Below are 56,438 nucleotides of genomic sequence, written 5' to 3'. Positions count from 1 at the left end.
GGTCGGCTGGGGCCAGGGCCGTACCCCGGGATCCCGTCTGGACCAGAACCCGGTGCTGACATCGATTCCACCCCTGGCCGAGTCACGGCTGGGGGCCCCTGCGGCGCTGGCTGATGGGCCCTGGAATCATCCCGGGCGCGACGCGACGCCGAGATCGACGTCAAGGTCGTAGTTCGTCACGTTTCACGACCCTCAGGTAGATCTCGCGGTGTTGCAGCGCCGCGGGCCGTCAGACATCCTTGACCCATGTCTGACGAGCACCACGAACCCGGCAACCAGCGATTGCTCTACGCCGCAACCTTTTTCGCCCGGATCGCGCTGGCCTCGGCATTCCTGTCCGCCGTCGCCGATCGATTCGGCCTGTGGGGATCGCCTGGAACGCCGAATGTCGGCTGGGGGAACTTCGAAGCCTTCACCGCCTACGTCCACGTGCTGGCGCCCTACCTTTCCGGCGCGTTGCTCCACATCGTCGCGTGGGGAGCGACGATCGTCGAGATCCTCCTCGGCGTAGCGCTCCTGTTGGGAGTTGCCTTGCGGTGGGCGTCATTTGCCAGCGCGGCGACACTGATCGTCTTCGGCGTCTCGATGTTCGTGTTCGCCGGATTCGAAACACCGTTCAGTGCATCGGTCTTCACCGCCGCCGCGGCTGCCCTGCTGCTCGGACTGGCCCCGGACAGCAGCCACGCCCTGCGAATCAGAGCTTCTGCACCGGCGCGTGATTGTGCATGAGCTTGACGCGGCCAGCACTGCCGAAGTCGATCAGTGACATCGCCGTTTCGCCCATTCCCGACACTTCCTCGACGCGACCCAGCCCGTACTTGTCGTGGGTGACCCGGTCGCCCGGTTCAAGCGTGATCACCGGACGGTTGCGGGCGGGCGCCGGCCGTGACGGCGACGGACGGGGACTCCCGTAGCGACCGGCGTTTCCTACCGGCGCACTCAGCGACGACGACGGTTGCTCGACGCGCCGCCAATTGATCAGGTCCTCCGGAATCTCGCGCAGGAACCGCGATTCCGGGTTGAGCATGGGCTGCCCCCACGAGGACCGCACCTTGGCCCGGCTCAGGTACAACCGCTTGCGTGCCCGGGTGATGCCGACATACGCCAGGCGTCGCTCCTCGGACAGCTCGTTGGGATCACCCAGCGCCCGCATGTGCGGGAACATGCCGTCCTCCCAGCCGGTGACGAACACCGCCGGGAACTCCAGCCCCTTGGCGGTGTGCAGGGTCATCATCGTCACCACGCCCGCACCGTCTTCGGGGATCTCGTCGGCGTCGGCCACCAGCGACACCCGCTCCAAGAACTGGGCCAGCACCCCGGTGTCGGGGATGTCCTCGTCGACCGGCTCACCCTCGCCCTGTTCGGCCAAGGCTCGGGCATTGGCCAGGTCGATGCTGAATTCGTGTGCGACACTGACCAATTCGTTGAGGTTGTCCAGCCGGGCCAGATCCTGCGGATCGCTGGAGGCTTCCAGCTCCCGGCGGTAGCCGGTCCGTTCCAGCACCGCCTCGACCAGGTCTCCCAGCTCGTCATCGAGCTTGCCGCGCAGCTGGTCGAGCATCAGGACAAACGAGGCGATGGCCTTCTCCGAGCGGGAGTTGAGCATCGGCACCCGACCCTCGGCGGCGGCCTGCAACGCATCGTTGAAGCTGCCCCCGGTGTTCTCGGCGTACACCGCGACGCAGGCCTCGGCCCGGTCACCGATGCCGCGGCGCGGGGTGTTGAGGATGCGACGCATGCTGACCGCATCTCCTGGATTGTCCAGGACCCTCAGGTAGGCGACGATGTCGCGGATCTCGCGGCGCTCGTAGAACCGCACCCCGCCGACGACCTTGTACGGGATGCCGGCGCGGATGAACACTTCCTCCAGCGCGCGCGACGAGTTGTTGGTGCGGTAGAACACCGCGACATCTGAATATTTCAGGCCTTCGCTGTCACTGAGCGAGTCGATCTCCGAGGCGACGAACCGGGCCTCGTCATGTTCGTTGTCGGCCACATAGCCGACGATCAGCTCGCCCTCGCCTTCTTCGGTCCACAGCCGCTTCTCCCGGCGGCCCGTGTTGCGGGCGATCACCGAGTTGGCCGCGTTCAGGATGGTCTGGGTGGAGCGGTAATTCTGTTCCAGCAGGATGGTCGTCGCGTCCGGGTAGTCGCGCTCGAAGTCCTCGATGTTGCGGATCGTCGCGCCGCGGAACGCGTAGATGGACTGATCGGCGTCACCCACCACGCACAGCTCCGACGCCGCCACCCCGTCGTTCTCGTCGAGGTGATGCCCCACCAACTCGCGCACCAACACGTACTGCGCGTGGTTGGTGTCCTGGTACTCGTCGACCAGAATGTGGCGGAATCGGCGCCGGTAGTACTGGGCGATCTGCGGGAAGGCCTGCAGGATCCCGACCGTCTCGCCGATCAGATCGTCGAAGTCCAGGGCATTGGCCGCGCGCAGCCTGCGCTGATACTCGCCATAGACCTGGGCCACGATGCCGGCCATCTCCTCGGCCGCCTCCGAGGCCTCAGCCGCCGCCTGCTCGGGGCCGATCAGCTCGTTCTTCAGGTTCGAGATGCCGTTGGCCAGCAGCCGCGGCGAATACCGCTTGGTGTCCAACCCCATGTCCTTGCCGATCATCATCAGCAGGCGCCGGGAATCGTCCGAGTCGTAGATCGAGAAATTGGAATTCAGCCCCGGGAGCAGCGAAGCCTGGTTGCGCAGGATCCGCACGCACGTGGAGTGGAACGTCGACACCCACATGTTGCGGGCCCGCGGGCCCACGAGCTGAACCACCCGCTCGCGCATCTCCGCAGCGGCCTTGTTGGTGAACGTGATGGCCAGGATCTGCCCCACACCCACGTCACGGGCGGCCAGCAGATAGGCGATACGCCTGGTCAGCACGGCTGTCTTACCTGACCCCGCGCCCGCGACGATCAGCAACGGCGACCCTTGGTGCAGCACCGCTTGGCGCTGCTGCGGGTTCAAGCCGTCAAGAAGTTCATCAACATCTGCAGCAGCTGGGGAGGCGACGGGCGAAGTGGTCATCTTGCGTTCAAACTTACCGCCGAGCGGGGACAGTTTTGCGCTGGCACGGGCCGACTGGGACTATCAGCGTGTGCCTGAGATCGATGACCTGCGTCGGGAGATCGACGAACTCGACGCCACCATCCTCGCCGCAATCCAGCGCCGCGCCGAGGTCTCCAAAATGATCGGCAAAGCCCGGATGGCCTCCGGTGGCACCCGCCTGGTGCACAGCCGTGAAATGCAGGTGATCGAGCGCTACAGCGTGCTGGGCCCCGAGGGCAAAGACCTGGCCATCCTCATACTGCAACTCGGCCGCGGCCGACTGGGGCACTGACGGTCAGCCCGCGGGCCGCGCCGGCTTCTTGAGCGAGTCGAGCAGCCACGGCGTCAACCACTGCACCGCCTCGGACGTCGGGTGCACGCCGTCGCTGCGCATCCGGACCCCGTTGATCTTCGCGGTGTACTTGCCGTCCGGGTTGAGCTTGGCGTTGAAATCCAGCACTGACACGTTCGGCCGTTGCCCGGCCACGGTCCGCAGCATGGTGTTCCACGCCTGCACCCGGCCCGGCTGATCCTCGGGATAAAGCGTGCCATCCGACCGCTCACCGCGCCGGTTGTACGGCGCCGTGGTCACCACGACGCGAGCCCCGGTCGCGCTGAGGATGTCCAGCGCGCGCTGCAGCTCACCTTTGAGATAGGCGTCGTATGCGTCGTTGCCGACGTGCATCCACCGCCCGTGCCAGGTCCGGTCCACAACCTCCCAGCGCCCGATCATCAACAGCACGGTGTCCGGCCGGTCATGGGCCATCCGCTGGGCCCAGCGCTCCGGCCATGAATCGCATTCCGGCTTCTGGTTCAGCGTCTCGCCGGCCGACCGGTACGGGCCACCGCGGGCGATGCCGCAGCCGATGGTCGTGTAGTCGCTGAAATGAAAACCCGGCGTGACGGGCAGGTACCGCATCAAGGTCCACGCCACCGAGTCGCCGAACACCGCGACGGTCCGCGTGCCCGGTGGCAGCGCCGGTGCCGGTCCCACCGGGACGGCCCGCTCCGCGCCGATGTCCTGCTCGGACGCGGCGGCGGCCATCACGTCCGGGCCCGCCGGGCGGGTCGGGACACCGACCGGGACGACCGTCATCGTCACCACCGCGGCGGTCGCCACCGTGGCCGCCGCCAGCCGCAGCATCGGGACGTGCTGCGGGCGCCAGTGCCGGACCGGCTGCTCGATGGCCCACCACGACACCCATGACACCGCGATCGTCACCGCACACCGCAGCGCCAGCAGTGACCAGCCCTGCAGGCCGGTCCGCTCGCCGTTGAGAATCTGGAAGATCGGCCAGTGCCACAGGTAGACCCCGTAGGAGATGACACCGAGGGTGACCAGCGGGTACCAGGCCAGGGCCCGGGCGACGTAACCGTCCTGATCCAGCGCCACGGGCGCGACGACGAGCACCGCGCCCAGCGCCACCGCGATCAGCAGTCCGTGGTGGAACTCGTCGGCGCTGCCGGTCGCCAGGTGTGCGGCCGCCGCCAGCACCGCGACTCCGATCACCGGCAAGGTCCAGGCGACCCAGCGTCGCCACCGAGCCCGGATCAACGTGCCCGACATCGTCAGCGACGACCAGTCGCGCACCAACAGCGCCGCGGCCGCCGCACCGATCAGCAGCGCCTGCGCCCGGGTGTCGGTGCCGAAGTAGACGCGGTTGAGCTCACCGGCGTCGCCGGACATCAGGACCGATGCGACGGCCGAGCCGATCATCCCGAGAACGGCCAGCACGAAAACCACCACCCGAACCGCACCGGTCGAGCGGCGCCGCACCAGCAGCGCGGCGGCCAGCACCAGTAGTGGCCAGACGACGTAGTACTGCTCCTCCACCGCCAGCGACCAGGTGTGCTGCAACGGCGACGGCGGAGCGCCCTGGCTGAAGTAGTCGGTATCGGAAGCCACGAAAACCCAGTTGGCCATCCAGAAGAACGCCGCCACCGCATCCTCGCGAAGCGTGGTGACCGCATCCGACGGGAACAAGGGCCGGGCAATCACCACGGCCAAGGTCATGAGCACCATTGCCGGCAGCAGGCGCTTCGCGCGGCGAATCCAGAACCCTTTGAGGTCGATACGCTCGGTGCGCCGGAACTCGTCGAGCAGCAGTGAGGTGATCAGGAATCCGCTGAGCACGAAGAAGACGTCGACGCCGATGAACCCTCCGGCCACACCGGGCACCCCGCCGTGACCGGCCAGCACCAGGGCCACCGCGATCGCGCGGATTCCGTCGAGTGCGGGGATGTCACGCCGGATGGAGGCACGCCGACGCCGGCTGGCAGCACGGACTGGCGCCGCGGTCACGTCATGCACTCCCGTCTTGGCTTCCGAGCCCCGAAGTTTAAGGGGCATCAGGCGCCGAATCGGGAAGGCGCGACGAGGCGCTAACGGGTTAGCGCAATATATTTCGTGTCGAGGTATTCCTCGATGCCCTCGGTGCCGCCTTCACGCCCGAAGCCGGACTCCTTGATACCGCCGAACGGTGCGGCCGCATCCGAGATGACACCGCGGTTGATGCCGACCATGCCGGATTGGATGCCCTCGGAGACCCGCAACGCGCGGTCCAGCGACTGGGTGTAAACGTAAGCAGCCAAGCCGTATTCGGTGTTGTTGGCGGCCTCGATCCCTTCTTCCTCGGTGTCGAAGCCCGTGATCGGGGCAACCGGGCCGAAGATCTCCTCCTTGAGGATGCGGGCGTCGGCGGGCACGTCGGCGAGCACCGTGGCCGGGTAGAAGTTGCCGGGGCCTCCGGGGGCGACACCGCCGACCGCGACGGTCGCACCCTTGGACACCGCGTCGGAGACCAGATCGGTGACGGTGGCGACCTGCTTGGAGTTGATGAGGGGGCCCAACGTGGACGCGGGGTCGATGCCCTTGCCGAGGGTGAACTCGCTCATCCGCTTGACGAGCTTGTCGGTGAACTCCTCGCGCACCGAGTTGGCCACGTGGAAGCGGTTGGCGGCGGTGCAGGCCTCACCACCGTTGCGCATCTTGGCCAGGATTGCGCCGTCGACCGCCGCGTCCACGTCGGCATCGTCGAACACGATGAACGGGGCGTTGCCGCCCAACTCCATCGAGGTGCGCAGCAGCTTGTCGGCGGATTGCTTCACGAGTGCTTTGCCCACCCCGGTCGAGCCGGTGAAGGTGAGCTTGCGCAGCCGGCCGTCATCGACCAGCGCGGAGGTTACCCCGCCCGGGTTACTGGTCGGCAGCACCGAGAGCACGCCCTTGGGCAGACCGGCCTCATCCATCAGCTTGGCCAGCAGCAGCATGGTCAGCGGCGTTTCCTGCGCGGGTTTGACGATCATGGTGCAGCCCGCGGCGAAGGCGGGCCCCATCTTGCGCGTGCCCATGGCCAGCGGGAAGTTCCACGGCGTGATGGCGTAGCACGGGCCGACAGCCTGCTTGGTGACTAGAATTCGTCCGGTTCCGGCCGGTGCCGGGGTGTAGCGACCGGCGATGCGCACCGCTTCTTCGGAGAACCAGCGGAAGAACTCGGCGCCGTAGGCGACTTCGCCCTTGCTCTCGGCGAGGACCTTGCCCATCTCCAGGGTCATCAGCGCGGCGATGTCATCGGCACGTTCGGTGATCTTCTCGAACACCGAACGAAGGATCTCGCCTCGCTTGCGCGGCGCGGTTGCGGCCCATTCGGCCTGCACCGCACACGCGGCGTCCAGTGCGGCGACGGCGTCGGCGGCGGTCGCATCGGCAACGGTGGCCAGCACCTGATCGTCGCTCGGATCGAGCACATTGAACGACGACGCGGCCTGGCGTTCCTCGCCACCGATCCAAAGACCCGTGGGCACGGATGAAATCAAGTCTTCAATGGCCATACATCAATCATGTACACCTTCAAATCGAGCGCCGCACTAAGGTCGGGAGAATGAGTGCTGACATCACCGCAACCCCCGCCTGGCAGGCTTTGTCTAAGCACTACGACGAGATCCGCGACATCCATCTGACGGAGCTTTTCGCCGAAGATCCGACCCGCGGGACCGAACTGGTGTTGACCGTCGGCGATCTCTACATCGATTACAGCAAGCACCGCGTCACCCGTCGGACGCTGGAATTGCTGACGGACCTGGCGCGCGCCGCGGGGCTGGAGACCCGACGCGATGCGATGTTCGCCGGAGCGCACATCAACACCTCCGAGGACCGCGCGGTACTGCACACGGCGCTCAGGCTGCCTGCCGATGCGTCGTTGACTGTTGACGGCCAGGACGTGGTGGCGGACGTGCATTCCGTGCTGGACCGGATGGGCGATTTCACCGACCGGCTGCGCAGCGGCGAGTGGTCCGGCGCCACCGGTGAGCGCATCAAGGCCGTGGTCAACATCGGCATCGGCGGTTCCGACCTGGGCCCGGTGATGGTGTACGACGCACTGCGCCACTACGCCGACGCCGGCATCAGTGCCCGCTTCGTGTCGAACGTCGACCCCGCCGACCTGGTTGCGACACTGGCCGATTTAGACCCGGCCACAACGCTTTTCATCGTCGCATCCAAGACGTTCTCCACGTTGGAGACGCTGACAAATGCCACCGCCGCGCGCCGTTGGCTGGTCGATGCTCTCGGCGAAGATGCCGTCGCCAAGCATTTCGTGGCGGTTTCCACCAACGCGAAGCTGGTGCAGGAGTTCGGCATCGACACCGACAACATGTTCGGGTTCTGGGACTGGGTCGGGGGCCGGTACTCGGTGGACTCGGCGATCGGGCTGTCAGTGATGGCCGTGATCGGCCGCGAGCGGTTCGCCGAATTCCTCGCCGGCTTCCACCTCGTCGACGAGCACTTCCGCACCGCACCGCTGTCCGGGAACGCTCCGGCACTGCTGGGGCTGATCGGTCTGTGGTATTCGGATTTCTTTGGTGCGCAATCGCGGGCGGTACTGCCGTACTCCAACGACCTGTCCCGGTTTGCCGCATACCTGCAGCAGTTGACCATGGAGTCCAACGGCAAGTCGGTGCGTGCCGACGGCACCGCCGTCACCACCGATACCGGTGAGATCTTCTGGGGCGAGCCGGGAACCAACGGTCAGCACGCGTTCTATCAGCTGCTGCACCAGGGCACCCGGCTGGTGCCGGCCGACTTCATCGGATTCTCGCAACCCACCGACGATCTGCCCACTGCCGACGGCACCGGCAGCATGCACGACCTGTTGATGAGCAACTTCTTCGCCCAGACTCAGGTCCTGGCCTTCGGCAAGACGGCCGAAGCCATTGCGGCAGAAGGGACTCCGGCTTCTGTGGTGCCGCACAAGGTGATGCCCGGAAACCGACCGACGACGTCAATCCTGGCAACCAGGTTGACGCCGTCGGTCGTCGGCCAGCTCATCGCACTCTACGAACACCAGGTGTTCACCGAGGGAGTGGTGTGGGGGATCGACTCCTTCGATCAATGGGGCGTCGAGCTTGGCAAGACCCAGGCCAAGGCGCTACTGCCGGTCATCACCGACTCGCAGTCACCGGGCACGCAGTCGGACTCGTCCACCGATGCGCTGGTGCGCCGGTATCGAGCCGAGCGCGGGCGCTCGATCTGATCGGAGTGCGCGGGCACTCGACCTAGCGCATCCCCGGGACCGTCGCGCAGCCCACGTTCGGGATGCAGCCGCTGGCTCCGCCCGGGCCGGCCGTGCCGCCGGGACCACCGGGAATCGCGCCGGTAGCGCCACCCGGGCCTGCCGTACCACCAGGTCCGCCCGGAATTTCGCCGGTAGCGCCGCCGGGTCCGGCTGTGCCGCCGGGACCACCGGGGATGGCGCCGGTAGCGCCGCCTGGTCCGGCGGTGCCCAGGTCGGCGCAGGCCGTCCCGTCGGCGTTGACGCACGGGGGCGGGGGCGGCGGGTCAGCCATGGCGACCGGGCCGAAAGCAACAGCCCCAGCCGCAGCGCCTGCAAAGAACATCGAGGCAATCAATTTTGAGGTCATGACGGTGGTCTACCCAGCCGCACCGGGTCTCGAAACCCGGTGCGGATCGGGCGGCACGGCCACCGGGCCATCCGATGTGTCGCAGGAGCTGCCGTGCGTGCCGCGCACCGGACGGACGTGCTGACAGGCGGGCACATCGCTATCGCCCGAGAATCCGAGCCTGGCGTGACGCCTGTGACTAGGCGAAACGCTTCGTGTACTTCGGCGGCAGCAGCCGCATCACCTGAGTCAGCGGTGCCCACGGCCAGCGCGGCACGACCGCCCGGCCCTTCTCTTTCTCGATCGCCTCAACCATCGCGCGCACGCCGGTCTCGTTGTCGACCATGAGCATCGTGGTCGCCGACTTGGCGGTCATCTCCGACTCGATGTAGCCCGGCTCGATCACCGTCACCCGGATCGGGCCCTTGTCGTACTCGGCACGCAGCGACTCGCCCAGCGATGTCATCCCCGCTTTCGACGCGCAGTAGGCGGCCTTGCCACCGGGCACACCGGTGTTGCCCAGCACCGACGAGATCAACACCAGGTGACCGCTGCCCGACTTCTTGAACATCTCCAGGGCCGTCTCGATCTGCACCAGACCGGCGATCAGGTTGGTCTCGATGGTGGCCTTGTTGGCCCACGGCTTGCCCTCGCCCAGCGGCCAGCCCTTGCCGATCCCCGCATTGACGATCACGCGATCGATGCCACCGAGTTCCTCGGACAACTCGCCGAACACCCGCGGCACAGCCTCATGGTCGTTGACGTCCAACGCAGCGACCGCGACCTTGACGTAGGGGTGCCGGGCGGCCAGCTCGGCCTTGAGCTCATCGAGCCGCTCGGTGCGACGGGCACACAGCGCCAGGTCCCGGCCCTTGGCCGCGAATTGACGGGCCATGCCCGCGCCCAGTCCGGAGCTGGCACCGGTGATGAGGATCTTCTGACGGGTCATCGCAGCAGGATAACCGAGTTAGACAACTGTCAAAAATGCGGCCGCTTACTTGAGCAGCTTGGACATCCGTCGGTCGGCCAGGACCTTGCCACCGGTCTGACACGTCGGGCAGTACTGGAACGACTTGTCGGCGAAGGACACCTCCCGCACGGTGTCCCCGCACACCGGGCACGGCAACCCCGTGCGGGCATGCACGCGCAGACCGGACCGCTTCTCCCCCTTGAGCGTCGCAGCCTGCTGCCCCACCGATCGCGTCACCGCATCGGTGAGCACCGAGATCATCGCATCGTGCAGTGCGCCGAGCTGGGCATCGGTCAGCTTCCCCGCGGTCGCGAACGGCGACAGCTTGGCCACGTGCAAGATCTCGTCGCTGTAGGCGTTACCGATCCCCGCGATCACCTTCTGATCGGTGATCACCGTCTTGATCCGCCCGCCGTGGGCGGCCAGCACACCCGCCAGGCCGGCCGAATCCAGCGACAGCGCATCAGGCCCGAGCGCCGCGATCTGCGGCACGTCGAGCGGATCGGCAACCACCCACACGGCCAACCGTTTCTGGGTTCCGGCCTCGGTCAGGTCGAATCCGATCCCCTCGCCCAGATGGACGCGCAACGCAATAGGTCCCTTGCCCGGCTTGAGCGGCGTCGTCGCAAGCTTGTCCGACCAACGCAGCCAACCCGCGCGCGACAGGTGTGTGATGAGGTGCCAGGGACCAACCTCGAGACCGAGGTATTTACCCCAACGATTGGCGCCGATGACCGTCTGGCCGTGCAACGCCGTCGTCGGCGGATCGAACGTCTTGAGGACCGACAAGGCGGCCACGTCGATCCGGGTGACCACCCGGCCCGTCGCATTCCGGCGTAGGTGATCGGCCAGCGCCTCCACTTCGGGCAGTTCAGGCATGGCTCCAGTGTGTCAGCGAAACGCCGCGCATGCTGTAGACATGTCCAACCGGCCTGCTCCCCGAGCGACCAACCCGTTGCGGCACATCTTAGTGATCAACAGCGTGCCGCGCCGGTGGCCGTTCGCCTTGCGCGCCGGAATCTGTATGGCCGTACCGGTTCTGGTGGGCTGGCTCGCGGGTGACACCACGGCCGGCCTGATCGCGACAATCGGCGGATTCACGTCGCTATATGGCAGTGGCCGGCCCTACCTCAATCGCGGTGGATACCTCGCCGTGGTCGTCGTGTGCTTCGCCGCCGCGGTGGCACTCGGGGACTGGGCGTCGTCCACGCCGTGGCTGGGCGTGCTGACCGTGACGATGATCGCCGCGGTGGCCACGCTGGTCTGCCATGCCCTGAGCATCGGACCGCCAGGCGCCTACATGCTGGTGCTGGCGTGCGCAGCCGGTACCGGCACCCCGGCGACACTGCATCTGAGCCCGGGCCATCACGCCGCGCTCGTTCTGGCCGGCGGCGCGTTCGCCTGGCTGGTGCACATGTCCGGTGCGCTGATCAGACCGCGCGGACCGGAGAAAGCGGCGGTGGCCGCGGCAGCCGCTGCCGTCGCGGACTACACCGAGAATCCTGCAGCCGAGACTCGACACCGGGCCGCGCTCCTGCTGCACACCGCGTGGGTCACGCTGGTCACTTATCAACCGGTCCAACCGAAACCGGACCAGGCGCTGTATCGGTTGCGAGTCGTCAACCGTCGGCTGCACGGGCTTTTCGCCGAGGCCATGCGGGCCGCTGACCGGGGTGAGCCGCCCTCAGAAGACAGCGCGGCCCTGGCACGGCACCTGGCCACCGTGCCCGCGGACGCCGTCACCGATGAGCATGGCGCCGAAGGGATTCCGCTCGGCCGGCCGAGCGCGCTGCAACTATTGCGCAGGGCGGTGACGCCCGGCTCGGTGTCGCTGCAGCTGGCCGGACGGGTGGGCATCGCGGTCGCCGTCTCGGGCGTGATCGCCGTGCTGATCTCGCAGGCCCTGACGATGTCGCATGCGTACTGGGCGATGGCCGCCGCGGTGCTGATGCTGCATCAGGGCTTCGACTGGCAACGCACGGTGGTCCGCGGTGTCGAGCGGACCCTGGGCACCTGGCTGGGCCTCGGTGTGGCCGGGGCGATTCTCGCGTTGCACCCGCAAGGTCTGTGGCTGGCACTGGTGATCGGGGCGTTGCAGTTCGTCATCGAGATGTACGTGGTGCGCAACTACACCCTGGCCGTCGTGTTCATCACGCCCGCCGCCCTCACCATCGCCTCCGGCGGCCAACCCGTCGACAACCTCGGCGAGCTACTACTGACCCGCGGCATGGACACCCTGATCGGCTGCGCGGTGGCCCTGGCCGTGTACTGGGCCACCCAACGTCTGCGCCACCCGACCGGCCTGCGCCACGCGATCACGGCCACGCTCGAGGCGGTCACCGTGACCCTGCCTCACCTGGCGGCCGACGACGCCACCTCACCGGCGGCCCGTACCCATCGGCGCGATCTGCAGTTGCGCGCCATGGAGTTGCTGCCGGCGTATGACGCGAGCATCGGCGGATCACCCGCGCAACGGCTTGGCGCCGAACGGATGTGGCCGACAGTCGTGGCCACCGAACAACTCGCCTACCGCACGCTGGCGGCGTGCTGGGGCGCCGAGCGTGATCGTGACACCCAGGCCGGCGCCGATGCAGCCGCCGACACCGCGGCGGCGCTGACCGAACAGGCGTGCGACCTACGCGAGGGCCTTGACGAACGACAGTAGCCAGCTCACCAGCGACAGCACGATTGCCGCCCAGATGGCGGTCCACCAGAACTGGTCGATGTGCAGACCCCAACCCGTGGTGTTGTCGGTGATCCACGAGGTGATCCAGAGCATCAGCGCATTGATCACGATGTGGATCAGGCCAAGGGTGAGGATGTAGAGCGGGATCGACAGGATCTGCACGATCGGCTTGATGAACGCGTTGACCAGACCGAAGATCACCGCGACGACGAAGATGATGCCGACCCTGGCGATGGTCGAGTCACCGCCGATGAAGTAGATCCCCGGCACGACGAGAGTGACGACCCAGAGCGCGAATCCGGTTATCGCGGCGCGCAGGAGAAATGAGCTCATGGCGGTCTAGTCTGCCGAGCGCAGCAGGTACGTGTCCATGATCCAGCCGTGACGGGCCCTCGCCTCGGCACGCGCAGCAACGATCTCGTCGCCGATCTCTCCGACGGTTCCCGCATACAGCAACTCATCAGGCGTGCCCAGGTAGGCGCCCCACCAGATGCGGGTCTGTGGCGGGCATTGCGTAAACGTGCATTCGGCGTCCAGCATCACCACGGCGCTTCCGGTCAGCCCGTGCTCACGGAGCTGACGGCCCGTGGTGATGAGCACCGGTTCGCCCACGTCGTTGAGCGGGATGCGGTGGCGCGCGGTCAGCACCTGGATCGCGGTGATGCCGGGGATGACGTCGTACTCGAATTCGACGTGCTCGCCCACCATCTCGAGAATTCGCAGAGTGCTGTCGTACAGCGACGCGTCCCCCCAGGCCAGAAACGCCCCGACGCCGTCGGCGTCGAGTTCGGTCTCGATGGCTGCCGCCCAGATTCGCGCCCGTTCAGCATGCCAGTCCGCCACAGCCTGGCGGTACCCCGGTGCATCACCGGAGCCGGCGCGCGGCGGGTCGACCAATTCGACGAAGCGGTAGCCGGGTTCGGTGATGAAACGGTCGCAGATCTGCTTGCGCACGGCGATGAGATCGTCAGCTGAGCCCCGGCGGAGCCCCTTGTCCATCGCGAAGAACACCTGGGTGTCATTGAGCGCGGAAATGGCCTGAGCCGTGACGAAGTCCGGATCACCGGCTCCGATTCCGATGACATGGATGCGACGCACAGTCGAAGGTTAACCGAACCGAAACCGGGGACCCCAAGTATCCGGTACCCGGGGTATTGACATCATGCATTGTCGGTACCTACCGTCGGACAGAGGGGACCACAAACGAAGGGAACGTCAACGGTGACAACTTCGGTCAGACCCGGCGAAGGCTCGGCCAACGCCGCGCGGCGGGACGCGTTCTCCGAACGCCTGCTCAAGGGTTCGGTTCGCAAGTCGTACGCGCCGGTGGTGGACATCGACTGGCAGGCGCCGATCGATCCGGACAAGTTCTTCCTGCCGCCGACGATCGTGTCCCTGTACGGAACTCCGTTGTGGGACAGCATGTCCCGCGAAGAGCAGATCGAGCTGTCACGCGAGGAGCTGGCCAATACACTCTCGGCGGGCATCTGGTTCGAGAACATCCTCAACCAGGCACTGCTGCGCAAGATGATGCACCAGGACCCCACCTCGAATTCCACACACTACGAGCTCACCGAACTCGGCGACGAGACCCGGCACATGGTGATGTTCGGCAAGGCCATCGAAAAGATCGGCGCCAAACCGGTGCGGCCGCGGCTGTACCAGCGCATGATCATCAACTCGCTGCCGTTCTTCTTCCGCGGCTCGGTGCTGTGGGTGGCCGCGCTGATCGGTGAAGAGATCTTCGACTCGCTTCAGCGGCAGATGATGGACGACCCCGAATTGCAGCCGATGGTGCAGCGCCTCATGCGCATTCACGTCACCGAGGAAGCCCGCCACATCCAGTTCGCACGTGACGGCCTGCGCGGGCGTACTCCGTCGATGCGCTGGTACCAGCGCGTGTGGGTGGCCAACCTCAACGGGATCGGCGGGTTCTTCTTCCGCTATCTGTTCACCAACAAGGTGCAGTACGCGCGCGTCGGCCTGAACGCCCGGGCCGCCCGCCGGATGGCCCGGGCCAGCGCGCACCGCCGCGAGGTGCAGATCTCCGGATTCGCCCCGCTGGCAGCATTCCTCGAAGAGGTCGGGTTGATGGGCCGGATCGGGCGCCGGATGTGGCGGCGTTCGGGCTTCCTTCCGGCGAAGGCCCCGCGTGGCATCACCGGGTCAGCGGGTACTCGCGAGATCTCCGGGACCGGCATCACCGAAGAGGTGTTCGACGGGCTCGCCATCCTCGACACCGGTGACGGCGATCGACGGGTGAATGTGCGGCTGACCGGCCATCTGGATCCGATCGACGGGAAGTACCACTGGCGCGGAACGATTCTCGATGCGCCGAGCACCGTCGCCCCGGGTGCGGTGCGGCTGAGCATCGGCACCCGAACCGTCGACGCCCGCATCACCGAGCGCACCTCGCAGGGCACGCATTCAATCGCCGGCGTCGGTGAACCGCCCTTCGAACTGGACGGCGCCAACGGAACCGAGGTCAGCGTCGCCGGGTAAGTACCGCGCGGCCGAGCAATCCGACCGCGAACACTGCCCCGCCGATCCCGGAGATCAACAGCGGCAGCTGGCCGGGCTGACCTGGAACAGCGCTCCAGAGCAGCCCGGCCCACACACCGGCGCCCAGCACGGCAAATCCGCTGAGCCCCTGGAAGACTCCCTGCGCACTGCCCTGGAGGTCGGAGCCGACCAACGAGGACACCCAGGCCTTGCTGACCCCGTCGGTGCAGCCGGTGAACAGGCCGTAGGCCCCGATCAGCAGCCAGGCCAGCAGCGGATCTGACGTCATCCCCAGCCCGGCGTAGCCGATCGCGAAGAAGACCAGGCCGATGCCGAACACCGGCAGCCGGCCGATCCGGTCGGCCAGCAGCCCGGCCGGGAAACTGGAGATGGCATACACCGCGTTGTAGGTGACGTACGCCAGGATCACCTCGACAACCGAGAAGCCGATCTCGTTGAGCCGCAACAACAGCAGCGCGTCGGGGAAATTCACCAGGCCGAAGGCCACCAGCACGGCCGTCACCCGCCAGTACCGCCCGGGAAGGTCGCGCATACGGGAGAAGACCGGCTGACGCTGTTTGACCGGCTCGGACTTCTCGGTCCGCTTCCCGCTGCCTCTTTCGGAGACGAGGAACACCAGCGCCACACTCAGCACCGCGGGCACCACGGCCACCCACAGCAGCGGCGCGATCTGATGGTCGAGCAGCTCATAGCCGGCCAACCCCAGCAGGGGCCCGACGACAGCGCCCATGGTGTCCATCGCCCGGTGGAATCCGAAGACCCGGCCGCGGGCGGCGTCGTCGACATCGGCAACCAGCAGGGCGTCCCGCGGCGCACCACGGACCCCCTTGCCGAGCCGGTCCACCACGCGACCCGCGAGCACACCCGACCACCCGCTCGCCGCCGCGACCATGACCTTGCCCAGGGCTGCCATGCCGTAGCCGGTCGCTATCAGAGGCCGTTTGGCGAATCGGTCACCGAGCGGTCCCGCGGCCAGCTTGGTCATCGCGGCGGCGCCTTCGGCGGCACCCTCCACCGCACCGACCACCGCGGGAGGGGCACCGAGCACGGCCGTCAGATAGATCGGCAGGAGCGGATAGAGCAGCTCACTCGCAGCGTCCTGCAGAAAGGACACCGCCGACAGCACCCGGACGTTGCGGGTCAGCCAGGCAGGCACCCGGTCATCATGCCTGCCCGATCCGCCCCACAGAACTAGAACACGTTCTAGTGTGTACGGCATGCGGTTCACCTACGCCGAAGCCATGACCGATCCCACCTACTACATCCCGCTGGCCCAGGCTGCCGAGGCGGCCGGCTATCACGCCATGACGATTGCCGACAGCGTCGCCTATCCCTTCGAATCCGACTCCAAATACCCGTACACCCCTGACGGCAACCGGGAGTTCCTGGACGGCAAACCGTTCATCGAAGCGTTCGTGATGGCCTCGGCCCTGTGTGCAGTCACCACCACGCTGAAGTTCAACTTCTTCGTGCTCAAGCTGCCGATCCGGCCACCGGCCCTGGTGGCCAAGCAGGTCGGGTCACTCAACGCGCTGTTCGACAACCGGCTGGGGCTGGGGGTCGGCACCAGCCCCTGGCCCGAGGACTATGAGTTGATGGGCGTGCCGTTCGCGCGGCGCGGCAAGCGCATGGACGAGTGCGTCGACATCATCCGCGGACTCACCAGCGGCGACTACTTCGAATACCACGGCGAGTTCTACGACATCCCGAAAACCAAGATGACGCCGGCGCCATCGAAGCCGGTCTCCATTCTCGTCGGCGGGCACGCCGAGGCGGCTCTGCGCCGAGCGGCGCGCAATGACGGCTGGATGCACGGCGGCGGCACCGACGATCTCGATGTCCTCCTCAAGCGGCTCAACGAGATCCGGGCAGAAGAAGGCCAGACCGGGCCATTCGAGGTCCACGTGATCTCGGCCGACGCGTACACGCCCGACGGCATCAAACGACTCGAGGACAAGGGCGTCACCGATGTGATCGTCGGTTTCCGCCTGCCCTACATCAAGGGCGACGACCCCGAGCCGCTCGACCGCAAGATCCGCCACCTGGAGAAGTTCGCCGAGAACGTCATCGCCAAGGTCTAGCCGGGTCCCGGCGAGCTTTCCGTGCGCCGCTTTCCACACCTGGGTCGTGCCCGGCGTCTGCCAACAGCCCAGGTGCAGAAAGCGGCGCACTTCGAGCTGCCGTTTGAGGGAACACTCGCCGCGCCGTTAGCGTTGCACCCGCCGTTCTCGCCCAACGCTGTCCGAGAGCTCAAGTCCGGTGTCCCCGGATCCGCGAAACTCGGAAAGCCAGAGAATGACGACCTCCCTCGAACGCGCGCGCTCCATCGTCGCGCCCGACCCCACCGTGCGCATGCTCGCGGTGTTCGCCCTGGCCCTGGGCGGCTTCGGCATCGGCACCACCGAGTTCGTCGCGATGGGGCTGCTGCCCGACATCGCGACGGGCTTCGGCATCACCGAGCCCACCGCGGGTCACGTCATCTCCGCCTATGCGCTGGGCGTCGTCGTCGGCGCGCCCGTGATCGCCGCGCTCACCGCGCGGTGGCCACGCAAGGCCCTGCTGCTCACGCTGATGGCGATCTTCACCCTCGGCAACGTCGCCAGCATGCTGGCGCCGACCTACCCGACCCTGGTCATCGCCCGGTTCGTCGCCGGGCTGCCGCACGGCGCATTCTTCGGGATCGCCGCGCTGGCGGCCGCCCACCTGATGGGTCCGCAGAACCGGGCGAAGGCCGTGGCCTATGTGCTGTGTGGCCTCACCGTCGCGACCGTGCTGGGTGTCCCGCTGGCGTCCTGGCTCGGCCAGGCACTCGGCTGGCGCAGCGCGTTCGGTCTGGTCGTGGGCGTCGGCCTGATCACGCTGGCCGCTCAGTGGCGGTGGCTGCCCACACATCTGCGTTCCATGCACGTCAGCAGCCCGCTGACCGAACTCGGTGCGCTGCGCCGCCCCCAGGTGTGGCTCGCGGTGCTGGTCGGCATGATCGGCTTCGGGGGCATGTTCGCGGTCTACACCTACATCAGCACCACGATGACCGATGTGACCGGACTGCCGCGGTCGCTGGTTCCCGTGGCTCTCATGGTGTTCGGTCTCGGCATGGTGGTCGGCAACCTGATCGGTGGCCGGTTGGCCGACATCTCGGTGATACGGGCGCTGTACGTGTCCCTGGGCTCCCTGGCGGTGCTGCTGGCCGCGTTCTCGCTGGGTTCGCACAGCCCGTGGACTGCACTGCCGCTGCTGTTCGGCGTCGGCATGGCCGGCTCGGCCGTCGGCCCGGCGTTGCAGACCCGGCTGATGGACGTCGCCCACGATGCACAGACGCTGGCCGCCGCGCTCAACCATTCCGCGCTCAACATCGGCAACGCCACCGGCGCCTGGGTGGGCGGCCTGGTGATCGCGGCCGGTCTCGGTTACACCGCCCCCGCCGCGGCAGGGGCATTGCTGGCCGTCGGCGGGCTGCTGGTGTTCACCGTGTCGGTGGCGTCAGAACGACGGACCACCGTCCGGCGATGACTGCGGGATGATGTGGACCGCTGCCTCTTCGGCGGACGCCGCACCACCGTCGATGCCGACGTCAGTCCCGAGCAGCTCCGCCTCGTCGTCCGTGCCGAAGCCGGCGTTGGGGGCAACCAACCGACCTGACCGCCGGTCCCCGACCTCGTCATCACCACCCTGCTCGTCGAGGTCGTCGGAATCGTCGAGTTGCATCGCGGGATCGGGCTCTTCCTCTGCCAGCAGCTCGTCGAGGGTCTCGTGGTCACGCGGTTCCCGCCAGCGATCGGGCGGCGAGTAGCCCTCGTCGAGTAAGTCGTCGACACCCCGATCGAGCAGGGTGTCCTCCTGCGTCAACTGGTCGTCGTCATCGACGCTGTACCCGTCACTACTCATCCTTCAACGATGGCACAGGTCGAGCCTCTGAGCCCGGGTTCGCAGCCGAATATCTGCCCCGAGAGGGCCATGCCGCCCCACCCTCACGAAGTCCGGGCAGAGCTGAACTTCCATCCTGAGAAATTCCGCAATTTCAGCTGAGAATTGTGGAATTTTCGAACCCGATTCCCAATTAGACGTAATAGGTCACAACCCGAAAGTAGTGGGACTTTCGGTGCGGCCTACAACGGAGGGTTGGGAAATGAAGTCATATACCATCGCCACATTAACCGCCGGCGCGCTGGCCGCCGGCACATTCCTCGGGGGCGTCGCTGCCGCCGCTCCGACCGGACAGTCGGCCGAGCAGACCGTGAAAAGCCTTCAGACCAGTGGTTATCACGTGATCGTCAACCGCACCGGCGCGGCGCCACTGGCCAACTGCACCGTGCTCGGGGTTCGCCAGGGCCAGACCATCGCCACCAACGACTCGAGGGGCGGAAGTTCGATCAATACCACCGTCATTTCAAAGACGGCATACGTCGACGTCGCCTGCTGAGCGGGGAACAAAACGGGGCACTGATTTGTTATAGGGCCAAACCGGAATTACCGGTTCGGGCGAAATTGAATGCCCACAGTCGGCCGCACAATGTTGTGCGGCCGATTGTTTTGGGTCCGCCTGTCCCGCGCGATCGCTGGGCTTGTCGGTGGGGCGGCGTACGGTTCCGAACATGAGTTCGATATTGGTTTCCGAGAGGGACATCGAGCGGACGGTCGTCGGTGATGCCCTCGATCACCTGAACGCCGCTTGCAAAGAGATAGACGCACTGGCGGTGCATGCCTTGTCGCGGGCGGAGCTCCACGAGGTTCTGAGCCGGCTCGACGCCGGCGAGAAACGACTGGCGACCGCTCAACAACGGCTGCTGGGGCGGATGGTCGCCACCGACAACGCGTCGCCGCCACGTTTCGACCCAGCCGGGGTGCTCGCCCGGAGGCTCCGCATCTCTCCGGCCGAAGCCCGCCGGCGAATTGCTGACGCCGGCCAGACGTCGGGCTGAGGTCCACGAGTTCGGCGGCATCCACAGCGGGTATCCCACCCGCGTGGCATTCGACATCACTCCTACCGTTGCTCAGCACGACCTGGCCCGCCGGACACACGAATTTGCCGAACAGGTGATCCGTCCGGTCGCCGCGGACTACGACCGGCGGCAGGAGTTTCCGTGGCCGGTGTTGGAGGAAGCGGCCAGTCAGGGGTTCTACAGCCCACTGTTCTACCGCGACCTGATCGGCGACCCCACCGGGCTGTCCCTTCCGATGTTCATGGAGGAACTGTTCTGGGGCTGCGCAGGGATCGGGTTGGCCATCGTCATGCCGGCACTGGCACTGTCGGCGATCGGCCAGGCCGCTTCACCTGAACAGATGCTGCGGTGGGCTCCCGAATGCTTCGGCACCCCGGGTGACCTCAAGCTGGCAGCGTTGGCAATCTCAGAGCCCGAGGGTGGCAGTGATGTGCGCAACCTGCGCACCCACGCCGTCCGTAGTGGACCCGGAGCGGACGCGGACTGGATCATCGACGGCCACAAGATGTGGATCGGCAACGGCGGCATCGCCAATGTGCACGTGGTCAACGCAGTCGTCGACCAGGAACTCGGCCACAAGGGACAAGCGCTGTTCGTCGTCGAGGGCGGCACACCGGGGCTGGAGATGGTGCGCAAACTCGACAAGCTCGGCTGCCGGGCCTCACACACCGCCGAGCTCAAGTTCGACAGCGTCCGAGTTCCTGCCGACAATCTGCTCGGTGGTCAGGACAAGCTCGAGCACAAGCTGGCGCGCGCCCGCGAGCTCGTCGCAGGTGCCCGGAACTCCGGCTCCGCCACACTCGGGACCTTCGAACAGACCCGGCCGATGGTGGCTGCACAGGCCCTCGGGATCGCCAGGGCCGCACTGGAATACGTCACCGAATACGCGAACCGCCGGATTGCCTTCGGCGCGCCCATCATCGACAACCAGGGCATCGCATTTCCACTCGCCGATCTGGCCACCCAGATCGATGCCGCCCGGCTGCTCACGTGGCGGGCATCCTGGATGGCCGCTGCCGGGGTGCCGTTCGACCGCGGCGAGGGCTCGATGTCGAAGTTGGCCGCAAGCGAGGTGGCGGTCCGCGCCACCGAGCAGGCCATCCAGACGATGGGCGGCTGGGGCTACGTCACCGACCATCCCGTCGAGAAGTGGTACCGGGATGCCAAGCTGTACACGATCTTTGAGGGCACCAGCGAGATCCAGCGCATCGTCATCGCGCATGCTCTCGGCGCCGCCGACGGTAAGCCGCCGCTGCACGTGGACCTGGAGCCGTCCGGCGGGCCGTTGAACCGGTGGTTCGGTCGCGGCACGGCGCTGCGCACCCGGGCGGCCGACGCCGCACTGTCCGCCAAGGACCACGTGCCGGAGCCCGTCATGCGCCTGGCGATGAAAGCCTTACGGCCGCCACGCAAGTGACCGTGGGCAGCTAGATTCGACGTCCATGACCGTCACCGTCGACGAACTCGAAGTCGCTGACCCGCCCGACGCCTGGACGCAGGCGGGGTTCAGTGTCGATCCCGGCGGAGACGCCGGCCCGGTCTGCCGGGTCGGCGGCGTGCGCATCCGACTGGTCGGGCGTGACCACGGCCGTGGCATCGCCGGGTGGGCGTTGCGTGGCCTCCCGACGAACGGCGCGGTGGAAGACCTCGACGGCATCCCGACAGCGCGGTCGACCGCCGCCACCGCCCGGGCCGCCATCCACGCGAACGGCGTCACCGCGATCGATCACATCGTGTTGCTATCCCGCGACCTGGGGCGGACGGTCGCCTCGATGGCGGCCATCGGCGTGGAGCCGCGCCGGGAACGCGACACCGAACTCGGCGGACGTCGGATGCGTCAGATCTTCTTCCGCTTCGGAGAGGTGATCATCGAGGTCGTCGGTTCGCCCGAGACGGCGACTGACGGCCCCTCGTCACTGTGGGGAATCACGTTCACAGTGACCGACATCGACGCGGCGGCGGCGTTCTTCGGCGACCGCACCGGGCCGGTCAAGGACGCCGTCCAGCCGGGACGGCGGATCACCACGCTGCGGCACCGCGACCTCGGCATGTCGGTGCACACGGCGGTGATCTCGACGACTCTGCGGTCTTGACGTGTGTCGGGGCGCCGGTCGCTCGATGCGGTTGCCTATCCTCAGCGCATGACCGACCCAGCTGATCGCGGCCCCGTCTTCGACGGCATCGGGATCGGCCGACCCGCGACCGGCGCGCTCATCGACGCCGGGTACCGAGTGCTCGCAGATCTGCCCGCGGATCTCGATGAGCTTCTCGCCCTTCACGGTGTCGGCCCCAGGGCGGTACGTCTGCTTCGTGAGGCATTGGAGAAGTGATGGACAGCGAGGTAGTCGTCATCCACACCGACGGCGGGTGCCGGCCGAACCCCGGGCCCGGTGGATGGGGCGCGGTGCTGCGGCACCGCGAACACGTCCGTGAGATGTACGGCGGGGACCCGGGTAGCACGAGCAACAACCGGATGGAGCTGATGGCGCCCATCATGGCGCTCGAAGCGCTCACGAGATCCGTGGTGGTGCACCTGCACACCGACAGCACGTATGTCCGCAACGGCATCACCAAGTGGGTGCTCGGCTGGGAACGTAACGGCTGGCTGACCGCCGCCAAGCAACCGGTGAAGAACGTCGACCTCTGGCAGCGGCTGCAGGCCGCCTGCGCGCGGCATGAGGTCGAGTGGTTCTGGGTGAAGGGGCACTCGGGTGTCGCCGACAACGAGTTGGCCGACGAGCTCGCGACCCGGGGGCTGCGGGAAGCGCTCGACGGTTCGGGCGACCTAGTGCACTGACTCCCAGACCACCTCATCCGGCGACTTGTCCGGGCGCAGACCACGCCAACTGGGTTGGCGCAGCCGGTGATCCGCGGTGCGCTCGCTGTAACGCACCTCCCCGACCAGCTCGGGCCGCACGAACGTGACCCCTTTGGCGTCGAGCTTCGGCAGTGGCTTGTCAAAGGGGGATTCCTCGGTGTGCAGAGGTTTGAGCATGCCCTTGAGCTTGGCCAGTTCCTTGTCGGTGAACCCAGTGCCGACCCGGCCAGCGAATTGAAGTCCGCTGGGGCCCGGGACACCGAGCAGCAGCGCACCGATGCCGCTGCTGCGCCCACCCTCGCCCTGACGCCAGCCGCCGATCACCGCCTCCTGGGTGTTCCAGATCTTGTCCTTGATCCACGACGCCGACCGCCGGCCCGGCTGATAGGTCGAGTCGCGCTTCTTGGCGACGACGCCTTCGAACCGGTGCTCACGGGCATGTTCCATGGCCTCCGGGCCGTCACCGGGCAGCGGCTCGGGCACGATGAGGCCACCACCGGAAGCCAACGCGTCCAACAACTTTCGTCGGTCGGAGTACTTGGCGCGTAGCAAGGAGCGCCCGTCCAGCCAAAGGATGTCGAAGGCCCAGAATTCGACGCGGGTGGAGCGGGCCCGGTTCTGCATCTCGCCGAAGCTGGGCACCCCAGAATCGTCGAGTGCCACCACCTCGCCGTCGAGCACCACGTGGTGGTCGGCGAGATCGGCGGCCAGCGCCTCCAATTGCGGGTATTCGCCGGTGACGTCACGCCCGCGGCGGGAACGCAGTTGCAGGCGGCCGTGGTCGGCGTCCACCAGCAGCCGGTAGCCGTCCCACTTGCCCTCGAATGCCCACTGGCCGGCCTTGAGTTTGGCCACCGAGCCCTCGGTGGCCAGCATCGGCGCGAAGTCCTGCGGCTCGGGCATGGCCGACTTCTGGTCCTTCATCCGGTGCGCCAGCCAGTTCTTGCCCTCGGTCTGGATCAGCGCGTAACGGCCGTCGATACGGTTGCCGCTCAGGGTGAAGATGACCTCACCGTTGCGGGCCTCGGGATCGTCGCTGACCCGGAACTTCTCCGCCTCGTAGGTACCGGTGTCCCAGATGACCATGTTCCCCGCGCCGTACTCCCCCTTGGGGATCGAGCCGTGAAAGGTCAGGTACTCGATCGGGTGGTCTTCGGTATGCACGGCAAGGTGATTCACCGCGGTGGTCTCGGGCAGATTCTTGGGGACCGCCCAACTCACCAGTACGCCATCGCGTTCCAGCCTCAGGTCGTAATGCAACCTCCGGGCGTGATGCTCCTGGATCACGAACCGGTCGTTGTTTCCGGTCGCAGGAACATCTCGGGGCACCGGCTCGGGTGTCTTGCCCGCATCGCGCATACTGCGGTAGGTGGTGAGTTTGTCGAGTCGGGGTGCGCCCTCGTCGAGCCCGGCGAGCAGGTCGCCGTCATCGGAAACCCTTTGCAACACTTCATCGAATCGCAAGTGGCGCAGATCCGGGTCGGAGATCTCGTCCCAGGTGCGGGGCGCGGCAACGGTCGGGTGCTCACGCCCACGCAGCGAGTAGGGGGCGATTGTGGTCTTGGCCCCGTTGTTCTGGCTCCAGTCCAGAAATATCTTCTGCGCGCGCACACTGCGGGTCATGGTGGCGGTGACGAGTTCGGGCATCGACTGTTCCAGCTGTACAGCCACCCGTTTGGCCAGCACCGAGGCACCACGGGAGCTGATCGGCTCGGCCAGAGGCACATACAGATGCAGGCCCTTGCTGCCGCTGGTGAGCGGATACGTCGTCAGCCCGATGTCACCCATGAGTTCGCGGACCGCCTGGGCCACCTCGCACAGCCGCGGCATCGTGACGCCCTCACCCGGATCGAGGTCGAACACGATACGGGTGGCCGGGCCTTGGTTGCCGTCGGCGGAGAACCGCCATTGCGGCACATGCACTTCCAATGCGGCCTGTTGGGCGATCCAGGCCAGGCCTTCGCGGGTATTGATGATCGGGTACGTGGTCGTCCCGGACTTGTGCACGATACTGCCCCGCTCCAGCCAGCTCGGAGCCGAAGAAGCCAACTGCTTTTCGAAGAAAGACGTTTCCGCCACCCCGTTGGGCCAACGCTTTCGGGTCACCGGGCGGCCGGCCATGTGGGGAAGCATTACCTCGGCGATGCTCAGGTAATAGTCGAACACCTCGGCTTTGGTGGTACCGGTGGCGGGATAGAGCACCTTGTCGGGGTTCGTCAGCCGAACCCGTTCATAGCGCTCCATCTTTCCAACTTATACGCGGACATCAAGAATCAAATGCCTATCAGTCATCCTTCCGGGGACACCTGTTTCGCGGTCATCACCTGGCATCAACCGCCATACGATGATCCCGATCGGCATAATCGACGTGACGGTTCGTGGGGACGTCGCGCAGGCCGAGCTCACCCGGTCCGATCCACCGCTGCAGGGGGCGCTGTACTTCCTCAAAGAGGATGGGACCTGGAAGCTGTGCGACAGCGTCTCGAAGCAGTTCGGCGATGAACCAAGCTGATGTGCCGTCAAAATGTGAACATGGGCTGATGTCGCTGAACACCGCAGTCCTCCGGTCGGCCATCGCTGTATCGATTGCGACGGCCGTTCTCATTAGCCCGGCACCCGCGGCATCGGCCGACCAGTGCTCGGACGTCGAGGTGGTCTTCGCGCGCGGCACCGGCGAGGCGCCCGGGATCGGGCGGGTGGGCCAGGCGCTCGTCGACCAACTCGGGCCGAGGATCGCGCCACGCAGCCTGGGCGTGTACGCGGTGAACTATCCGGCCGGGCTCAACTTCCTGACCACCGCAGTCGGCGCGAATGACGCGGCCGGACACATCGCCTGGCTGGCTGATCAATGCCCGGGTACCGAAGTGGTGCTCGGTGGATTCTCACAAGGTGCAGCGGCAGTTTCGATGCTGGCGGGCGTGCCCCCGATCGGCGACCGGATCGGCACGATCGGCTCGGCTCCCGCATTGCCGCCCTACAGCGCCGACCGGGTCTCTGCTGTCGCGGTGTTCGGCAACCCCGGCAACCGGTTCGGCACGCCGCTGTCGAGCACCGGTCTGTTCGCCGGGCGGGCCATCGACCTGTGCAGCGCCGGTGATCCGATCTGTGTCGAGGGTGGTCGCACCCGCGCGGCGCACAGCGCGTATGAGCTCCCGCCATATCCCGATCAGGCGGCTGGGTTCATCGCCGGACGGCTCTAGCCCAAGCGACCTACCATGGAGCCATGAGCCGGGCCCTGGTGATCGGCGAGGCCTTGATCGACATCGTCGAGCGAGGCCACGAGCGAGCATCCGGTACAGCGCGGGGTGACCGCACGGAATACGTCGGCGGCAGCCCCCTCAACGTCGCCGTCGGTCTCGGCCGGCTGGGCCGTGACGTCGACTTCCTCACCCACATCGCCGATGACGACCGCGGCAAGCGCATCGTCGATTACGTGGAAAGATCTGGGGTGCAACTGGTTTCAGGCAGCACCAGCGCCAGCCGGACACCCACCGCACTAGCCACGCTGACCGACACAGGATCGGCTCACTACCAATTCGACATCGATTGGCAGCTGACCGGCACTCCCGAGGTGGCGACCCCGCTGCTGGTGCACACCGGTTCGATCGCGACCGTGCTGGAGCCAGGGTGCCGCGCAACCGCCGCACTGCTCGATGCCTACCGGATGTCGGCGACCCTCACCTTCGACCCGAATGTCCGCCCGGACGTGATCCGGGACGACGACATCGCACGCGGACGCATCGACCGACTTGTCGAACGCGCCGACATCGTGAAGACGTCCGAGGAGGACCTGCGCTGGCTGGACCCCCGGCACTCCCCCGAGCAGATCGCGCGGGCGTGGCTGGAGGTCGGCCCGTCCATCGTCGCGGTGACGTCGGGTGAGCGTGGTGCGTTCGCCGTGTGCCGGGCCGGTTCGGTGTCGGTCCCGGCCCGGTCGGTCGAGGTGGTGGACACCGTCGGGGCCGGCGACGCTTTCATGACGGGCCTGCTCGACGCGGTGTGGTCATTGGGCCTGCTCGGCGCCGACCACCGCCGCGACCTGTCCCGGATCGGCACTGAGACGCTCGAAGGTGTCCTGAGGTCCGCTGTGCTGTCCGCGGCGTTGACGGTGGCTCGCCCCGGCGCCGACCTGCCGGATCGTGCGGCACGAGACGCTGCCGCGCAGTCCTGAGCGGCGGTCACGGTTGACGGATCGCGTCCGCGATGAGCCCGGCCACGGCATCGGTCCGAGTCTCGGGCAGACGCGCGTATCCGCACACCAGGCCCCGGGCTGTGGCAGCGCCCGAGAAGAACCCTGACAGCGGCGATACGGTGACACCCCGGCCACGGAGCGTCGCAGCTACCGCGAGGTCGTCGGTCCCGTCGGGCAGCCGCACCACCACGTGCAGACCCGCCTCGACGCCCTCCAGCCGAGTGCCCGCGCTTCGTCGTCCAAGCGCACTGACGAGCGCCGCCCGCCGCGCCGAGTAGGTGCGTCCCGCCCTGGCGAGGTGACGGGTCAGCGCACCCGACTCGATGAACCGGGCCAACGCGAGAGTGGTGACCCCACATACGGATTCACCGCTGCGTTCCAGCACGTCGGCGACGGCATCCCGGAGCCTCGGCGGCGGTAGCATCCAGGCGACCCGCAGCGTGGGCGTGAGGATTTTCGACGCCGTCCCGATGTAGGCCACGTAGTCGCGCCCGCCGGCGATGCCGTGCAGCGCGGGCAACGCAGACACGTCGTAGCGAAACTCGCCGTCGTAGTCGTCCTCGATCAGCAAGCTGCCGGCCCGGGCGGCCCACTGTACGAGCTGGGCACGTCGCGATACCGGCAGCCGTGCCCCGAGCGGATACTGATGTGCCGGAGTGCAATACACGGCCGCATCGGAATTGCGCAGCGAGCCAGGATCGAGGCCGTCACCGTCTACCGGCACGGCACGCGTTCGGGCGCCGGACATCTCGAACACCTCCCGCGCCTCGGCGTAGCCCGGTTCCTCGAAGGCGATGTCGCGCCCGGCCAGCCCGGCCGCCTGGGTGATGGTGCGCAACGCGGAGGCCACGCCGGGCACGATGATCAGCTCGCTCGGATCGGCGACGATTCCCCGGGTCCGACGCAGATGCCCGGCCAGGGCGCCGCGGAGTTCGGAGTGCCCGTCCGGCCCCGCAGCCGCGGAGGATATCGGGGCAGCGGCGGCCCCTCTCCAGGCGCGGCGCCAGTCCGTCGTCGAGATCAGGCCCGGATCAGGGTGTCCAGGCATGAGGTCCCAAGCCGGCGGCTGGTCACCCGGGGCACGGCGCGCCACAGGCGTGACGCCGCTCGCGGTCACGTGTGAGGCCGCGCCGGCGAGGGCCGCGGCGTCGGCCCCGGCGGCGATCCTCGTGCCCGATCCGGGCAGCGCGGTGGTGTAGCCGGCGGCGGCGAGCTCGTCGTACGCGTCGACGACCGATGAGCGGGCGACGGCGAGTTCCGCAGCCAGGCTGCGGGTCGACGGCAGCGCGTCGCCAGGACCGAGCCGGCCCAGCCGGATCTGCTCGATGACGGCCGTAGCGATGCGCTGCCGCAGCGGCGCCGGGCCGGCGGGGAGCTGCAAGTCCAAGTGCAGGTCGGGTGCATGGCGGGCCATGCCGTCTCACGTTAGTGGTCTGTACATATCCACTTATTCTGGACCTTCTGAGCAGGCCGGAATGTCCGCAGAATCTGACCCGTGAAGCAGATCAGAAGAGAACATCACCTGGCCCGCACCGACCGGGCCGCCCTCGACTCGGTGCTCGATGCCGCCGCGGTGGGCACCCTCGCGACGGTGGTGGACGGACTCCCGTGGGTCGTGCCGATGCTCTATGCCCGCGACGGCGACCGGGTTGTACTGCACGGCTCGACGGGAGCCGGCGCACTGCGACATGCCGCGGCCGGGGCGCCCGCCGCGTTCTGCGTGACGCTGCTCGACGGAATCGTGGTGGCGGAAACGCTTTTCGACTCAACCGCCAACTACCGGTCCGCCGTGGTGCGAGGAAACCTGACCGCCATCGACCCACGCGATGCGGCGTACGCACTGGACCTGATGAGCGATTCGCTGATCCCCGGCCGCAGCAGCGAGGTGCGCTCCAGCACGAAGAAGGAACTCGCCGCCACACTGGCGGTCGCCCTCCCGATCGAGCCCGAGTGCTGGACCGTCAAAGTCCGCGACGCACCGCCAGGGCGCCCCGAGGCGCAGACCGACTTCGGCGGCTGGGCCGGCGTGGTGCCGCTACGCACGGTGGCCGGCGATCCGATTCCGGCGCCTTGGGTGGACACCGAGATCGACCCGCCCGAATCGGTGTACCGCCTGGTCAAGGGCACCTGATCGGGCGCCGCGCGCACGAGGTTCTTCGCACCTGCGCCGATATCAAGCCATACTGGGCAAATGCGATCCATCTGGAAGGGTTCGATCGCCTTCGGCCTGGTGAACGTGCCGGTCAAGGTCTACAGCGCCACCGAGGACCACGACATCAAGTTCCACCAGGTCCATGCCAAGGACAACGGGCGCATCCGCTACAAGCGGGTCTGCGAAGTGTGCGGCGAGGTCGTCGAGTTCCGAGACATCAACAAGGCGTTCGAGTCGGATGACGGGCAGATGGTGGTGATCACCGACGAGGACATCGCCACGCTGCCCGAAGAACGCAGCCGCGAAATCGAAGTTGTCGAGTTCATTCCGGCCGACCAACTCGACCCGTTGATGTACGACAAGAGCTATTTCTTGGAGCCCGACTCCAAGTCGTCCAAGTCCTATGTGCTGTTGGCCAAGACCCTTGCCGAGTCCGAACGCGTGGCCATCGTGCACTTCTCGTTGCGCAACAAGACACGGCTGGCCGCGTTGCGGGTGAAGGACTTCAGCAAGCGGAACGTGATGATGATCCACACCTTGCTGTGGCCCGACGAGATCCGCGATCCCGACTTCCCGGTGCTGGACAAGGAAGTCGAGATCAAGCCGGCCGAGTTGAAGATGGCCGGGCAGGTCGTGGAGTCGATGACCGACGACTTCAAGCCGGACCAGTTCCGCGACGACTATCAGGAACAACTGCACGAGCTTGTCCAGGCCAAACTCGAAGGTGGAGAGGCTTTCTCGGTCGAAGAGCAACCCACCGAGCTCGACGAGACCGAGGATGTGTCCGATCTGCTGGCCAAGCTCGAAGCCAGCGTGAAGGCCCGTGGCAGCTCAGCGAAAGAGCCGGCCAAGAAAGCCCCGGCGAAAAAGGCGCCTGCCAAGAAAGCGGCCAAGAAGGCTGCCGCCAAGAAATAGCTCAACGTCGACAATCAAGATCCACGTACACCGTCGTGTACTGCAGATTCTGCCCCGGGTTGAACGACGTGATGCTCGCCGCTCCGGCCGGTACCTGCGGGCCGGTGACAGAGCGCCCTTGACGGACGGCACTCACCGTGCAGTCGTCGATGGCTTTGGTGCCGACCTTGCTCAAGATCACCCGGTAGCCCTGACTTTGGAGGTCACTGATGGTTTGGCTCGCCGTCGACTCGGTGGGTGCGGCAGCGGCCGGCACCGCCATCGCTGTCCCCAGCGCACACAGCCCGGCACCGGCAACACACACGCTTCTCAAGTTCCGTTCCACTGGGTTCAACCCGCCCTTCGGTTTCGGTGAAGTGGGCTAAACCGTAAGTCGCCGAATTCCGTTGTCCGACATACTCATACCGAACCCATACGGGTTAATGTGCAGCCAACACCGCCGAAACATGGCGTTAACATCGCCCCGCCCGAAGCGTCGCTACACACTCACATCGACGCGCAAGGCCTCGTGTTCGTCCAGGATCCGCCGCAGTGCCGCATCCATGGGATGGGCGGATTCGAGATCGTGGCTGCACCGGCGATCGACCGCGACCACTGCGCCCGGACTCAGCGGGGTGCACTCGATCTGGTCGACGAACGCATCGAACATCGCACGTGGGGTGGCGAGGTAATAGAGGCCGTGACGGGCGTCGGCGAAACGGGCGCCGTACATCAGGCCGCACTGCGTGATGACGAACAGTTCCGACGCGGGATGCACATGGCCGGGGTGACCCAACTCCTCCTCGCCCCACGCCTCTGCAGCCAGCCGGGCCTGAGCCAACCGGTCCTGCAGGTCGTCGGTGCAGGCGAGAAGGCTGTGGACGAGCGCACCGGCCGTCGAGGGGTACTCATCGATCCCGGGTTTGAAGTACCGCGCGAAAACATCGCCGAAGAAGTCGTATCGCTGCTGGGTCATCGCCGCTCCCCACCTTGGACTGACCCCTCAATTGTGCGCCTGACGACGCCGCCGCGGGGGGCTTTGAGTCGCCGGACGACACACGGCAGCGACCAGACCATAAATGCGCCGGGGTTCCGGAGATTCGGATAGCCCCTACTTGTTTTCAGCGCCTCTTATCGCCGGGGACCCGGCAAATTGACATTCGGCGGATTCACATTGATGTTCGGCGGGTTGACGTTAATGTTGCCCGGGATGCCGGGCACGTTGCAGTTGCCTTGGAGGTCGAGGTCGCACCGCGGATCAAGGGGAACATTCTGAACGGCGGGATGCGCGCTGAGCTGGACATTCGCCGAACTGGCCATTGGAGTGGCAGCTAGAGTCGCCGCCACAGCGGCGGGAACCGCCGCGAGCATCGCTGTGAGGTAGATCTGACGTATTCGCATTTCACCGAATCCTTTCGATTATCTGATGCTATGTCTGAAAAAGATGACCGGGGATAGGAACAACGCTTCTTTTCTCCATTTCCCTGCAAACGAGAATATTGACTGAGCACAGAATTTGCGGTCCCGGGCGGGCGGGAACGACCGGAGCCGTTCTGAAAGCCCTAGCGGGTGTTGCCGTCGGTGAAGTACATGTCGCCCACGACCTGCGCAGGGCACCGCAGAACGAACTAGAACGTGTTTCAGAAACACCCCACGGCCGCCGTCTCACCCTGCTAGCGTGGCGCCGAGCAAGCGAACGGAGTGCACGTGATTCTGGACAGATTCCGACTGGATGACAAGGTTGCGATCGTCACCGGAGCCGGCCGTGGATTGGGCGCAGCCACCGCCCTGGCATTCGCGGAAGCCGGTGCGGACGTGGTCATCGCGGCCCGTACCCAGGCCCAACTCGACGAGGTTGCCGAGCAGGTCGCCGCCACCGGGCGGCGGGCCCACGTCGTCGTCGCCGACCTCGCCCACCCCGAGGCCACCGCCGAGCTCGCGGCCACCGCCGTGGAGGCGTTCGGGAAACTAGACATCGTCGTCAACAACGTCGGCGGCACCATGCCGGCCCCTTTGTTGAACACCTCCACCAAGGATCTGCGCGATGCCTTCACCTTCAATGTGTCGACCGCGCACGCGCTGACCTGTGCAGCGGTGCCGCTGATGCTCGAACACTCCGGCGGCGGCAGCATCATCAACATCACCTCCACGGTGGGGCGTCTGGCCGGGCGCGGGTTCGCCGCCTACGGCACGGCGAAGGCTGCACTCGCGCACTACACGCGGCTGTCTGCGCTGGACCTGTGCCCACGCATCCGGGTCAACGCGATCGCACCCGGCTCGATCCTGACCTCAGCCCTCGACATCGTGGCCTCCAATGACGCGCTGCGCGATCCGATGGAGAAGGCCACCCCGCTGCGCCGACTCGGCGATCCGGCCGACATCGCGGCCGCCGCGGTGTACCTGTCCTCACCTGCGGGCAGCTACCTGACCGGCAAGGTGCTCGAGGTCGACGGAGGCCTCAACATGCCAAATCTCGACCTGCCCATCCCTGACCTCTGAGGAGAAGAATGGCCATTCGCGTTGCGGCGATCGGTACCGGAAACGTCGGCAAGCATGCGCTCAAGCAACTTGTCACCAATCCGGACTACGAACTCACCGGCGTGTGGGTGTCTTCGTCAGCCAAAGCCGGGAAGGATGCCGGAGAGCTTGCCGGCCTTGACGTTTCGACAGGGATCCTGGCCACCGACGATCTCGACGCGATCCTGGCCGACAAGCCGGACTGCGTGGCCTACACCGCTCTTGCCGACAACCGGCTGCCCGAGGCCCTGGAGGACTACCGGCGCATCCTGGCGGCCGGGGTCAACGTGGTGGCCAGCTCCGCGGTGTTTCTGCAGTACCCGTGGGAGGTGCTGCCGGCCGAGTTGATCGAGCCCATTGCCAGTGCCGCCGAGGCGGGCGGAGCCAGCATCTTTGTCAATGGCATCGACCCCGGTTTCGCCAACGATCTTCTGCCCCTTGCCCTTGCGGGCACCTGCCAGCAGATCGAACAGATCCGATGCATGGAGATCGTCGACTACGCCACCTATGACAGCGCGGCCGTGATGTTCGACGTGATGGGCTTCGGCAAGCCGATCGACGAAACCCCGATGCTGTTGCAACCCGGTGTGCTGAGTCTGGCCTGGGGTTCGGTGGTGCGGCAGCTGGCCGCCGGGCTCGGCATCGAACTCGATGAGGTGACCGAGGAACACACCCGGGTACCGGCGCCCGAGGACTTCGATATCGCCGCCGGGCACATCCCGGTGGGCACCACGGCCGCACTGCGTTTCGAGGTGCGCGGCATGCGCGATGGCAAGGCTGCCGTGGTGCTGGAGCACGTGACGCGGCTGCGCGATGATTTGTGCCCCGAGTGGCCGCAGCCCGCGCAGGAAGGCGGCTCGTACCGGGTCGTGGTGACCGGTGAACCGTCGTACACCCTGGACTTGTGTCTGAGCAGCCCGAACGGTGACCACAACCACGCGGGTCTGGTCGCCACGGCGGCGCGGGTGGTCAACGCGATCCCGGCCGTGGTCGACGCCGAACCGGGTATCCGCACCACTCTCGATCTGCCCCTGATCACGGGTAAGGGTCTGTACGCTCCCGGGTAAACCCTGCTTGGAAGGATCGCCGCGATGAAGTTTCGCCTGACTACGCTCACCGGTTGCCTCATGGTGGGCGGCGCTTCCGCGGCGATCGCCCTGGCGCCGCTGGCCTCGGCCGAACCCAGCGCCCCCAGCGAACCTCGCCTGCTGCCCCAGTGCGAGGTGACTGGCGGCAGCTCGGTCGAGGGTGGCCAGACCACCGAATGCGCGACCGAAGGCAACGTGCAGATCGACTCGACCCCGCCACAGCCCGGCTATGGGATGTTCCCGTGGGACGACGATTTTTTCGTTCTCTGACCAGCGCTGACAGCACCGTTGCGACGTAGACTTGCTCCATCGATCGGAGTAGGTCATGAGCAACATCGTTCGGTACGTGGCCGCGTTGCTGGTGGTGCCGTATTTGGCGATTCTCACCGCCCCGGCCGGCGCAGCAGCACCGAAATGCACCACCACCTCGCTCAATACCACGCAATGCCAGACCAATGGCAGCACTGCGATCGTGACCTCTCCGCCGGCCATGAATTACGGCCCCTGGTACGGCGGGGTATTCGGCTTCGGCGGCATCTCCGTCGGTCGGTGACACCCCTTTGACCACCCCCGACATTGGCTTCGCCGAGAGGTTTCGGCTACCCTAACTTTTCTATTCGCAGACCCGGATAGGGAGCTGGGCAGTTGTTGGAGGACACCAAGGCGCGCACGACGCCGAGCTGGATGCTGCTCGGCCCGGCATTCGTCGCCGCGATTGCCTACGTCGATCCGGGCAACGTCGCCGCCAACGTCAGTGCGGGAGCACAGTTCGGCTACCTCCTGGTCTGGGTGATCGTGGTGGCCAACGTGATGGCCGGGCTGGTGCAGTACCTCTCGGCCAAACTCGGCCTGGTCACGGGCCGCTCGCTACCCGAGGTGATTGCCGATCACACCCGCACGCCGACCCGCATCGCTTACTGGATACAGGCCGAACTGGTCGCCGTCGCAACCGATCTCGCCGAGGTGGTGGGTGGCGCCATCGCCCTGTACCTGCTCTTCGACCTGCCGCTGCTGCTGGGCGGAGTCATCACCGGGGTGGTTTCACTTCTTCTGTTGAGCCTGCAGAATCACCGCGGCCAGCGGGTATTCGAGCGGGTGATCACCGGACTGCTGATGATCATCGCGATCGGCTTTCTCACCAGCCTGTTCGTCGAGGCTCCCCCGGCGGCCGAGGTCGCGGCCGGGCTCATCCCCCGGTTCCAGGGCACCGAAAGCCTGCTGTTGGCCACCGCGATGCTCGGCGCGACGGTGATGCCGCATGCGGTCTACCTGCACTCCGGCCTGGCCCGCGACCGTCACGGCCACCCCGAACCGGGCGCCCCGCGGCGGCGCCTGCTGCGGGTCACCCGCTACGACGTCGGGCTGGCCATGCTGGTCGCCGGCGCGGTGAACCTGGCCATGCTGCTGGTCGCCGCCACCAACCTGCAGGGACGCGACAACACCGACTCCATCGAGGGCGCCCACGCCGCGGTCCGCGACACCCTGGGCCCGACGGTGGCGCTGCTTTTCGCCATCGGACTGCTGGCGTCGGGGCTGGCGTCCACGTCGGTCGGTGCGTATGCGGGCGCGATGATCATGCAGGGGCTGCTGCGCCGCTCCTACCCCCTGCTGTTGCGCCGGGTGGTCACCCTGATCCCGGCCCTGGCCATCCTGGCGATCGGCGTCGACCCCAGCCGGGCCCTGGTCCTCTCGCAGGTCGTGCTCTCTTTCGGCATTCCCCTGGCGCTGATCCCGCTGGTGCGGTTGACCAGCAACGCAACCCTGATGGGCGACGACGTCAACCACCGTCTCACCACGACGCTCGGCTGGGGTGTGGCCGGATTGATTAGTGTGCTCAACGTGGTGCTGATCTATCTGACCGTCACGGGCTGAATGCTTCACCCGTACTTCGCCTACGGCTCCAATCTGTGCGTGGCACAGATGGCCCGGCGCTGTCCGGGCGCGATCGATCCCCGGCCGGCCCGGCTGGACGACCACAGCTGGCTGATCAACCAGCGCGGCGTGGCCACCATCGAACCGGTGGGCGCATCGCAGGTGCACGGCGTGCTGTGGCAGGTCACCGACCACGACCTGGCCGCGCTCGACAGTGCGGAGGGCGTGCCGGTGCGCTACCGCCGGGACCGATTGACCGTGCACACCGCAGGCGGGCCCGAGCCGGCCTGGGTCTACATCGATCACCGCATCGAGCCCGGGCCACCGCGCCCCGGCTATCTGGAACGCATCCTGGACGGCGCGACGCATCACGACCTGCCGAACGTCTGGATCGAGTTTCTGCGTCGCTGGGCGAGTTAGTCGCTGGTCACAGCAGACGCCAATTCGCTTATCACATCTGCGATTTCACCCCGGCGTCGCCAGGCCCGACGCTGCCGGATCGCGCCGTTGCCCTCGGCTACGACGCGAGCGAGCTCGGCTCGCACCATCTCGTAGTCGTCCAGCGCCACCAAGGCCGGCCGCACAGTCTCGACGAAGCGACCGAGCAGGTCCACCACCGGGATCGTCGACTGCTCCCCCAGCAGATCGATACCGTCGCCCTGCAGACCGTCGTGTGCGGCCTTCCAATGAGCTGCCCGGATTTGGTAATCCGCGAAGCGCTCCATCGATTCGCCTTCGTCATACGCGCGCAGCGCCGTCATCACCCCGGCACGAATCAGCGTGGCGAGCAACACCGTCTCGGCCACCGTCGCCGGCACATCGCACACCCGGACCTCCACGGTCGGGAAGCTCGCCGACGGCCGGACATCCCAATAGATCATGCCGTCGTCGAGTGCAGCACCGGCCTGCTCCAGCATGGCCACGGCAGCGTCGTACTGGGCCACTGAGTCAAAATGTGGCGGAGGTCCCGAACTCGGCCATCGCGACCACAGCACGCTACGGAAGCTGGCATAGCCGCTGTCGGTGTTGCGGTAGATCGCCGAGTTGGCGGTCAGCGCCAACAGCGCATGCAGCCACGGCCGCAACCAGTTGCTGACGTGAATCGCGGCGTCCCGGTCCGGTACCGCGACATGGACATGGCAGCCACAGATGCCCTGCTCGTGGGCGATCATGCCGAATTTGTGTGCAATCCTGCGGTATCGCGCGGTCGGTGTCACCGGGAATTTGTGCGGCACGGTCGGTGGCAGGCCGACGGCCAGCAGCTGCGCCCCGTCGGCCGCGGCGGCCTGGGCGGCAATCCGGCGCAACCGGGTCAGTTCGCAGCGCAACGCGGTGCTGGTGTCCATCACATCCGTGGTCGTTTCGACCTGGCAGCTGGTCAGCTCCAGTTGCAGGTCTACCCCGTGCTCGGCGGCAGCGGCGGCGACCTGTTTGTTGCGGGCGATCGGTTCGCCGCGCTGTGGGTCGATGAGCAGGAATTCTTCCTCCACGCCCACCGTCGGGTGACTCGTCACGGCTCAGAATTGCCCGCCGCAGACGCCGCCAAACATGCACCCGCCGTGCCTAAGATCGGGTGATGCCCAACGATTTCCGCTTTGGCGTCAGCCTGCGTGTTGCCGAATCCCAGTCGCAGATCGCCGACGAGGCCCGGCGTGCCGAAGACCTCGGCTTCGACGTACTCAACGTTCCCGACCATCTCGGTGCCCCCGCGCCGTTCCCGACGCTGACCGCGATCGCCGCGGCGACCAGCACGCTGCGCGTCGGGACGTTCGTGCTCAATGCCGCCTTCTACAAACCGGCGCTGCTGGCGCGCGACGCCACCGCCCTGCGGGATCTCTCCGGAGGCCGATTCGATCTAGGGCTCGGTGCCGGCTACGTGCGCGAGGAGTTCGAGGCCGCCGAACTGCCGTTCCCGACCGCACGCGAGCGCATCGACTACCTGCGCCACACCACCGAATACCTCAAAGAACACGCACCCGACATTCCGATCCTCATCGCGGGCAACGGCGACCGGCTGCTGACAGTGGCCGCCCAGACCGCCGATATCATCGGACTCACCGGCGGCGATCACGTCGACGGAGATCCATTGGCCGACCGAATTTCCTTCCTGCGCAACGCCGCCGGTGACCGGTTCGACCAGCTTGAACTCAACATCGCGGTCACCGCGATGCCCGCCCCCGGCAGTGAGATGCCCATCCTCAATGTCCCCCGTCATTTCCTGCCGGGGCTCAGCGACGAAGAGCTTCTGCGCCATCCCGGCGTGCTGTCCGGCTCGGTCAGCGCCATGGCCGACCACATTCGCGGTCTGCGCGAGAAGTACGGCATCACCTACGTCATCGTCCAGATCGCCCATGCCGAGGCCTTCGGGAAGGTGATCGCCGAACTCCGCTAGAGCTCATCCCATCCGGGGCGGGTCCGGCTCCGAATACCGGGTGTGGAACACATTCATCCTGGCGGGCGTGCCGTTGCGGTGATAGGCAGCGGTGTCGCCGGCCTGACCGCGGCGTATGCCCTGTCGGCACGTGACCGTGTCACGCTGCTGGAAGCCGACACCCGCTTCGGCGGACATGCCCATACCCAGCACATCGTCGAAGAGGGACGCATCGTCGCGCTCGATACGGCGTTCCTCGTGCACAATGACCGCACATATCCGACCCTGTGCCGGTTGTTCGACGAACTCGGGATCCGCACGCAGGACACAGATATGTCGATGTCCGTACGCGATGACGGCACAGGTCTGGAGTACGCCGGCGCTCGCGGCCTGGGTGGATTGTTCCCCACCTGGTCCAACATGGGCCGGCCGCGATATCTGTTGATGCTGGGCGAGATCGGCCGGTTTCACCGCCTGGCGACGCAATTGCTGCGGCGCGCGGCACCCGGGCACGAGGAAACGCTCGACGAGTTTCTGCACCGGCACGGGTTCTCCCGGTATTTCATCGACCGATTCATGACCCCGCTGGTAGCCGCGGTGTGGTCATGTCCACCAGGTGAAGCACTGCGCTACCCGGCGCGCTACTTGTTCGTCTTCCTGCAACACCATGGCATGCTGTCGGTCTTCGGCTCGCCGGCGTGGCGCACCGTGGTCGGCGGGTCAGCCAACTACGTCGACGCCATCGTGGCTCGACTGCCCGAGGCGGTGACCGACGCGCGCGTGCGATCCGTGCGCCGGTGTGCCGATGGAGTTCTGGTCACCGTCGGCGGACAGCCGCCCCGGCGGTTCGATGCCGCTGTCATCGCCACTCATCCCAACCAGGCGCTGCTGATGCTGGACCACCCGAGCGAGGCGGAACGGCGCATCCTCGGGGCCATCCCCTACAGCCTCAATCAGGCTCAGTTGCACACGGACGAGTCGGTACTGCCACGTCTGCCGAGAGCGCGCGCTTCCTGGAACTATCTGATCGACCCCGTTGATCGCGCCGTCACCGTCACATACGACATCACCAGACTGATGAGGTTGAGTGGCAGCCGGCGCTACCTGGTGACCCTGGGTGGGGCCCATCAAGTGGACCCGTCGAAGGTGTTGGCCGAGATGGTCTATGCCCATCCGGCCTACACCACCGAATCGGTGGCCGCACAACAACTCCTGCCACATCTCAACGACGATAGGGTCGTCTTCGCGGGGGCCTACCACGGCTGGGGATTCCATGAGGACGGCGCCGCATCGGGATTGCGCGCCGCGGAGCGGCTAGGGGCCCGATGGGCCGACGGCACGGTTGCGGAACCGCTGGCATGCTGACCCCCACGCTGTACCGCACCAGGATCGCCCACATCCGCCGCGCCCCTGTGCATCATCGCTTCAGCTACCGCGGATACAGCTGGTACGTCGATCTCGATCGAATGCCGCGCTTACCTCGCTGGCTCGGATCGTTCGCCCGATTCGACGTCGACGACCATTTCGCAGGCGGTCCGAAAGACTCACTGCGCCAACGTGTCGACGCATTTCTGTTTTCGCACGACGTGGATCTCGGCGGCGGCAGGGTCACTGCTCTGCTGCAGGCTAGGGTGCTGGGATATGTGTTCAATCCACTGAGTCTGTACTGGTGCCACGACGCCACCGGTGACCTACGTTTCGTGGTCGCCGAGGTCCACAACACCTACGGCCAGCGGCATGCCTACCTGCTGCCCGCCGGGGAGCCCGCGCGCGTGCCAAAGCGCATGTACGTCTCACCGTTCAATGCCGTCGACGGGCACTACAGGGTGTGGGCACCAGAACCGGACGAATGCCTAGCCGTGACCATTTCCCTTCACCGTCAAGGACATCCGCCCTTCGTCGCTTCCATGCGCGGTGAACGCAGACCGGCGAACACGTGGGAGATCCTTCGCCTGCAACTGACCGCGCCGCTGGCTCCGCTGGCCGGAGCCCTCGCCATCCGGATGGAGGGGATCAAGTTGTGGCTGCGCCGGGTTCCGGTGGTACCGCGCCTTCCCAACGAATCGGCCGAAACTCCCACCGACCACCAAGGAAGTCTGCTGTGAGCATCGGGACCGAGACCCATTCCGTCATCGATTCGGCCCGGTGGCCCGACGTGGCACGTCCGCCCGGCGGACCGGTGGCCGTCATCACCGGGGCCGTAGCCGAGCGGTTACTGAGACGGGCCGCGGCGAGGTTGCCGATCCGGATGGCGTTGCCCGACGGAGCCGTGATCGGGGCGGCCGATCCGACCTTGCCCACCATGGTCATCGAACGGCCGGAGGCACTGGCCCGGCGGATCGGCTGCCACGGCTTGATCGGGTTCGGTGAGTCGTATATGGCAGGCGAATGGAATTCCACCGATCTCGTCGGGTTGCTCACCGAGTTCGGCAGATCGTTGGGCGATCTGGTTCCTGCTGCCCTGCAACGGTTCCGGACCGTGACGCTGCCACGATCCCCGCGTTCCGCGGACAATGACCCTGCCCAGTCCCGACGCAACATCGCGGCCCACTACGACCTGTCGAACGAGCTGTTCGCGGAGTTTCTCGATGAGACGATGACGTACTCGAGTGCGCTGTTCGCGCAGCTGCCGGGAACGGCGGCCGGGCTGGCCGACGCCCAACGCCGGAAGATCGACCGACTGCTCGACGCGACCGCTGTGGGGCCGGGCAGCCGAGTACTCGAGATCGGTACCGGCTGGGGTGAACTCTGCATCCGTGCCGCGGAGCGCGGCGCCCAGGTCCGATCGATCACCCTGTCGGCCGAGCAACAACGGCTCGCGCGGCAACGGGTCGCGGCGGCCGGCTTGTCGCACCAGGTCGGTATCGACCTGCTCGACTACCGCGATGTCGACGGCTGCTACGACGCGGTCGTGTCGGTCGAAATGGTGGAAGCCGTGGGATACCGTCTGTGGTCCAACTATTTCCAAGCGCTGGACCGGCTCGTCACGCCGGGAGGCCGAGTGTCCATTCAGGCGATCACCATGCCGCACGATCGCATGCTGGCCTCGCGCGACACCCACACTTGGATCCAGAAGTACATCTTTCCGGGCGGGCTGCTGCCGTCGACAGAGGCGATCATCGGTCTCACTGAGCGGCATACCCGGCTGCGTACCGTCGACATGATGTCGCTGCGGCCGCACTACGCGGAGACCCTGCGATTGTGGCGGGAGCGTTTCGTTTCGCGACGCGACGCAGTGGCAGCGCTCGGTTTCGACGATGTCTTCGCCCGCATGTGGGAGTTGTACCTGGCGTACTCGGAGGCCGGATTCGCCTCGGGCTATCTGGACGTCTACCAGTGGACTTTCGCACCGACAGGAGGACACCGGTGAACCTGCTCATCGTGACCGCGGTGTCGCTCGCCGCAATCGCCGCGGTGCACGGGGCGACGTTCTTGATCGGCCGAAACCTCGGACGGTACAACGTCGTCGACGTGGCGTGGGGCGTCGGGTTCATCGTGGTGGCCGCGGTCAGCGCTCTTCTCGGTACCGGCGATCCCTTCCGGCGCATCCTGCTGTTGGTGTTGATCACCCTGTGGGCAGGCCGACTGTCCTGGCACATGGTCCTCAAGTCCGCGGGCAAGGGTGAGGATCCGCGCTATCAGGAATTGCTGGATGGCGACTACTCGGCTGGTCACGTACTGCGGAAGGTGTTCGTGATCCAGGGTGCGGCGACCTGGTTCGTTTCCCTGCCGGTGCAGCTGTCATCGACTTTGGGACCGACGCCGGCCGGCCTGCGACCGGTTCTGATCGTGGGCATATTGGTCTGGGCGGTCGGGATGGCGTTCGAGGCGGTCGGGGACCATCAGCTGCGCCGATTCAAATCCGACCCGGCCAATCGGGGAGCCATCATGGACCGCGGGTTGTGGACATGGACCCGCCACCCCAACTATTTCGGCGACAGCTGCGTGTGGTGGGGGCTGTGGCTGTCGAGCATCTGCGGCTGGCTGTCGCTCGCGACGGTGCTGTCCCCGGTCTTGATGACGTACTTCCTGGTGTACGCAACCGGTGCCCGACTGGCAGAGAAGCACATGGCAGGCCGGCCGGGGTTCGCGGAATATTGTTCGCGCACTTCGTTTTTCATACCGATGCCACCGAGATCTGGATAAAGATGACGGCGCGGTCCCCGGTAGCTAGGCTGCTGTGGGTGACCGCCGAACTCGACGCGTTGCTGCGGCGGGTCGCCCGACGCGACATCGACGCCTTCGCCGAGCTGTACGACCAGACCCGGTCGCGGGTGTTCGGCCTGGTCGCCAAGGTTTTGCGGGACCCTGGCTACAGCGAGGAAACCACCCAGGACATCTACCTCCAGGTGTGGCGCAACGCGGACGGCTACGACCCGACGGCCGGCTCCGCGATGGCCTGGCTGATGACGCTCGCACACCGACGGGCAGTGGACCGGGTGCGCGCCGAACAAGCTGCCAGCCAACGTGAGTCCCGCTACGGCGCGTCCAGCCTGGAGCCGCCCGCCGATCATGTCGCCGACTCAGTGATCACCCAGGACGAGCAGCGGCGGGTCGCCGAATGCCTGTCCGCGCTGACTGATGCCCAGCGCGAGTGCATCCACCTCGCCTACTACGACGGCCTGACCTACAGCCAGGTCTCTCAACGGCTGGCGGCAAACCTCGCCACCATCAAATCGCGGATCCGCGACGCCCTCCGCGGCTTGCGCAACTGCCTGGGGGCCGCATGACCCAGCCCGCTGACCACGACCTGATGGAGTGGGCTGCCGCGTATGCGCTGCACGCGGTGTCCGAGGGTGAGCGTGCTGACATCGAACAGCGCCTGGCAGCGGCCCCGCCCGAGGTCGCGGCCCAGTTCACGAGCGAGGTTCGGGACGTGCGGGAAACCATGGCTCGGGTCTCGGCGAGCACGGCGGTCGAGCCACCGGCGCATCTGCGGGAGCAGTTGCTGGCAGCAGTGAACTCAGAAACGGTACGTGAGCTGCGACCCACGTCGCGCTGGCGGAACGCGGCCCTGGCGGCCGCGGCGGCCGTCGTCATTGCCCTCGCCGGTGTCGGTGTCGGCATCGCGCTGCGGCCCGGCCCGCAGACGACGACCGCCGAGCAGATCTTCGCCGCACCCGACGTACGCACAGTATCCGGGGATATCCCCACCGGCGGTACCGCGACCGTGGTGTTCTCGCGTGCGCGCAACGCCGGAGTGCTGGTGATGAACGGCGTCACGCCGCCACAAACCGGCACGGTCTATCAGATGTGGCTGCTGCGTGGGGGCGGTGCACAGTCGGCGGGCACCATGGACTCCGCCGCCGTCGCGCCGTCCACCACGGCGGTGCTGCCGGACCTCGGCGACGCATCGGCGTTGGCCTTCACCGTCGAGCCGGGCGGTGGTTCGACGACGCCAACCACGCCGATCTTTGCCGAGCTGCCATTGCGGTGACACGTATGAAGGGGCCGTGCATCAGGACCGCCGCCTGCTCACCGGCGACAGCCCACTGGCCTCCGATGCGCTGGGCAAACTGTCCGTCAACGCCCTACTCGACGCGCTCGGTATGGAGAGTCGAACCTGAGTTCTCGCGCTGCGGCGGCGCCGGATCGGGAATCCGCCGCTTCAGACGCGCGCTCCGCAGTATCTGCATCGCCATGTTGGTCGAGGTGAGCATCGGGAAAACGCCGAGAAACGTTCGCTCTGACGGGGTGTGCCCGTGCAACTGCTCGAGGCTGCCGAAGACATAGAAGCATCCGATGGAGAACAGCGTGGCGGGAACCGCGAGCGCCAGAACGCTGCCGCGGTCGGCGAGGACCTGTCGCGCGAGAGCCAGTTCGTCGTCGGTGAGTGCTTCGCGTTTACGGACCTTGCGCAACGTGGCCGGCAGGGTGCCGATGGCGAGCTTCGACGTGACGTGCGCGTGACCCCTCATCCGCCTGGTGAACACGAATGCCACGACGGCGAACACCCAGATCAGTGCGAAGAAGACGATCGACAGGATGCCGTACAGAGTCGATGTCGTCATGTCACACCTCCGCCTGCTGCTGCAGCGGCTGCCGCTGGCGGAGCGGTCGCTGCCGGATGAATGTCGGCCACCAGAACCACGGGCCGAGGAAGCGCAACAGACACGGCACCACGAACGAGCGGACGATCAGGGTGTCGAGCAGCAGACCGATACACACCGTCGACCCCACCTGGCCGATCGTGCGCAGGTCGCTGATCAGCATGGCCAGCATGGTGAACGCGAACACCAGGCCCGCCGAGGTCACCACGCCACCGGTGCTCCCGAGCGCGCGGATCAGCCCGGTGTTCAACCCCGCACCGGACTCCTCCTTGACCCGGGAGATCAGCAGCAGGTTGTAGTCGGAGCCGACCGCGACCAGGATGATGAAGGTCAGCGGCAGCACCAGCCAGTGCAGGTGTAGGCCGATCAGGTGCTGCCACACCAGGATTGACAGTCCGAACGCGCCGGCGTACGAGAACGCCACCGTGCCGGGAATGACCATCGCCGCCACTAGACTCCGGGTCAGATACAGCATGATCAGGAAGATCAGCACGAACGCGGCGATGGCCACGATGAGCAGATCCGACGCAGCATAGGCCTTGATGTCCTTGTTGTTGGACCCCGCGCCGCCGATGTAGATCTTGGACCCGGCCAGCGAGGTTTCCTTGAGTGCCGCCTTGATCGCGTCCGGGAACTGTTCGACGTGATCGATTCCCTCCGGCCCCATCGCATTGCCCTCGTGCGTGACGATGAACCGGGCGGCCTTCCCATCGGGCGACATCATCAACTGCATGCCGGTCTTGACGTCCTCGTTGTCGAACGCCTCTCGCGGAATGTAGAAGAAGTCGTCGCTGCGGGACTGGTCAAAGTCGTTGCCCACGTTGATCAGGTCGTAGTACGTCTGATCGGTCTGCGTGGTCTGCAGATGGGCCGGACCGTAGTTGTTGGTGATGACACCGAGCAGCGACTGACTGTCGGACATCATCCGTTCCAGCTGCGAGATCATCTGCGGCAGCAGCCGGTCGACGGCTTCGAACGAGGTGACCGCATCGGCAATCTCCGCATCGAGGCTGTCGATACCGTCGAGCGAATCGAACAGCGATCGCATCGCCCAGCACGCCGGAATGTCGAAACAGTGTGGCTCCCAGTAGAAGTAGCTCTTCAAAGGTCGCAGGAAGTCGTCGAGATTGGAGATTCCGGCGTTCATGTCGTCGGTGACCTGTTTGAGGTTTTCCAACGTCAGCACGGTGGAATGGAATTCGTCGGACAACTGCTGGGTCAGCCCGATCACCTGCTGCAGCACCTGGACCGAGCGTGCCTGGATCTCGGCCTGCCTGTCGGTGTTCTCGTTCTGCTGCTCATTGAATGGCAACTGCTGGCCGCTTCCGCTGCCCTGGGTCGTGAACAGGTAGGGAATCGTGGCGTGCTCCAACGGCCGTCCCAAAGGTCGGGTGATGCTCTGGACCATGGCGACGCCGGGAAGCCGGATGAGGCTTTTCGCGACGCGGTCGAGAGAGATGAAGTCGGCCGAGTTGCGCATGTCGTGGTCGCTCTCGACCATCAACATCTCGCTGAACAACTTGCTCTGCGAGAAGTGCCGATCCGAGGCCTCGAAACCGAGATTGGCTGAGCCATCGGCAGGTTGGTAGGCGCGGTCGTCGTAGCTGACCTTGAAGGTGGGGACGAACACCGCGCCGATCATCACGACCGCGGTACTTGCGACGAAGACGGGTTTCGGCCAGCGCACCACGCTGGTCGCGATCCGCCGGTACAGATGTCCCTTGGTCATGCGCTTCGGGTCGAACAGACCGAAGAGACTGCCCAGTGTCAGCAGCGCGGGCGCGAGCGTGAGCGCGGCAGCGATGGTGAACAGCATGCTGATGGCCACCGCCGGCCCCATCGTGTGGAAGTAATCGAGCCGGGCCAGACTCAGGCAGTAACACGCGCCGGCGATCGTCAGGCCCGAGCCGATGATGATCGGGGCGACGCTGCGGTAGGCGGTGTAGAACGCGTCTTCGCGGCTCTCGCCGTCCTGTCTGGCCTCCTGATAACGGCCCATCAGGAAGATGCCGTAGTCGGTTCCGGCCCCCAGGGTCAGGGCGACGACGATGTTCACCGCGAACGACGACAGTGGGATGACGCCGAAGTGCCCGAGCGTCGCGATGACGCCCTTGGCGACAAGCATTTCGATCAGCACGCTGACGAGCGGCACCAGCACGTTGGCGACCGACCGGTAGACCACCAGCAGCATGATCACGATGAGGATGATCGTCAGGATCGTGATGTTGTTGAGGCTGGAGTTGGCGATGGTGAGGGTGTCCGCTGCCAGCGGCGCGGCGCCGCTGACATAGACCTTGACGCCCGGTGGTGGGGTGTCGTCGGCGATGATGTCCCGGACGGCGTTCACGGACTCGTTCGCCTGGAGCTGTCCGATGTTTCCGGCCAGCCGCAGCAGCACGAAAGTCGCCTTGCCGTCGACACTTTGGGCTCCGGCCGCGGTGATCGGTTTGCCCCACAGGTCCATCACGTACTGCACGTGCTCGGGGTCCTGCTTGAGCCGGTTCATCAGGTCGTCGTAATACCGGTGATCGCCGTCGTCGAGCGGGCGATCGGCTTCGAACACCAGCATGGTGAGGCTGGTGGAGGTGGACTCCTGGAACTTCTCCCCGATGCGCAGCATCGCGACCTGCGACGGCGCATAGCTCGGGATCATGGACCCCGCGAGTTGCTCGGCGACCCGTTCGACCTGCGGGATGAACGTGTTGGTGGTGACGGCGAGAAGCGCCCAGAACACGATGATGGGCACCGCCAGGATGCGCACCGACCGTGCGACGACGGGGCGGTTGGCCCGATGTGTGCTCATGCGGACTTCACCCGGCAGGTGACGTCGGCCTCGGTATGGGTGGACGATTGTTCGTCGCGCACAACGCCGTTGACCAGCATTCGGCATCCGACTTCGCCACCGTTGACCTGCACTGAGATGCTGCCGGAGACCACGGTGAGGGTCGTCGTCTCGGTATGTGTCCAGGGCAGCTCGGTGACATCGACCTTGTGTGGGTGCCCGTCGATGTCGACGTAGCTCAGCATCCCACCGTCGCCGACGGAGCCGAACACCTCGTAGGTGAGTTGCTTGGGGGTGAACTGCTCCGGTGCCTGCGCGGCCAGGACGGTGGGCACAGGGCCGGGTTCGGACATCTGGTGCACCTTCCAGACTCCCAAGGCTCCGATGCCGACCACGATGGCGGTGACGACGGGGAGCCAGCCGTTCTGCAGGATCGTTCGGCTTCGTGGTCTGCGGCCACCTCGACGATCCGCTCGATCGCCACGTTCGCGCGCAGGTTGCTCCCCGATCATGATCGATATATATATCGCATATATGAATTAAATCTCAAGCGTTGAGCTGGCACTGCGCGCAGGTTTACAGCAATCTGACAGCTGACAGCGATCATTCGCGGAGTGCAGGCATCAACCCTCGAAATATTCCTTCCTATCAGTGATATAAATGAGCTGTGAGCAGTCAGCCGGCCACCGGCAGCGTGGAAGCCGTCTCGGAGTTGCTGGTGTCGAGCGCTGATCTGATGTGGCGGCATCTGGCTGATCGCAAAGGATTGAGCGCGAGCGCGACACTGGTGCTGGTTCGCCTCAACCGCGAGGGGCCGATGCGCGTCACCGCACTCGCCGAGGCGGAGGGCGCGAGCCAGTCGGGCATGACACAGCTTGTACAGCGCCTGGAAAATCAGGGGCTGGTCGAGCGTTGTAGCGACCCCGACGACGGCCGCGCTTGCCTGGTCAAAGTCGGCGAGGGCGGCCGGCGCCTGTGGGATGAGCGGGCCGTGGTGCGCAAGCAGCGCATCGCCGACCTGCTGGCGAGCTTGCCGGAGGACGACCAGACGGCGCTGTGGCTCGCCGCCAAGGTCGCAGCACGGCTCATCGACCAGATGCGCGAGATCGCCGACACCGGCGCACCCGCCGATCCTTAGCGTGGCCCGGGAAACGCTCACGCGTCGACGATCACACGGCCGCGGGGCGCTACGAACCCCTGGAAACCCGTAGTCCCGGTCCGCCCCGGTGTTACGTTGACGCCATTGCCCCGAGGAGGCGGACCCCATGTCCATGGAAGGCTCAGCAACCGTACGCATGTCCGCACCGGCGGATCGCATCTGGGATCTCATCGCCGATGTGCGCAACACCGGGAAGTTCTCGCCGGAGGTCATGGAAGCCGAGTGGCTCGGCGGTGCCACCGGTCCTGCCCTCGGCGCGCGGTTCCGGGGACACGTCAAACGGAACGAGATCGGTCCCATCTACTGGACGACGTGCAAGGTGACGGCCTGCGATCCCGGGCGTGAGTTCGGTTTCGCGGTCCTGGTGGGCGACCGAGCAGTGAACAACTGGCACTACCGCCTGGAGCCGGCCGGAACCGAGACCGACGTCACCGAATCCTTCCGGATGACGCCGGGAGCTTTCACCACTGTGTTCTCACTGCTCGGCGGGCAACTCCGTCAGCGCCGCAACATCCGCGACATGCGCAAGACCCTCGAGCGGATCAAGGCCGTCGTGGAGACCGGCGAGCAATAGCCGCAAACCCAGCCTTCCTGTGAATTCCTGTGCGACAGCTATGGGTTGATGAGAATCTCGCGCGATGCTGGCATCCGTCATGGGAATAAATAAAATTTAGTTGCACTTAGCAGTTGTGGTAGGCATTACCTACCGGCAGAACCACGTCAGTGCACCGGGACATCTGTATCCGCGCGGTCGGGAGCGGCGCGAGCACGGCCATCGGCCGTAGTTGAGGAGGGCGGCATGACGATTCTCGGGCCCCGACCGGTCCGCGAGAATGTTGTAGAGCTTCCCGAGCCTCCGCCGAGGCGGCGAAGGCTCGTACCCGGCTCACGCCGAGCCAAAGCAACTGTCGCCGCCGCAATGGTCGGAGTTCTCGTCGTTGGCCTACTCGGCGCGGCCTATGAGACCTCACCCGGAGGTGCTCTGTGGGGCGTTGCACGGACGGTTTTTCCCGGCCACGCTCAAGACGTCGCCTTGACCGCTGTCGTAGATGATCTGAAGAAGGCGCAGGACATTCTCGGCAGTGGACAGCAACCCACCGCCGATGAGCTGACCGACGCCCGCACCGCGCTCAATCAAGCCAAGCAGGACCTGGACTTCGTGTCGCCGTCAACTGAGCGCACCAGCCTGCAAAACCTCTATCTCCAACTGACACAACAACTGCTGCAGTACACACCCGATACGGTGCTCCAACTCGCGCCGTTGCCCGCACCGCCTCCGGCGGCGCCGCCGGCCCCCGACCTGCAGCAGGACGATGTGGCACTGACCAGCGCGGCCGCGCCGACCTGGGGATACGGCGCACCCGACGACTACGTCCCAGCGCCGCCCGGCGTTCCAGACGCCCCGATGGCCGACTGGCCTCAGCCGATTGACCCGCCGGTGACACCCAACCTGGGAAACCTGGGTTACTACGACCCGTCCTGGGGACAGCTCTACGGCTATGACTCCGGCAGCTGGTACAACTACGACCTCAGTGGCTACAACCAGTACGGTTACGACTTCGTCGGCTTCGACCGGTGGGGATATGACCGGTGGGGATATGACCGGTGGGGCTACGACCGCTGGGGCTACAACTGGGCGGGCTATAACTGGGCCGGCTACGACCGCCACGGCTGGGACCGCAATGGCTGCAACGAATGGGGCCAGCACCGCGACCGCCCCTGGGAGGGCCGCAACCAGGGCTGGTACGACCGTCATCATCCATACCAGCAGTACTACCGGTGGAAGTTCCGAAACTACGACCCGGTGTACCGCCGTACACACTGGGATCGGGCCCACGGCTTCGACCCGCACCTGTACCAGAACTGGAACAGGAACCGAGACTGGCACAATCCGCGCAACCGCGATTGGGCACCGCCGGCCGTCAGGGTGGGCACGAACATCAACATCCACGTTTCGTCGCCCGTGGTGAACCTGAATGCCTCACTGACACAGTTCATCTCGAATGACAAGGTGACACGTACCGCCCGTCCCCTGATGAAGGAGCTCGGGGACAAGTCCGCACGCGACTTCGCCAGGGACCTCACGCCGGACACCAAGACGCTTCGCGGGTGGCAGCCGCCGTCGACATTCGGGCAACGACCCGATGCCCATGAGGAACGCCACCAACCATCGGTTGCGCCAGCGTCGTTGACCGCACCACCGGCATTGGCGGCACCCGCACCGGCTGCGCCGCCGTCGAAAGTGTCGCCCGGGTTCAACGCACCCAAGCTGTCGCCGGTACCTGCCTACACGCCGCCGACGATCGACAAACCGCGGGGAAAGCCGGACACTGCACCGGCGCCCGAAGCAGGCCTGAATCCTTCCCCGGGGCTGCCGGAGACGCCACCGCGGGCTGACCGGCCGAACCCGGCCGCGGCGTCGCCAGACCAGCCGGAACCGGAGAGCCCACCCAGCCCGGCGCTGGATCGACCCCGCGAGGCCCCCGCGCCGCGCCAGACCGCTCCTGATCCGCAGGCGCCGGCTTCGGAGCCGCAGGGCCCCCAAGAAGCACCGAGACAACAGGAGCCTCCGCAGCAGCGGAATACACCGGAAGAGCCTCCGGCGCAGAGTGATCCGGCGCCCAAGGTCCAGGTACCCGAGCCCGAGGCACCGGCCCCCACCCAGGCCCCTGAGCGCGAGGCGCCGGTGTGGCAGGAACCAGCGCCCGAGCGCGAGGCCCCCGCTCCCAAGGAGGCCCCGGCTCCCACGTATCAGGCTCCTGAGCGCCAGGCACCGGTCTGGCAGGAACCCGCCCGGCAGGCACCTCCGCAAGAGGCACCTGCTCGGCAACGACCTCCTCGGGAGGCGCCCGCTCGACAGGAACCGCCGGTCCGCGAGGCCCCGGCGCAGCGGCAAGCTCCTCAGCAACGTTCGGAACAGCCGCGATCGGAGCCGGCGTCACCGAAGGGCCCGAAGTGCCCGCCTCCGATGTGCGGTCACGGGTAACCCCGGCGGAGTCGTCTGGCAGATCGGATTTTTCGGGTCAGCCGCCGATCAACGTGTGTCCTCGGCGCCCGGCGGGCCGGCAGGCCCGAAGGGCGCGAGGAGGAATTCGTCGACGAACCTGGCGAATGTCTCGTCGACGAAGGTCGGGTCGGGCGCGGTGAAGTATTCGATGATCAAGCCTTGGAAGGTTGCCAGCGCGATGCGCGAGCGGGTCTCGGCGACGCGGGCAGGCATCCCAAGTGCGAGAAGACGAGCCTTGGAGTTGCGCGTCAGCAGCGACAGGGTGTCCCAGGTGTATTCGCGGTAGGGACTGTCGACGCCGCACGCCGCGCCGAAGATCTGCAGCACGATGCGCAGGCTGTCACGACGCTCGCCGCGCGTGCATTCATACCAGTCTTCGAAACACCATTCACGATGTGCCGCAATCGACTCCGGTAGGACCAGGTTCTCCGTCTCCGGTATGGCCGCGCGCTGCTGGCGATTCAACACTTCAAGCATGAGTTGCTCTTTTGTGCCGAAGTAGTACACCAACATCCGAGCGCTGGTCCCCATCTGGGATGCGAGCTCACGCAGCGAGGTGTCGACAACTCCGGTGCGCGCCAAAATCGCGCCCGCGGTGGCCAATACTTCTTCGCGTTTGTCGCGGTCGAACGGTCGCGGCACGCTTGACTGTAACACTCGCTTCAGATACTGATGATGCGGTGCGCGCGAACACGAGGGCGAGGGACGCTCGGTGAGCCTGGTCGAGGACGTCGCCTCTGCGTCCGGAGACGGGCTCTCGGAGGCGCCCGCAGCACGCAGCCGCCGACCGTTGCCGGTGACGCGATGGGTTGCAATCATCGCCGGGTTGGTGGGGTTCGTGGCCAGCGCACTGATCCCGGTGTTGCCGGTGGTGCAGACCACCGCGTCGCTGCAGTGGCCGCAGGATGGGCGGCTGGGCAGTGTGACCGCACCGTTGGTCGCACTGACCCCGGTGTCCTTGGATGCGTCGTTACCGTGCACCGTGTTTCGCGATATGCCTGCCTCGGGCGGGCTGGTGTTGAGCACGGTGCCGACGGCCGGCAAGCAGGCAATGCTCAACGGACTGTTCGTCACGGCCACGGCGCAAAGAGTCGACGTGATCGCCCGCAACGTGGTGGTCCTCAGCGTGCCGCGCAGCCGACTGAGCGACCCGCAGTGTCAGCGGCTGCAGCTGTCCTCCTCGATCGCAGGCACGTTCGCCGCGGTCGAAGGGCTGATCGATACGGATACCGGCGGGCCGTTGCGCGGCGGCTTTGGTGATGCGAACTTGCGGCCCCAGATCGTCGGCGTGTTCACCGACCTGAGCGGTCCCGCCCCGGCCGGACTGTCGTTCTCCGCGACCATCGACACCCGTTACACCAGCTCCCCGTCACCGCTGAAGACCGCCGCGATGATCGCCGGCATCCTCGGCACGATCGTCGCGCTGTTGGCGTTGTGGCGACTTGACCGCCTCGACGGGCGGCGCGCGCGGCGCCTCGTTCCGACCCGTTGGCGCACCTTCACCGCGGTGGATGCCACCGTCATCGTGGTATCGGTGGTCTGGTTTGTCGTCGGTGCCGGATCATCCGATGACGGTTACCAATTCGGCATGGCCAACGCCTCCAGCCATGCCGGCTACATGGCCAACTACTTCCGTTGGTACGGCAGCCCCGAGGATCCCTTCGGCTGGTACTACGAGCTGATCGCGGCGATGACCCACGTCAGTCACGCCAGCCTGTGGTTGCGCCTGCCGGACTTGATCTGCGCGCTGGTGTGTTGGCTACTGCTCTCCCGGGAAGTTCTGCCCCGGCTCGGACGAGCGGTGGTGAGAAACCGTGCCGCGGTGTGGGCAGCGGCGCTGGTGTTCATCGCGGCGTGGATGCCGTTCAACAACGGATTGCGGCCTGAAGGTCAGATCGCCACCGGTGCCCTCATCACCTATGTCCTTGTCGAGCGGGCCATTGCGACACGGCGGGCCACACCCGTCGGGCTGGCGATCGTCGTGGCCGCGTTCACACTCGGCATCCAGCCCACCGGGATCATCGCCGTGGCGGTTCTGCTGGCCGGTGGCCGTCCGATCGTGCGAATCATCGTCGCCCGCGCGAAATCGGTGGGGATCTGGCCGGTGTTGCTGCCCCTGGCCGCAGCCGGCTTTGTGGTCCTCACGGTGATCTTCGCCGACCAAACCTTGGCAGCGGTGCGCGAAGCCACCACAGTGCGCACTGCGATCGGGCCCGCGCAGCCCTGGTACACCGAAAATCTGCGCTATTTCTACCTCTTCTTGCAGACCACCGACGCCGCCTTGTCCCGCCGCTTCGGCATCTTGATCACCATGGCCTGCCTGTTCGCCTCGATGCTGCTGTTGTTGCGCCGCAAGCGAATACCCGGGCTCGCAGTCGGACCGGTGTGGCGACTGATGGGGGTTATCTTCGCCACCATCTTCCTGCTGACGTTCGCCCCGACCAAGTGGATCCACCATTTCGGGCTGTTCGCCGCCGCCGGCGCGGCGATGGCAGCAGTGGCCACCGTGCTCTTCGGTCCGACGGTGCTGCGCTCACGACGCAACCAGACGGCGTTTCTCGCCATCGTGCTGTTGGTTCTCGCCCTGTGCTTCGCCTCTACCAACGGGTTTTGGTACGTCTCCAGCTACGGGGTGCCGTTCAACGACAGCAGCCCGCACTGGGGTCCGGTCACCGCGAGCGCCGTGTTCCTCTGGCTGTGTCTGGCGGCCGCTGCCTACGCCGGCTGGCTGCACCTGGTCCCACCGCGGCGACCTCCCGCGCGGCTGACCCGGATGCTGACCTCGGCACCGGTGCCCGTGGCAGCCGGGCTGATGGTGGTGGTGTGCACCGGATCGATGCTGACCGGAGCGGTCAAGCAGTACCCCAGCTACTCCAACGGCTGGGCCAACCTGCGCGAGCTGGCCGGTGGATGCGGGCTGGCCGACGATGTTCTCGTCGAGCCCGACGTCAATACCGGATTCCTCGCGCCGGTGCCCGGACGCTACGGCACCCTGGGGCCATTGGGCGGTGCCGAGCCGATCGGCTTCGACCCGAATGGCGCACCTGAACACACACTGGCAGAGGCTATTTGGCAGAGCCAGGCGAAATCCGGAACCGACTACGACTGGGATGCGCCAACCGCCCTGGATCAGCCCGGGGTCAACGGTTCCAGCGTCGTGTTGCCCTACGGACTTGATCCCGCCCGCGTCCCGGTGGCGGGCAGCTTCACCACCGGCCCTCAGCAAGTCAGCACGCTCACTTCCGGGTGGTACCGGCTTCCGGCCGCGGACGCGGCCCACCCGCTCGTGGTGATCACCGCAGCCGGGACCATCACCGGCGACAGCGTCCTCTCCGGCCACACCGCCGCTCAAACCGTCGCCCTGGAATACGGCACACCCGGACCCGACGGCGCACCCGTACCCGGCGGGCGACTCCTCCCGTACGACATCGGCCCGCAACCAGCCTGGCGCAATCTGCGTTTCCCGCGCGCCGCCATCCCCGCCGACGCCTCCTACGTCCGAATTGTCGCCGACGACCGCTCACTGGATCCGGGAGATTGGGTCGCCGTCACCCCGCCGCGCGTACCTGAGCTCCGATCGATGCAGGAATACCTCGGCTCCACACAGCCGGTGCTACTGGATTGGGCGGTGGGACTGGTATTTCCGTGCCAGCAGCCCATGTTGCACGCCAACGGCGTCACCCAGCTACCCCACTACCGAATCTCACCGGATTACCCCGCAAAGATCGAAATGCCAGACACCTGGCAATCCGGCGAAAACGGCGGCCCGTTGGGTGTCACCGATCTGATACTGCGGGCTCAGGTGATGCCCACGTACCTGTCCCGGGACTGGGGCCGCGACTGGGGCTCCCTGCGCCGTTTCACACCCGTCGTCGATGCTCCCGAAGCCCATTTGCAGCTCGGGACGGCCGTTCGAAGTGGGCTCTGGAGCCCCGGCCCGATCCGCATCGGACCGTGAGTATTCACCCAGTCCTCAGGCTCCGACAGCCGTCAACCACTCGCCGTAGAAGAGCGCGACTCCGAGGCCGCTGGCGATTGCCGCAATCAGCCAGAACCGTATCGTCAGTGCGCTTTCCGGCCAGTCCATCAGCTCGAAGTGGTGGTGAAGCGGGGTCAATCGAAAGACCCGTCGTCCGGTGGTGCGGAACGCCACGACTTGGATGACGACGGAGGTCACCTCGGCCACGAACAGGGCACCGAGGATGACGGCCAGGAGCTCGGTGCGGCTGACGACCGATAGGCCGGCAATGATGCCGCCCAACGCGAGCGAACCCGTGTCACCCATGATGATCTTGGCGGGTGCGGCATTCCACCATAGGAATCCGATACAGGCGCCGGCGGTGGCAGCGGCGACGAGGGCCAGATCGAGGGGGTCGCGGACGTGGTAGCAACCGTCCTCCTGGGTGAGGGCACATGCGTTTCGGAACTGCCAGAAGGTGATGAGCACGTAGGCGGCACTCACCATCGCCATGGTCCCCGCGGCTAGCCCATCGAGACCGTCAGTGAGGTTGACGGCATTCGACCACGCAGAGACCACGACGATGCAGAACAGGACGAACACCACAGCCGGCATGGCAAACGCAGCGATTTCACGGACGTAGGACAATTCGGTGCCTGCCGGTGTGAGGCCGTCAGCGTTACGGAACTGCAGCGCGAGTACGGCGAAAAGGACTGCCGCGACCAATTGCCCAGCGGACTTGGCTCGCTTGTTCAGGCCGAGATTGCGTACGCGCCGCAACTTGATGTAGTCGTCTGTGAAGCCGACCGCGCCCAGTGCCGTGGCCAGTCCGAGAACCAGCAGGCCAGATGCTGACGGGCCGCCTCCCCCGAGTGCGAGCCCAATGAGGTTGGTGCTCAGGTAGCTTGCCCAGATCGCGGTGAGGATGGCCAGACCGCCCATTGTCGGGGTGCCACGTTTGCGTTGGTGGGTCTGTGGGGCGTCGTCGCGGATTTCCTGACCGAACCCCAACCGGGTGAACATCCGGATCAGCACGGGGGTCAGCAGAAGCGCGACCAACATGGCTATGCCCGCGGCGAACAGTATCTGGCTCATCGGCGACGCCGGCCGCTACCGCGTGATCCGGTCGACAACTGCACCCGATTGAAACCCCATCCCCCCATCGGGCCAGTATGGCCGATCCGCTGTTACGCGAGCGCCGGCGACATTCGCCCGGCCAAGCTCCTCGCGGCTTCCGGCCGACATGAACACCGCCTCGCGACAACCCCGATGCCGCTGATCGGCGCTTCGCCAACTAAGATGAGTCGTCCCTTAGGGTTGTAGAACACCTATTTCGATAGGTCCCGAGCCCCCGTAGCTCAGGGGATAGAGCACGGCTCTCCTAAAGCCGGTGTCGCAGGTTCGAATCCTGCCGGGGGCACTCACGTTTTTGTATGACGTCGGGTGATGGCTGACATTTCAATGTCGGGTGATGGCTGACAGTGTTTCGGCTGATGCTTTACACCT

General features: G+C 66.4%; 55 protein-coding genes, 1 tRNA gene and 2 pseudogenes (1 of these 58 running past the window's edge). 37 read left to right on the top strand and 21 right to left on the bottom strand.

Features of this window, described 5'->3' with window-relative positions; translation table 11 throughout:
* Both ACZY08_RS18335 and ACZY08_RS18330 read left to right on the top strand, forming a co-directional pair.
* Positions 1 to 172, top strand: partial view of a 4Fe-4S binding protein gene (locus ACZY08_RS18335; RefSeq protein ID WP_463746053.1) — the 3' portion only. The gene continues 266 nt to the left of window position 1, outside the view; 172 of the gene's 438 nt are visible here — the last part of the coding sequence; the start codon falls outside the window, past its left edge; the stop codon is at positions 170 to 172.
* Between the two features lie 74 nt (positions 173 to 246).
* The gene (locus ACZY08_RS18330; RefSeq protein WP_463746052.1) at positions 247 to 729 is read left to right on the top strand and encodes a hypothetical protein; all 483 of its coding nucleotides are present in this window, start codon (positions 247 to 249) and stop codon (positions 727 to 729) included.
* Here ACZY08_RS18330 and pcrA read toward each other — a convergent pair.
* Positions 695 to 3,034, bottom strand: a complete 2,340-nt coding sequence (pcrA, locus tag ACZY08_RS18325) for a DNA helicase PcrA (protein WP_463746051.1) — start codon at positions 3,032 to 3,034, stop codon at positions 695 to 697. The genes ACZY08_RS18330 and pcrA overlap by 35 nt on opposite strands.
* A 40-nt stretch (positions 3,035 to 3,074) precedes the next feature.
* Between pcrA and ACZY08_RS18320 the strand changes: the two genes are divergently transcribed.
* Positions 3,075 to 3,347 (top strand): chorismate mutase, encoded by a 273-nt coding sequence (locus tag ACZY08_RS18320; RefSeq protein ID WP_029110136.1) that lies wholly within the window; start codon positions 3,075 to 3,077, stop codon positions 3,345 to 3,347.
* A gap of 3 nt (positions 3,348 to 3,350) precedes the next feature.
* Here the strand turns inward: ACZY08_RS18320 and ACZY08_RS18315 are convergent, their stop codons facing one another.
* Together ACZY08_RS18315 and ACZY08_RS18310 are read right to left on the bottom strand one after the other, a co-directional pair.
* Positions 3,351 to 5,405 carry a DUF459 domain-containing protein gene (locus ACZY08_RS18315; RefSeq protein WP_463746050.1) on the bottom strand — a complete coding sequence of 685 codons (2,055 nt, stop codon included), beginning with the start codon at positions 5,403 to 5,405 and terminating at the stop codon, positions 3,351 to 3,353.
* 32 nt (positions 5,406 to 5,437) lie between these two features.
* Positions 5,438 to 6,886 (bottom strand): NAD-dependent succinate-semialdehyde dehydrogenase, encoded by a 1,449-nt coding sequence (locus ACZY08_RS18310; protein ID WP_463746049.1) that lies wholly within the window; start codon positions 6,884 to 6,886, stop codon positions 5,438 to 5,440.
* 50 nt (positions 6,887 to 6,936) lie between these two features.
* On the opposite strand from ACZY08_RS18310, the gene pgi reads away from it, so the two are divergent.
* Positions 6,937 to 8,586 (top strand): glucose-6-phosphate isomerase, encoded by a 1,650-nt coding sequence (pgi, locus tag ACZY08_RS18305; RefSeq protein ID WP_463746048.1) that lies wholly within the window; start codon positions 6,937 to 6,939, stop codon positions 8,584 to 8,586.
* 22 nt (positions 8,587 to 8,608) lie between these two features.
* On the opposite strand, the gene ACZY08_RS18300 is transcribed toward pgi, so the two are convergent.
* The 4 genes and pseudogenes from ACZY08_RS18300 to ACZY08_RS18285 form a co-directional block, all read right to left on the bottom strand.
* Positions 8,609 to 8,974 (bottom strand): hypothetical protein, encoded by a 366-nt coding sequence (locus ACZY08_RS18300; protein WP_463746047.1) that lies wholly within the window; start codon positions 8,972 to 8,974, stop codon positions 8,609 to 8,611.
* Between the two features lie 178 nt (positions 8,975 to 9,152).
* The gene (locus ACZY08_RS18295; protein ID WP_463746046.1) at positions 9,153 to 9,902 is read right to left on the bottom strand and encodes an SDR family oxidoreductase; all 750 of its coding nucleotides are present in this window, start codon (positions 9,900 to 9,902) and stop codon (positions 9,153 to 9,155) included.
* A 45-nt stretch (positions 9,903 to 9,947) separates the two neighbouring features.
* A complete protein-coding gene (locus ACZY08_RS18290; RefSeq protein WP_463746556.1) occupies positions 9,948 to 10,415 on the bottom strand; it encodes a zinc finger domain-containing protein in 468 nt (155 codons plus the stop codon).
* 144 nt (positions 10,416 to 10,559) lie between these two features.
* Positions 10,560 to 10,802: pseudogene (locus tag ACZY08_RS18285) on the bottom strand (DNA-formamidopyrimidine glycosylase family protein); the annotation flags it as partial.
* A gap of 40 nt (positions 10,803 to 10,842) precedes the next feature.
* On the opposite strand from ACZY08_RS18285, the gene ACZY08_RS18280 reads away from it, so the two are divergent.
* Positions 10,843 to 12,588 carry an FUSC family protein gene (locus tag ACZY08_RS18280; protein ID WP_463746045.1) on the top strand — a complete coding sequence of 582 codons (1,746 nt, stop codon included), beginning with the start codon at positions 10,843 to 10,845 and terminating at the stop codon, positions 12,586 to 12,588.
* Here the strand turns inward: ACZY08_RS18280 and ACZY08_RS18275 are convergent.
* Positions 12,559 to 12,942 (bottom strand): phage holin family protein, encoded by a 384-nt coding sequence (locus tag ACZY08_RS18275; RefSeq protein WP_463746044.1) that lies wholly within the window; start codon positions 12,940 to 12,942, stop codon positions 12,559 to 12,561. The genes ACZY08_RS18280 and ACZY08_RS18275 overlap by 30 nt on opposite strands.
* A gap of 6 nt (positions 12,943 to 12,948) precedes the next feature.
* On the bottom strand, positions 12,949 to 13,707 hold the full coding sequence (gene cobF / locus ACZY08_RS18270; protein WP_463746043.1) for a precorrin-6A synthase (deacetylating): 759 nt from the start codon (positions 13,705 to 13,707) through the stop codon (positions 12,949 to 12,951).
* A gap of 123 nt (positions 13,708 to 13,830) precedes the next feature.
* Here cobF and ACZY08_RS18265 point away from each other — a divergent pair, with 123 nt between their 5' ends.
* Positions 13,831 to 15,111: a diiron oxygenase gene (locus tag ACZY08_RS18265; RefSeq protein WP_463746042.1), complete on the top strand. Its 1,281-nt coding sequence runs from the start codon at positions 13,831 to 13,833 to the stop codon at positions 15,109 to 15,111.
* Here the strand turns inward: ACZY08_RS18265 and ACZY08_RS18260 are convergent.
* Positions 15,095 to 16,351 (bottom strand): MFS transporter, encoded by a 1,257-nt coding sequence (locus ACZY08_RS18260; RefSeq protein ID WP_463746041.1) that lies wholly within the window; start codon positions 16,349 to 16,351, stop codon positions 15,095 to 15,097. The genes ACZY08_RS18265 and ACZY08_RS18260 overlap by 17 nt on opposite strands.
* On the opposite strand from ACZY08_RS18260, the gene ACZY08_RS18255 reads away from it, so the two are divergent.
* Both ACZY08_RS18255 and ACZY08_RS18250 read left to right on the top strand, forming a co-directional pair.
* On the top strand, positions 16,350 to 17,213 hold the full coding sequence (locus tag ACZY08_RS18255) for an LLM class flavin-dependent oxidoreductase (RefSeq protein ID WP_463746040.1): 864 nt from the start codon (positions 16,350 to 16,352) through the stop codon (positions 17,211 to 17,213). The two genes, ACZY08_RS18260 and ACZY08_RS18255, sit on opposite strands and share 2 nt — an antisense overlap.
* A gap of 214 nt (positions 17,214 to 17,427) precedes the next feature.
* Complete coding sequence (locus ACZY08_RS18250) at positions 17,428 to 18,642, top strand: MFS transporter (RefSeq protein WP_463746039.1); 1,215 nt, start codon at positions 17,428 to 17,430, stop codon at positions 18,640 to 18,642.
* On the opposite strand, the gene ACZY08_RS18245 is transcribed toward ACZY08_RS18250, so the two are convergent.
* The gene (locus ACZY08_RS18245; protein WP_463746038.1) at positions 18,613 to 19,017 is read right to left on the bottom strand and encodes a DUF5709 domain-containing protein; all 405 of its coding nucleotides are present in this window, start codon (positions 19,015 to 19,017) and stop codon (positions 18,613 to 18,615) included. The genes ACZY08_RS18250 and ACZY08_RS18245 overlap by 30 nt on opposite strands.
* 241 nt (positions 19,018 to 19,258) lie before the next feature.
* On the opposite strand from ACZY08_RS18245, the gene ACZY08_RS18240 reads away from it, so the two are divergent.
* The 6 genes from ACZY08_RS18240 (at position 19,259) to rnhA (ending at position 22,869) form a co-directional block, all read left to right on the top strand.
* Positions 19,259 to 19,552, top strand: coding sequence for a hypothetical protein (locus ACZY08_RS18240; protein ID WP_463746037.1), 294 nt, complete (start codon positions 19,259 to 19,261; stop codon positions 19,550 to 19,552).
* 172 nt (positions 19,553 to 19,724) lie between these two features.
* Positions 19,725 to 20,051, top strand: a complete 327-nt coding sequence (locus tag ACZY08_RS18235; RefSeq protein WP_463746036.1) for a hypothetical protein — start codon at positions 19,725 to 19,727, stop codon at positions 20,049 to 20,051.
* 43 nt (positions 20,052 to 20,094) lie between these two features.
* Positions 20,095 to 21,489: an acyl-CoA dehydrogenase family protein gene (locus ACZY08_RS18230; RefSeq protein ID WP_463746035.1), complete on the top strand. Its 1,395-nt coding sequence runs from the start codon at positions 20,095 to 20,097 to the stop codon at positions 21,487 to 21,489.
* A gap of 25 nt (positions 21,490 to 21,514) precedes the next feature.
* Positions 21,515 to 22,165, top strand: coding sequence for a glyoxalase (locus ACZY08_RS18225; protein ID WP_463746034.1), 651 nt, complete (start codon positions 21,515 to 21,517; stop codon positions 22,163 to 22,165).
* Between the two features lie 48 nt (positions 22,166 to 22,213).
* Entirely contained in the window at positions 22,214 to 22,402 is a 189-nt protein-coding gene (locus ACZY08_RS18220) for a helix-hairpin-helix domain-containing protein (RefSeq protein ID WP_463746033.1), read from the top strand.
* Positions 22,402 to 22,869, top strand: coding sequence for a ribonuclease HI (rnhA, locus tag ACZY08_RS18215; RefSeq protein ID WP_463746032.1), 468 nt, complete (start codon positions 22,402 to 22,404; stop codon positions 22,867 to 22,869). Before ACZY08_RS18220 ends, rnhA begins: the two co-directional genes overlap by 1 nt.
* On the opposite strand, the gene ACZY08_RS18210 is transcribed toward rnhA, so the two are convergent.
* Complete coding sequence (locus tag ACZY08_RS18210; protein ID WP_463746031.1) at positions 22,858 to 25,134, bottom strand: ATP-dependent DNA ligase; 2,277 nt, start codon at positions 25,132 to 25,134, stop codon at positions 22,858 to 22,860. The two genes, rnhA and ACZY08_RS18210, sit on opposite strands and share 12 nt — an antisense overlap.
* Before the next feature lie 124 nt (positions 25,135 to 25,258).
* On the opposite strand from ACZY08_RS18210, the gene ACZY08_RS18205 reads away from it, so the two are divergent.
* From ACZY08_RS18205 to ACZY08_RS18195, 3 genes are read left to right on the top strand one after another with little or no spacing between them, the layout of a single operon-like run.
* Complete coding sequence (locus ACZY08_RS18205; protein ID WP_463746030.1) at positions 25,259 to 25,402, top strand: hypothetical protein; 144 nt, start codon at positions 25,259 to 25,261, stop codon at positions 25,400 to 25,402.
* Between the two features lie 28 nt (positions 25,403 to 25,430).
* A complete protein-coding gene (locus tag ACZY08_RS18200) occupies positions 25,431 to 26,090 on the top strand; it encodes a cutinase family protein (RefSeq protein ID WP_463746029.1) in 660 nt (219 codons plus the stop codon).
* Between the two features lie 23 nt (positions 26,091 to 26,113).
* Complete coding sequence (locus tag ACZY08_RS18195; protein ID WP_463746028.1) at positions 26,114 to 27,061, top strand: carbohydrate kinase family protein; 948 nt, start codon at positions 26,114 to 26,116, stop codon at positions 27,059 to 27,061.
* Positions 27,062 to 27,068: 7 nt separating this feature from the next.
* Here the strand turns inward: ACZY08_RS18195 and pdxR are convergent, their stop codons facing one another.
* Positions 27,069 to 28,496, bottom strand: a complete 1,428-nt coding sequence (gene pdxR, locus ACZY08_RS18190) for a MocR-like pyridoxine biosynthesis transcription factor PdxR (RefSeq protein WP_463746027.1) — start codon at positions 28,494 to 28,496, stop codon at positions 27,069 to 27,071.
* An 81-nt stretch (positions 28,497 to 28,577) separates the two neighbouring features.
* On the opposite strand from pdxR, the gene ACZY08_RS18185 reads away from it, so the two are divergent.
* On the top strand, positions 28,578 to 29,213 hold the full coding sequence (locus ACZY08_RS18185; RefSeq protein ID WP_463746026.1) for a pyridoxamine 5'-phosphate oxidase family protein: 636 nt from the start codon (positions 28,578 to 28,580) through the stop codon (positions 29,211 to 29,213).
* A gap of 60 nt (positions 29,214 to 29,273) precedes the next feature.
* Positions 29,274 to 30,149, top strand: coding sequence for a non-homologous end joining protein Ku (gene ku, locus ACZY08_RS18180; protein WP_463746025.1), 876 nt, complete (start codon positions 29,274 to 29,276; stop codon positions 30,147 to 30,149).
* A gap of 1 nt (position 30,150) precedes the next feature.
* Here the strand turns inward: ku and ACZY08_RS18175 are convergent, their stop codons facing one another.
* Together ACZY08_RS18175 and ACZY08_RS18170 are read right to left on the bottom strand one after the other, a co-directional pair.
* Positions 30,151 to 30,453 carry a hypothetical protein gene (locus ACZY08_RS18175; protein ID WP_463746024.1) on the bottom strand — a complete coding sequence of 101 codons (303 nt, stop codon included), beginning with the start codon at positions 30,451 to 30,453 and terminating at the stop codon, positions 30,151 to 30,153.
* A gap of 174 nt (positions 30,454 to 30,627) precedes the next feature.
* The gene (locus ACZY08_RS18170; RefSeq protein ID WP_463746023.1) at positions 30,628 to 31,104 is read right to left on the bottom strand and encodes a glucose-6-phosphate dehydrogenase; all 477 of its coding nucleotides are present in this window, start codon (positions 31,102 to 31,104) and stop codon (positions 30,628 to 30,630) included.
* 731 nt (positions 31,105 to 31,835) lie between these two features.
* On the opposite strand from ACZY08_RS18170, the gene ACZY08_RS18165 reads away from it, so the two are divergent.
* From ACZY08_RS18165 to ACZY08_RS18140, 6 genes and pseudogenes are all read left to right on the top strand, one after another.
* Positions 31,836 to 32,627: an SDR family oxidoreductase gene (locus tag ACZY08_RS18165; RefSeq protein WP_463746022.1), complete on the top strand. Its 792-nt coding sequence runs from the start codon at positions 31,836 to 31,838 to the stop codon at positions 32,625 to 32,627.
* 8 nt (positions 32,628 to 32,635) lie between these two features.
* Complete coding sequence (locus ACZY08_RS18160) at positions 32,636 to 33,712, top strand: NAD(P)H-dependent amine dehydrogenase family protein (protein WP_463746021.1); 1,077 nt, start codon at positions 32,636 to 32,638, stop codon at positions 33,710 to 33,712.
* Between the two features lie 24 nt (positions 33,713 to 33,736).
* Positions 33,737 to 34,003: a hypothetical protein gene (locus ACZY08_RS18155; protein ID WP_463746020.1), complete on the top strand. Its 267-nt coding sequence runs from the start codon at positions 33,737 to 33,739 to the stop codon at positions 34,001 to 34,003.
* Between the two features lie 55 nt (positions 34,004 to 34,058).
* Positions 34,059 to 34,286 carry a hypothetical protein gene (locus ACZY08_RS18150; protein WP_463746019.1) on the top strand — a complete coding sequence of 76 codons (228 nt, stop codon included), beginning with the start codon at positions 34,059 to 34,061 and terminating at the stop codon, positions 34,284 to 34,286.
* Between the two features lie 92 nt (positions 34,287 to 34,378).
* Positions 34,379 to 35,605, top strand: coding sequence for an Nramp family divalent metal transporter (locus ACZY08_RS18145; protein ID WP_463746018.1), 1,227 nt, complete (start codon positions 34,379 to 34,381; stop codon positions 35,603 to 35,605).
* Positions 35,606 to 36,016 (top strand): annotated as a pseudogene (locus ACZY08_RS18140) (gamma-glutamylcyclotransferase family protein); the annotation flags it as partial.
* Positions 36,017 to 36,021: 5 nt separating this feature from the next.
* Here the strand turns inward: ACZY08_RS18140 and ACZY08_RS18135 are convergent.
* Entirely contained in the window at positions 36,022 to 37,119 is a 1,098-nt protein-coding gene (locus ACZY08_RS18135) for a glutamate--cysteine ligase (protein WP_463746017.1), read from the bottom strand.
* A 62-nt stretch (positions 37,120 to 37,181) separates the two neighbouring features.
* Between ACZY08_RS18135 and ACZY08_RS18130 the strand changes: the two genes are divergently transcribed.
* The 7 genes from ACZY08_RS18130 to ACZY08_RS18100 are packed head-to-tail and all read left to right on the top strand — an operon-like array spanning position 37,182 to position 43,413.
* On the top strand, positions 37,182 to 37,997 hold the full coding sequence (locus ACZY08_RS18130; protein WP_463746016.1) for an LLM class F420-dependent oxidoreductase: 816 nt from the start codon (positions 37,182 to 37,184) through the stop codon (positions 37,995 to 37,997).
* Positions 37,998 to 38,039: 42 nt separating this feature from the next.
* Positions 38,040 to 39,341 carry an NAD(P)/FAD-dependent oxidoreductase gene (locus tag ACZY08_RS18125; protein WP_463746015.1) on the top strand — a complete coding sequence of 434 codons (1,302 nt, stop codon included), beginning with the start codon at positions 38,040 to 38,042 and terminating at the stop codon, positions 39,339 to 39,341.
* Complete coding sequence (locus ACZY08_RS18120; protein ID WP_463746014.1) at positions 39,335 to 40,081, top strand: DUF1365 domain-containing protein; 747 nt, start codon at positions 39,335 to 39,337, stop codon at positions 40,079 to 40,081. The genes ACZY08_RS18125 and ACZY08_RS18120 overlap by 7 nt, the downstream gene beginning before the upstream one ends.
* Positions 40,078 to 41,346 carry a class I SAM-dependent methyltransferase gene (locus ACZY08_RS18115; RefSeq protein ID WP_463746013.1) on the top strand — a complete coding sequence of 423 codons (1,269 nt, stop codon included), beginning with the start codon at positions 40,078 to 40,080 and terminating at the stop codon, positions 41,344 to 41,346. The genes ACZY08_RS18120 and ACZY08_RS18115 overlap by 4 nt, the downstream gene beginning before the upstream one ends.
* Before the next feature lie 8 nt (positions 41,347 to 41,354).
* Positions 41,355 to 42,122, top strand: a complete 768-nt coding sequence (locus ACZY08_RS18110) for a DUF1295 domain-containing protein (protein WP_463746555.1) — start codon at positions 41,355 to 41,357, stop codon at positions 42,120 to 42,122.
* 2 nt (positions 42,123 to 42,124) lie between these two features.
* The gene (locus ACZY08_RS18105) at positions 42,125 to 42,706 is read left to right on the top strand and encodes a sigma-70 family RNA polymerase sigma factor (protein ID WP_463746012.1); all 582 of its coding nucleotides are present in this window, start codon (positions 42,125 to 42,127) and stop codon (positions 42,704 to 42,706) included.
* Entirely contained in the window at positions 42,703 to 43,413 is a 711-nt protein-coding gene (locus ACZY08_RS18100) for an anti-sigma factor (protein WP_463746011.1), read from the top strand. Before ACZY08_RS18105 ends, ACZY08_RS18100 begins: the two co-directional genes overlap by 4 nt.
* 94 nt (positions 43,414 to 43,507) lie before the next feature.
* On the opposite strand, the gene ACZY08_RS18095 is transcribed toward ACZY08_RS18100, so the two are convergent.
* The 3 genes from ACZY08_RS18095 to ACZY08_RS18085 are packed head-to-tail and all read right to left on the bottom strand — an operon-like array spanning position 43,508 to position 47,320.
* Positions 43,508 to 43,987, bottom strand: a complete 480-nt coding sequence (locus ACZY08_RS18095) for a hypothetical protein (RefSeq protein WP_463746010.1) — start codon at positions 43,985 to 43,987, stop codon at positions 43,508 to 43,510.
* Between the two features lies 1 nt (position 43,988).
* The gene (locus ACZY08_RS18090; RefSeq protein ID WP_463746554.1) at positions 43,989 to 46,847 is read right to left on the bottom strand and encodes an MMPL/RND family transporter; all 2,859 of its coding nucleotides are present in this window, start codon (positions 46,845 to 46,847) and stop codon (positions 43,989 to 43,991) included.
* A complete protein-coding gene (locus ACZY08_RS18085; RefSeq protein WP_463746009.1) occupies positions 46,826 to 47,320 on the bottom strand; it encodes an MmpS family transport accessory protein in 495 nt (164 codons plus the stop codon). The genes ACZY08_RS18090 and ACZY08_RS18085 overlap by 22 nt, the downstream gene beginning before the upstream one ends.
* 155 nt (positions 47,321 to 47,475) lie before the next feature.
* On the opposite strand from ACZY08_RS18085, the gene ACZY08_RS18080 reads away from it, so the two are divergent.
* From ACZY08_RS18080 to ACZY08_RS18070, 3 genes are all read left to right on the top strand, one after another.
* Entirely contained in the window at positions 47,476 to 47,946 is a 471-nt protein-coding gene (locus tag ACZY08_RS18080; RefSeq protein ID WP_463746008.1) for a MarR family winged helix-turn-helix transcriptional regulator, read from the top strand.
* Positions 47,947 to 48,079: 133 nt separating this feature from the next.
* Positions 48,080 to 48,541: an SRPBCC family protein gene (locus tag ACZY08_RS18075; protein WP_463746553.1), complete on the top strand. Its 462-nt coding sequence runs from the start codon at positions 48,080 to 48,082 to the stop codon at positions 48,539 to 48,541.
* 225 nt (positions 48,542 to 48,766) lie between these two features.
* Complete coding sequence (locus ACZY08_RS18070; protein ID WP_463746007.1) at positions 48,767 to 50,953, top strand: hypothetical protein; 2,187 nt, start codon at positions 48,767 to 48,769, stop codon at positions 50,951 to 50,953.
* A 48-nt stretch (positions 50,954 to 51,001) separates the two neighbouring features.
* On the opposite strand, the gene ACZY08_RS18065 is transcribed toward ACZY08_RS18070, so the two are convergent.
* Positions 51,002 to 51,616 (bottom strand): TetR/AcrR family transcriptional regulator, encoded by a 615-nt coding sequence (locus ACZY08_RS18065; protein ID WP_463781834.1) that lies wholly within the window; start codon positions 51,614 to 51,616, stop codon positions 51,002 to 51,004.
* 70 nt (positions 51,617 to 51,686) lie between these two features.
* On the opposite strand from ACZY08_RS18065, the gene ACZY08_RS18060 reads away from it, so the two are divergent.
* Positions 51,687 to 54,932, top strand: a complete 3,246-nt coding sequence (locus ACZY08_RS18060) for an arabinosyltransferase domain-containing protein (RefSeq protein WP_463746005.1) — start codon at positions 51,687 to 51,689, stop codon at positions 54,930 to 54,932.
* Between the two features lie 15 nt (positions 54,933 to 54,947).
* Here ACZY08_RS18060 and mraY read toward each other — a convergent pair whose 3' ends face one another.
* Positions 54,948 to 56,027, bottom strand: a complete 1,080-nt coding sequence (mraY, locus tag ACZY08_RS18055; protein WP_463746004.1) for a phospho-N-acetylmuramoyl-pentapeptide-transferase — start codon at positions 56,025 to 56,027, stop codon at positions 54,948 to 54,950.
* A 252-nt stretch (positions 56,028 to 56,279) separates the two neighbouring features.
* Between mraY and ACZY08_RS18050 the strand changes: the two genes are divergently transcribed.
* Positions 56,280 to 56,352, top strand: a tRNA-Arg gene (locus tag ACZY08_RS18050).
* The last annotated feature ends 86 nt before the right edge of the window (positions 56,353 to 56,438 follow it).

The sequence above is a fragment of the Mycobacterium sp. IDUB_9 genome, assembly GCF_055419505.1.
This window is presented reverse-complemented; position numbering and strand designations above follow the sequence as displayed.

Excerpts from the sequence above, each read along its gene's own strand:
- ACZY08_RS18070 (WP_463746007.1), top strand. The coding sequence starts at position 48,767 with ATGACGATTCTCGGGCCCCGACCGGTCCGCGAGAATGTTGTAGAGCTT.
- ACZY08_RS18315 (WP_463746050.1), bottom strand. The coding sequence starts at position 5,405 with ATGCCCCTTAAACTTCGGGGCTCGGAAGCCAAGACGGGAGTGCATGAC.
- ACZY08_RS18260 (WP_463746041.1), bottom strand. The coding sequence starts at position 16,351 with ATGCCGTACACACTAGAACGTGTTCTAGTTCTGTGGGGCGGATCGGGC.
- ACZY08_RS18195 (WP_463746028.1), top strand. The coding sequence starts at position 26,114 with ATGAGCCGGGCCCTGGTGATCGGCGAGGCCTTGATCGACATCGTCGAG.
- mraY (WP_463746004.1), bottom strand. The coding sequence starts at position 56,027 with ATGAGCCAGATACTGTTCGCCGCGGGCATAGCCATGTTGGTCGCGCTT.
- ACZY08_RS18235 (WP_463746036.1), top strand. The coding sequence starts at position 19,725 with ATGAGTTCGATATTGGTTTCCGAGAGGGACATCGAGCGGACGGTCGTC.
- ACZY08_RS18275 (WP_463746044.1), bottom strand. The coding sequence starts at position 12,942 with ATGAGCTCATTTCTCCTGCGCGCCGCGATAACCGGATTCGCGCTCTGG.
- ACZY08_RS18105 (WP_463746012.1), top strand. The coding sequence starts at position 42,125 with ATGACGGCGCGGTCCCCGGTAGCTAGGCTGCTGTGGGTGACCGCCGAA.
- ACZY08_RS18300 (WP_463746047.1), bottom strand. The coding sequence starts at position 8,974 with ATGACCTCAAAATTGATTGCCTCGATGTTCTTTGCAGGCGCTGCGGCT.
- ACZY08_RS18280 (WP_463746045.1), top strand. The coding sequence starts at position 10,843 with ATGTCCAACCGGCCTGCTCCCCGAGCGACCAACCCGTTGCGGCACATC.
- ACZY08_RS18330 (WP_463746052.1), top strand. The coding sequence starts at position 247 with ATGTCTGACGAGCACCACGAACCCGGCAACCAGCGATTGCTCTACGCC.
- rnhA (WP_463746032.1), top strand. The coding sequence starts at position 22,402 with ATGGACAGCGAGGTAGTCGTCATCCACACCGACGGCGGGTGCCGGCCG.
- ACZY08_RS18075 (WP_463746553.1), top strand. The coding sequence starts at position 48,080 with ATGGAAGGCTCAGCAACCGTACGCATGTCCGCACCGGCGGATCGCATC.
- ACZY08_RS18250 (WP_463746039.1), top strand. The coding sequence starts at position 17,428 with ATGACGACCTCCCTCGAACGCGCGCGCTCCATCGTCGCGCCCGACCCC.
- ACZY08_RS18210 (WP_463746031.1), bottom strand. The coding sequence starts at position 25,134 with ATGGAGCGCTATGAACGGGTTCGGCTGACGAACCCCGACAAGGTGCTC.
- ACZY08_RS18155 (WP_463746020.1), top strand. The coding sequence starts at position 33,737 with ATGAAGTTTCGCCTGACTACGCTCACCGGTTGCCTCATGGTGGGCGGC.
- ACZY08_RS18240 (WP_463746037.1), top strand. The coding sequence starts at position 19,259 with ATGAAGTCATATACCATCGCCACATTAACCGCCGGCGCGCTGGCCGCC.
- ACZY08_RS18150 (WP_463746019.1), top strand. The coding sequence starts at position 34,059 with ATGAGCAACATCGTTCGGTACGTGGCCGCGTTGCTGGTGGTGCCGTAT.
- ACZY08_RS18120 (WP_463746014.1), top strand. The coding sequence starts at position 39,335 with ATGCTGACCCCCACGCTGTACCGCACCAGGATCGCCCACATCCGCCGC.
- pgi (WP_463746048.1), top strand. The coding sequence starts at position 6,937 with ATGAGTGCTGACATCACCGCAACCCCCGCCTGGCAGGCTTTGTCTAAG.
- pcrA (WP_463746051.1), bottom strand. The coding sequence starts at position 3,034 with ATGACCACTTCGCCCGTCGCCTCCCCAGCTGCTGCAGATGTTGATGAA.
- ACZY08_RS18245 (WP_463746038.1), bottom strand. The coding sequence starts at position 19,017 with ATGAGTAGTGACGGGTACAGCGTCGATGACGACGACCAGTTGACGCAG.
- ACZY08_RS18160 (WP_463746021.1), top strand. The coding sequence starts at position 32,636 with ATGGCCATTCGCGTTGCGGCGATCGGTACCGGAAACGTCGGCAAGCAT.
- ACZY08_RS18255 (WP_463746040.1), top strand. The coding sequence starts at position 16,350 with ATGCGGTTCACCTACGCCGAAGCCATGACCGATCCCACCTACTACATC.
- ku (WP_463746025.1), top strand. The coding sequence starts at position 29,274 with ATGCGATCCATCTGGAAGGGTTCGATCGCCTTCGGCCTGGTGAACGTG.
- ACZY08_RS18200 (WP_463746029.1), top strand. The coding sequence starts at position 25,431 with ATGTCGCTGAACACCGCAGTCCTCCGGTCGGCCATCGCTGTATCGATT.
- pdxR (WP_463746027.1), bottom strand. The coding sequence starts at position 28,496 with ATGGCCCGCCATGCACCCGACCTGCACTTGGACTTGCAGCTCCCCGCC.
- ACZY08_RS18310 (WP_463746049.1), bottom strand. The coding sequence starts at position 6,886 with ATGGCCATTGAAGACTTGATTTCATCCGTGCCCACGGGTCTTTGGATC.
- ACZY08_RS18220 (WP_463746033.1), top strand. The coding sequence starts at position 22,214 with ATGACCGACCCAGCTGATCGCGGCCCCGTCTTCGACGGCATCGGGATC.
- ACZY08_RS18095 (WP_463746010.1), bottom strand. The coding sequence starts at position 43,987 with ATGACGACATCGACTCTGTACGGCATCCTGTCGATCGTCTTCTTCGCA.
- ACZY08_RS18100 (WP_463746011.1), top strand. The coding sequence starts at position 42,703 with ATGACCCAGCCCGCTGACCACGACCTGATGGAGTGGGCTGCCGCGTAT.
- ACZY08_RS18295 (WP_463746046.1), bottom strand. The coding sequence starts at position 9,902 with ATGACCCGTCAGAAGATCCTCATCACCGGTGCCAGCTCCGGACTGGGC.
- ACZY08_RS18085 (WP_463746009.1), bottom strand. The coding sequence starts at position 47,320 with ATGATCGGGGAGCAACCTGCGCGCGAACGTGGCGATCGAGCGGATCGT.
- ACZY08_RS18225 (WP_463746034.1), top strand. The coding sequence starts at position 21,515 with ATGACCGTCACCGTCGACGAACTCGAAGTCGCTGACCCGCCCGACGCC.
- ACZY08_RS18170 (WP_463746023.1), bottom strand. The coding sequence starts at position 31,104 with ATGACCCAGCAGCGATACGACTTCTTCGGCGATGTTTTCGCGCGGTAC.
- ACZY08_RS18130 (WP_463746016.1), top strand. The coding sequence starts at position 37,182 with ATGCCCAACGATTTCCGCTTTGGCGTCAGCCTGCGTGTTGCCGAATCC.